This window comes from Isoptericola jiangsuensis, from assembly GCF_048320105.1.
Taxonomy (GTDB): Bacteria; Actinomycetota; Actinomycetes; order Actinomycetales; family Cellulomonadaceae; genus Isoptericola; species Isoptericola jiangsuensis_A.
Genome location: NZ_CP182942.1, coordinates 851652 through 908527, shown reverse-complemented (window position 1 = coordinate 908527; position 56876 = coordinate 851652). Strand labels below are relative to the sequence as shown.

Below are 56876 nucleotides of genomic sequence, written 5' to 3'. Positions count from 1 at the left end.
CAGCAGCACGGTCACGACCAGCGCGAGGGTCGAGAAGAACAGGAAGAGCGCCAGCGGGACCAGCAGCTCACCGGCGGTCAGCCCCTGCGGCGTCTGGGAGCTGGCGTGCGCAGCGTGATCGCCGTCGCCCATCCGCATCGCGGCCATGCCCGTGTAGTGCATGCCGGACACGGCGATACCCATGACGACGGCGGCGACCACGCCGAGAGCGAGCGTGCGGACGCGGTAGGACAACCAGAGGGCGGCCGAGGCGGCGACGACGCCGATCACGACGGACAGCAGCACCAGCCCGGGGGCGTAGGACAGCGGCACGTTCGTGTGCATGGCACGCATGCCCAGGTAGTGCATGCTGGTCACCCCCAGGCCGGCGGTCGTACCACCGACGAGCAGAGGTCGCAGGCGACCCTGGGACCTGTCCACCAGGAACAGCCCCGCGGCGACGACCACGACCGCGATGACGGCGCTGAGGAGCGTCAGCGGGATGTCGTACCGGATCTCCGCTCCCTCGACGGAGAACCCGAGCATGGCCACGAAGTGCATCACCCAGACGCCCGTGCCGCCGATCGCGAGGGCTCCGAGCCACAGCCACAGGCTCCGTCGACGCCCTTCGTAGAGCCGGGCGCGCGCGGTGCAGGACAGCCCTGCGGCGCAACCCACGAACGACAGGACGAAGGAGAGAATCGGGGTCAGGGCCCCGTACGCGAAGTGCTCGATCAAGAGGTGCCCCCTGGCTTGAGTGCTGAGTCAGCACGAAGAACGCACGAAGGACGGACGTCCCGTGGCGATGGTGGTGCGGGTGGTACGACCGTCCCGGCCGCACGGTCGGGCACACTAGGGGTGGACCCCGACCGGGGGCCGACCGACCACCGAAGGAGTACATGGTGACCGACGTTCTCGACGAGCTGCAATGGCGGGGCCTGGTGGCGCAGTCCACCGACGAGGCCGCGTTGCGTACTGCGCTGGCCGAGGGACCGATCGCCTACTACTGCGGCTTCGACCCTACGGCACCGAGCCTGCACCACGGCCATCTCGTCCAGCTGGTGCTGCTGCGGCACCTGCAGCTGGCCGGGCACCGGGCGGTGGCGCTCGTCGGCGGAGCCACGGGGATGATCGGTGACCCGCGCCAGTCGGGCGAGCGGGTGCTGAACACCAAGGAGACGGTGGCCGAGTGGACCCAGCGCCTCAAGGCGCAGGTCTCGCGATTTCTCGACTTCGAGGGCGACAACCCGGCGATCCTGGTGGACAACCTGGACTGGATCGCCGACATGACGGCGATCGACTTCCTGCGCGACGTGGGCAAGCACTACCGTCTCGGCACGATGCTGGCCAAGGACACCGTGGCGCGCCGGCTGCGTTCGGACGAGGGGATCAGCTTCACCGAGTTCAGCTACCAGATCCTGCAGGGCATCGACTTCCTGGAGCTCTTCCGCCGGCACGGGGTGACCCTGCAGACGGGCGGCAACGACCAGTGGGGCAACTTGCTGTCCGGCGTCGAGCTCATTCGCAAGTCCGAGGGCGCTGCCGTCCACGTCCTGACGACGCCGCTCATCACGAAGGCTGACGGCACCAAGTTCGGAAAGACCGAGGGCGGGGCCGTCTGGCTCGCTCCCGACATGATGAGCCCGTACGCGTTCTACCAGTTCTGGCTCAACGCGTCCGACGCCGACGTCGTGGGCTGGTTGAAGATCTTCACCTTCCGTTCGCGCGAGGAGATCGAGTCCCTCGCCCAGGCGGTCCAGAACCGCCCGGGTGCCAGGGAGGCCCAGCGGGCGCTGGCGAACGACGTCACGACGCTGGTGCACGGTGCTGAGGCGACCGCCGCCGTGGTCGCCGCGAGCCAGGCGCTGTTCGGCCGTGGTGACCTGTCCACGCTCGACGGCGGAACCCTGGAGGCGGCCACCGCCGAGCTGCCGCGCACCGAGGTGACGGCCGGTTCGGCCGTCCTCGATGCTCTGGTCGGCTCGGGGCTCGTGGCGTCCCGCGCCGCCGGACGGCGTGCCATCGCGGACGGCGGCGCCTACGTCAACAACGTCAAGGTCGTCGACGAGGATGCCGTCCTGGCGCCGGAGGATCTTCTGGACGGCCGGTACGCCGTCCTGCGCCGGGGCAAGAAGACCCTCGCGGTCGCAGTCGTGGCTTGACGCCCCCGTTCGACCGGGGGCGTTGACCTCTGGTTCGACGCCGGACGTCGGATCTGGGCGAAGGACCGGGGGCCGGCGGCCCGCTCCCAGTTCGAGCGCGGCGCCGAAACACGCCCTGACCTGGGGATTTGTCCTCCAGGCCAGGGCGTGTGTAATGTTCTGGTCGTTCGCCCGGCAGGGAGGAACGGACACCGCAGGTGATCGCCGCAAGGAGATCACGAAGATGTGGTGGACGGTCCCGCGGGTGGGCCACCCCGAAGACTTCGATCCGGTACAGTTGTGTGCCCGGACCGAGCCGGACGGAACTCCAGACATCTTCCGCCGAATAGCGGGAGTTGACCGGAGGAGATCGACCGGGTAAGGTTGAAGGGTTGCCCCGGAGGGGGTCGGGACGGTTGTTCTGGCTTCTGATGGTGTGTGTCGGTTGTTTGAGAACTCAACAGTGTGCTTGATAGTCAATGCCAAATTTTGAACCTTATTGGTTCCTTTGGACTAGATTGGACAGCTAGTTTTGCTAGTTTGTTTGGTCTGGCCAGTATCGATTGGCATCGCGCATCTTTCGGGGTGTTGTGGTGTTTTCTCTCTTTTACGGAGAGTTTGATCCTGGCTCAGGACGAACGCTGGCGGCGTGCTTAACACATGCAAGTCGAACGGTGAAGCCCAGCTTGCTGGGTGGATCAGTGGCGAACGGGTGAGTAACACGTGAGCAACCTGCCCTCCACTTCGGGATAAGCCTTGGAAACGGGGTCTAATACCGGATATGAGCCTGCATCGCATGGTGTGGGTTGGAAAGTTTTTCGGTGGGGGATGGGCTCGCGGCCTATCAGCTTGTTGGTGGGGTGATGGCCTACCAAGGCGTCGACGGGTAGCCGGCCTGAGAGGGCGACCGGCCACACTGGGACTGAGACACGGCCCAGACTCCTACGGGAGGCAGCAGTGGGGAATATTGCACAATGGGCGAAAGCCTGATGCAGCGACGCCGCGTGAGGGATGACGGCCTTCGGGTTGTAAACCTCTTTCAGCAGGGAAGAAGGCTTCGGTTGACGGTACCTGCAGAAGAAGCGCCGGCTAACTACGTGCCAGCAGCCGCGGTAATACGTAGGGCGCAAGCGTTGTCCGGAATTATTGGGCGTAAAGAGCTCGTAGGCGGTTTGTCGCGTCTGGTGTGAAAACCTCAGGCTCAACCTGGGGCGTGCATCGGGTACGGGCAGACTAGAGTGCGGTAGGGGAGACTGGAATTCCTGGTGTAGCGGTGGAATGCGCAGATATCAGGAGGAACACCGATGGCGAAGGCAGGTCTCTGGGCCGCAACTGACGCTGAGGAGCGAAAGCATGGGGAGCGAACAGGATTAGATACCCTGGTAGTCCATGCCGTAAACGTTGGGCACTAGGTGTGGGGCTCATTCCACGAGTTCCGTGCCGCAGCTAACGCATTAAGTGCCCCGCCTGGGGAGTACGGCCGCAAGGCTAAAACTCAAAGGAATTGACGGGGGCCCGCACAAGCGGCGGAGCATGCGGATTAATTCGATGCAACGCGAAGAACCTTACCAAGGCTTGACATGCACCGGACGCTTCCAGAGATGGTTGTTCCGCAAGGTCGGTGCACAGGTGGTGCATGGTTGTCGTCAGCTCGTGTCGTGAGATGTTGGGTTAAGTCCCGCAACGAGCGCAACCCTCGTCCCATGTTGCCAGCGGGTTATGCCGGGGACTCATGGGAGACTGCCGGGGTCAACTCGGAGGAAGGCGGGGATGACGTCAAATCATCATGCCCCTTATGTCTTGGGCTTCACGCATGCTACAATGGCCGGTACAGAGGGCTGCGATACCGTAAGGTGGAGCGAATCCCAAAAAGCCGGTCTCAGTTCGGATTGGGGTCTGCAACTCGACCCCATGAAGTCGGAGTCGCTAGTAATCGCAGATCAGCAACGCTGCGGTGAATACGTTCCCGGGCCTTGTACACACCGCCCGTCAAGTCACGAAAGTTGGTAACACCCGAAGCCCATGGCCCAACCGGTTTTCCGGGGGGAGTGGTCGAAGGTGGGACCGGCGATTGGGACTAAGTCGTAACAAGGTAGCCGTACCGGAAGGTGCGGCTGGATCACCTCCTTTCTAAGGAGCACGTGGCCCTGGTGGTCTCGTCGGCGTGTGCTCGCCCGTTCGGGTGGGTTGCTGGTGGGGCTGGTAGCTGGGGTCCATGCAGGCCGCTCGAGGCACCGTTCGTGTGTCTGGTGGCTGCTCTGGGTGGAACATTGACCGTACGGTCGGCCCTGGTGGTCGAGGCGTCCAGTACAGCTGGTGGGTTCCTTCGGGGGTCTGCTGGTGGGAACGGGTCTCGGTGTCGGGGTTGGCTGGGAGAGCACACTGTTGGGTCCTGAGGCAACCGGCCATGGTCGGGGGTTTCACGACGCGGGTCGTCGGCTGGTGTCATACCGCCTGGTGCTGGGTTCTCTTCCCTGGAGGGGAGGGGGTCTGGTCGCGGGGTTGGTGGCACGGGGGCCGGCGGGTTCGTCCGTTGCTTGAGAACTGCACAGTGGACGCGAGCATCTCAGATGTTCAAGCGGCACCTCTTCTTTGAGGGGGTGCTTGTTTCTTGGATTTCTGTAGCAATTTTGTAGAGTGTGTCGAAGTTTCTTAGGGCACACGGTGGATGCCTTGGCACTAGGAGCCGAAGAAGGACGTGGTAGCCTGCGATAATCCTCGGGGAGCTGGCAAACGAGCTGTGATCCGAGGGTGTCCGAATGGGGGAACCCGGCCCAAGTCATGTTGGGTCACCTGCATCTGAATACATAGGGTGTAGGGGGAACGCCGGGAAGTGAAACATCTCAGTACCGGCAGGAAGAGATATTCCGTGAGTAGTGGCGAGCGAAAGCGGATGAGGCCAAACCGTGCACGTGTCAAGCTGTCAGGCGTTGCGTGTGCGGGGTTGTGGGACCTTCTTTCAGGATCTGACAGTCCTGGGACCAGTAAGAAAGCCGTGTCATAGTCGAACCGCATTGAAAGGCGGACCGTAGAGGGTGTGAGTCCCGTAGACGAAATGGTGCGGCCTGGTGGAGGGGATCCCAAGTAGCACGGGGCCCGAGAAATCTCGTGTGAATCTGGCAAGACCACTTGCTAAGCCTAAATACTACCTAGTGACCGATAGCGGACCAGTACCGTGAGGGAAAGGTGAAAAGTACCCCGGGAGGGGAGTGAAATAGTACCTGAAACCGTGTGCCTACAATCCGTCGGAGCCTCCCTAGCAGGGGTGACGGCGTGCCTTTTGAAGAATGAGCCTGCGAGTTAGTGCTCGGTGGCGAGGTTAACCCGTGTGGGGAAGCCGTAGCGAAAGCGAGTCCGAATAGGGCGATACAGTCGCCGGGTCTAGACCCGAAGCGAAGTGATCTAGCCATGGGCAGGTTGAAGCGCCGGTAAGACGGCGTGGAGGACCGAACCCACTTAGGTTGAAAACTGAGGGGATGACCTGTGGTTAGGGGTGAAAGGCCAATCAAACTTCGTGATAGCTGGTTCTCCCCGAAATGCATTTAGGTGCAGCGTCACGCGTTCCTTACCGGAGGTAGAGCTACTGGATGGCCGATGGGCCCCACCAGGTTACTGACGTCAACCAAACTCCGAATGCCGGTAAGCCAGAGCGTGGCAGTGAGACTGCGGGGGATAAGCTTCGTAGTCGAGAGGGAAACAGCCCAGACCACCGGCTAAGGCCCCTAAGCGTGTGCTCAGTGGGAAAGGATGTGGAGTTGCACAGACAACCAGGAGGTTGGCTTAGAAGCAGCCACCCTTGAAAGAGTGCGTAATAGCTCACTGGTCAAGTGATTCCGCGCCGACAATGTAGCGGGGCTCAAGTACACCGCCGAAGCCGTGGCACTCACACAATATCCCAGCACATCCTTGAGGTGTGTTCAGGAGTGTGGGTGGGTAGGGGAGCGTCGTGTGGGCAGTGAAGCCGCGGAGTGATCCAGCGGTGGAGACTACACGAGTGAGAATGCAGGCATGAGTAGCGAATGACGGGTGAGAAACCCGTCCGCCGAATGACCAAGGGTTCCAGGGCCAGGCTAATCCGCCCTGGGTAAGTCGGGACCTAAGGCGAGGCCGACAGGCGTAGTCGATGGACAAGGAGTTGATATTCTCCTACCGGCGAAGAACCGCCCATACCGAGCCCGGTGATGCTCAGCACCCCAAGACGTCAACCGTCACCTTCGGGTGACACCTGACGAGGCGGCGTGCGACCCAAACCGGTAGTAGGTAAGCGTATTAACAGGGGTGACGCAGGAAGGTAGCCCGGCGTGGCGATGGTAGTCCACGTCCAAGGCTGTAGCCCGCTCTGTAGGCAAATCCGCAGAGCATCAAGGGTGAGAGCTGACAGAGAACCCGTACGGGGGAACTGGGTGATCCTATGCTGCCAAGAAAAGCCTCGACGCGAGGTTCTAGCCGCCCGTACCCCAAACCGACTCAGGTGGTCAGGTAGAGAATACTAAGGCGATCGAGAGAATCGTGGTTAAGGAACTCGGCAAAATGCCCCCGTAACTTCGGGAGAAGGGGGGCCTGATCCGTGAACCCACTTGCTGGGGGAAGCGGTGAGGGCCGCAGAGACCAGGGAGAAGCGACTGTTTACTAAAAACACAGGTCCGTGCGAAGTCGCAAGACGATGTATACGGACTGACGCCTGCCCGGTGCTGGAAGGTTAAGAGGACGGGTCAGCTTCGGCGAAGCCCAGAATTTAAGCCCCAGTAAACGGCGGTGGTAACTATAACCATCCTAAGGTAGCGAAATTCCTTGTCGGGTAAGTTCCGACCTGCACGAATGGCGTAACGACTTCTCCGCTGTCTCAACCACGAACTCGGCGAAATTGCACTACGAGTAAAGATGCTCGTTACGCGCAGCAGGACGGAAAGACCCCGGGACCTTTACTATAGCTTGGTATTGGTGTTCGGTGCGGTTTGTGTAGGATAGGTGGGAGACTATGAAACCCGCGCGCCAGCGCGAGTGGAGTCGCCGTTGAAATACCACTCTGACCGCATCGACCATCTAACCTCGGTCCGTGATCCGGACCAGGGACAGTGCCTGGTGGGTAGTTTAACTGGGGCGGTTGCCTCCCAAAATGTAACGGAGGCGCTCAAAGGTTCCCTCAGCCTGGTTGGCAATCAGGTGTCGAGTGCAAGTGCACAAGGGAGCTTGACTGTGAGACCGACAGGTCGAGCAGGGACGAAAGTCGGAACTAGTGATCCGGCGGTGGCTTGTGGAAGCGCCGTCGCTCAACGGATAAAAGGTACCCCGGGGATAACAGGCTGATCTTCCCCAAGAGTCCATATCGACGGGATGGTTTGGCACCTCGATGTCGGCTCGTCGCATCCTGGGGCTGGAGTAGGTCCCAAGGGTTGGGCTGTTCGCCCATTAAAGCGGCACGCGAGCTGGGTTTAGAACGTCGTGAGACAGTTCGGTCCCTATCCGCTGCGCGCGCAGGAAACTTGAGAAGGGCTGTCCCTAGTACGAGAGGACCGGGACGGACGAACCTCTGGTATGCCAGTTGTTCCGCCAGGAGCACCGCTGGTTCGCTACGTTCGGAAGGGATAACCGCTGAAAGCATCTAAGCGGGAAGCCTGCTTCAAGATGAGGTTTCCATCCCCCTCGAGGGGTGAAGGCACCCAGCTAGACCACTGGGTAGATAGGCCGGAAGTGGAAGACAGGACCAAAGACTGTCGCAGCTGACCGGTACTAATCAGCCAACAACTTCACACACCACAAAACATGCTACGCGTCCACTGTGCGGTTCCCGAGAAACGGGCACCACCCCCCCCAGGCCGGCCAGGCCGTCAACACACCCGTTGACACCAGCCACCAGCCACCACAACAAGGGGGGAAACCCGAACAACTCGACAACGTTACGGCGGTCACAGCGAAGGGGAAACGCCCGGTCCCATACCGAACCCGGAAGCTTAGCCCTTCAGCGCCGATGGTACTGCCCTGGAGACGGGGTGGGAGAGTAGGACGCCGCCGGACACCATTCACAACAAGGCCCCCCAACCACCGGTTGGGGGGCCTTGCTGCATTCACCAACCTGCCCGTTCAGCAGACCCGTGTGCCGGCTTCGGCGACGCATCACACAGCCGGTCCGGACGCGATCCTTCGCGATGCCCGGGGCGTGCGTGGGAGAATCGGGCGTCGGACCCGAATCGAGAGGACCTCAGTGAACGACACACCTCGTGACGATCGCCCCGAGAAGGGCGACGACCGTCGCCGTCAGCAGCAGGGCGGACGTGACGGTTCGTACCGGCGCGACGCGCGACAGGGCGGATCTCGCGACGGTGAACCGCGTCGCGACGAGGCTCCCCGGGGAGACCGCAGAGACGGCCCGCGTCGGGGTCCCGGTGCAGGCCGGGGGACCGGCGCTCCTCGCCGGGAAGGTGGTCCGGAGCCGCGCCGCACCGACGACGGTGCACGGACCGGGCGCCCCTCATCCGGCGGCGGCGACCGGCGTGGGCCGCGCGAAGGGGAACGCCAGCCGTGGCGTGCGGACCGCGACGACCGACGTGGCGAGAGCCGTGGTTCCGCAGGCCGGCCGGGGCGTCCCACCGGGGGCGCCGGCCGCGGCGGGGAGGGACGTCAGCACGGTGGTGAACGTGGACGCACGCCGCGTCGCGACCAGCCCGACTCCCGTGGCCCCCGCGTCGACCGTCAGGGACCGCCGCGGGTGGAGGGCCCGGAGCTTCCCGAGGACGTGGACTTCCGACAGCTCGACGGCCCGGCGCGAGCCCGCCTGCGCGGTCTCAGCAAGGAGAACGCGCAGTGGGTGGGCGCGCACCTGGTCATGGCCGGACGACTGCTCGACGTCGACCCGGAGACCGCCTACCTGCACGCACAGGCTGCGGTGAGCCGCGGCGGGCGGATCGACGTCGTCCGTGAGGCCGCCGGGATCGCCGCCTACCGCACCGGGCGCTACGCCGAGGCGCTGCGAGAGCTGCGGACCGTGCGCCGGCTCAACGGATCCTCCGAGCACCTGCCCCTGATGGCCGACGCCGAGCGCGGGCTCGGCCGACCGGAGCGTGCGATCGCCCTCGCTGCGAGCGAGGAGGCCGCCACGCTCGACGCGGACGGCCGCACCGAGCTCGCGATCGTGGTCAGCGGTGCCCGCAGCGACCTCGGCGAGCACGACGCGGCCCTGGCGGTCCTGGACAGGATCCCCGTGGCCGAGCGCAGCGGGGATCTCGGAGTGCGGGTGCTTCAGGCCAAGTCCCTGGCCCTGGAGGCCGCCGGCCGGGAGCGCGAGGCCGCGGAGCTCCTGTCGAGGGTGGATCCCGCCGTGCTCGCACGGCTGGGGGGCGCCCCGGAGGACGACGAGGACGTCGTGGTGTTCGACGTCTATGACGACTCCGTCGGGGACGAGCTGGACGAGGGCAGCGCACCGACCCACGAGGCCGGCTCGTCGCCGTCGGACGCCGAGGGCCGGTCGTGAGCGCTGCCACGCTCGTCGGGAGCGAGGCGCCGTTGGCGCAGACGCACGACGTGGCACTCGTCGACCTCGACGGGGTGGCATACCAGGGTCATCTGCCCATCGACCACGCGGCGTCGAGTCTCGGCGCCGCACGGGACGGTGGCATGCGCCTGGTGTTCGTCACCAACAACGCCTCCCGTGAGCCCGAGGACGTCGCTGCCCAGCTCAGCGGGCTGGACATCCCGACGTCGCCGGACGAGGTGATGACGGCGGCACAGGCGTGCGCCGCCCTGCTGGCCACGCGGCTCGAGCCCGGTGCCAAGGTGCTGGTCGTCGGCGGCAAGGGCCTCGTCACCGCGGTCGAGCGTGCGGGGTTCGTCGTCGTCCGGAGCGCGGACGACGCCCCCGACGCCGTCGCACAGGGGTTCTCTCCCGACCTGGGCTGGGGCGACCTGGCGGAGGCGGCCTACGCCGTCGCGGGCGGTGCCTGGCACGTGGCGAGCAACCGCGACCTGTCCCTGCCGACCGCACGGGGCTTCGCGCCCGGCAACGGCTCGTTGGTCGCCGCGGTCGTGTCCGCGACGGGGGTCGAGCCGGACAGCGCCGGGAAACCGTCACCGACCATGTACCGGATGGCCGTCGATCGCCTCGACGCCCGCCGTCCGCTCGTGATCGGGGACCGGCTCGACACCGACCTCGCCGGGGCGCGCTCCGGCGGATATCCCGGGCTGCACGTGCTGACCGGGGTGTCGTCGGCGAGGGACGCGGTGCTCGCGCCGCCGGGGCTGCGTCCGAGCTACCTGGGTGCTGACCTGAGGGCGCTGCTCGAGCCGCACCCTGCCCCGCAGCGGGCCGACGGCGGTTGGTGGCGGTGCGGGGACCGGGCGGCGCGGGTCGTCGGGGACGGGCTGGAGGTCGACCGGCAGGGTCCGCAGGGCATCGACGTCGTCCGTGCCGCCTGCGCGGCCGCCTGGGCGGCGGCCGACGCCGGCAGCGGCCCGGCGCCGCAGGGCGTGGCGGACCTGAGCGCCTGAACCGGCTCCGTGCGTCACGCACGGTCGGTCCACGGGCAGGCGGTAGCGTTGTCCCGGAACTACCGAGGGAGCCGAGATGTCGCAGGACGCGCAGCAGGAGGGGACGCCGGAACCGACCGTCGAGACGGCCGGACCGGACGACGTCCTCGCGCCCGTCCGCGACCTGGGCGACGTTCCTGTCTCCGAGCACGTCGGACGGTTCGCCGACGTGGAGCGACGGCTGCGGGCCCGACTGGACGAGGAGCCGGACCACGGCCGGCAGGACGCCGGGACGCCTGACGTCGGCGCGCCGGGCGGCAGGACGGAGCGCTGATGCCGGATCGTGCCGACGCCGAGCTCGTCCGGCGCGGCCTGGCCAGGTCGCGCCGCCATGCGAGCGCGCTCGTGGTCGAGGGCAGGGTGCGGGCCGACGGCGTCCTGGTGGCCAAGGCTTCCGCGCAGGTGCCCGTCACCGCCGAGCTCGTCGTCGCGCCCGACCCTGACGACCCCGGCTACGCCTCGCGTGCCGGTGGCAAGCTCGCCGGAGCCCTCGACGCCCTGGACGCCGACGCGGCCGGTCGTGCGGTGACGCGCAGGATCGAGGGCGCACGCTGCCTCGACCTGGGCGCCTCCACCGGCGGCTTCACCGACGTGCTGCTGCGACGGGGCGCCGCACGGGTCACCGCCCTGGACGTCGGTCACGACCAGCTCGTCGACCGGCTGCGCCACGACGACCGGGTCGCCGTCGTGGAGGGTTTCAACGTCCGCGACCTCACGCCGTCGGACCTCGAGGGCCCCCCGGACGTCGTGGTGGGTGACCTGTCCTTCATCTCCTTGCGGCTGGTGGTGGGTGCCGTGGCGGGGGTGACCGCCCCCGGCGCGACGGTGCTGCTGCTGGTCAAGCCGCAGTTCGAGGTCGGTCGCGAACGGCTGGGTCGCGGCGGTGTGGTGCGTGACCCGGCGCTGCGCGCCGGTTCGGTCGTGGACGTCACCCTCCAGGCCGCGGCAGCGGGCTTCGGTGCCCGCGCCGTCGTCCCCAGTCCCGTGCCGGGACCGAGCGGCAACCACGAGTACTTCTGCTGGTTCGAGCGCGCCGCAGGTGCCGTCGAGGTCGACACCGAGGAGGTGGCCCGGGCTGCCGAGGCCGCCGTCGAGTGGCGGACCGACGGGACCCCGCCGGTCATCACGGTCGCCCCCCGGCGACAGGAAGGTACTTCATGACCCGACGAGTTCTCATCGTCACGCACGGTGGACGTGCGCAGGCGGTGGCCGCCATGACCGAGGCGGTCGCCGAGCTGGAGGCTGCCGGTTTCGAGGTGACGCTGCACGACGACGACCTGGCCGAGGAGTTCGGGGATCCCGCCTCCGTCGTGCGGGCGCGCGAGGGCGTGGCCGAGTGCGAGGTGGTCATGGTGCTCGGCGGGGACGGCACGATCCTGCGTGCCGCCGAGCTGACGCACGGCACCGACGTGCCGCTCCTGGGGGTCAACCTGGGGCACGTGGGCTTCCTGGCCGAGTCGGAGCGGGAGAACCTGCACGACGCCGTCCGTCGTGTCGCCGCGCGCGAGTACGCGGTCGAGGAGCGTCGGGTCGTCGACGTCGTCGTCGAACGGCCCGGCGAGAGCGAGCCCGTCACCGGGTGGGCGCTCAACGAGGCGACGGTCGAGAAGGCGTCGCGGGAGAGGATGCTGGAGGTCGGGATCGCCGTGGACGGCCGACCTCTCAGCTCGTTCGGCTGCGACGGGGTGGTGGTCTCCACGGCCACGGGTTCGACGGCGCACGCGTTCTCGGCGGGCGGGCCGGTCATGTGGCCCGACGTCGACGCCGTGCTGCTCGTGCCGTTGTCGGCGCACGCGCTGTTCGCCCGCCCCCTGGTGATCGGCCCGACCTCGGAGTACACGATCCAGGTGCTGGACCGCAGTGCGATGCCCGGCGTGCTCACCTGTGACGGACGGCGCAGCATCGAGCTGCCCCTCGGCTCGAAGGTGCGGGTGCGCCGGGGCGAGGTGCCGCTGCGGTTCGCCCGGCTCGCGACGGCGCCGTTCACGGATCGGCTGGTGTCCAAGTTCTCCCTGCCGGTGATCGGCTGGCGCGAGGCGGCGGACGAGGCGGCGGCCCGCCGGGTCGCCGGGACAGAACGAACCCGGACGGAGGGTTGAGCGTGCTCGAGGAGATCGCGATCTCCGACCTGGGGGTGATCCGTTCGGCACGGGTGCCTCTGTCGGCCGGACTGACGGTCATCACCGGGGAGACCGGGGCGGGCAAGACGATGCTGCTGACCGGGCTCGGCCTGCTCATGGGTGGCCGGGCGGACCCGGCCGGTGTGCGCCCGGGGGCCGACCGCGCCGTCGTCGAGGGCCGGCTCGACCTGCGCCGCCACCCGCACGCCACCGAGCGGGTGGACGAGGCCGGGGGCGAGGTGGACGACGACGGCACCGTCGTCGTGCTGCGCACGGTCGCGGCGGGCCGGTCGCGCGCGCACCTCGGCGGCCGGGGTGTGCCGCAGACGGTCCTGGCGGAGATCGCCGACGAGCTCGTCACCGTGCACGGCCAGTCCGACCAGCTCCGTCTGCGCACGCCGAGCAAGCAGCGCGAGGCCCTCGACCGGTTCGCCGGCGCGGCGCACGCAGCCACCCTGGCCGAGCACCGTGCGGCCTGGGCCGAGCGGGCCGGCCTGCAGTCCGAGATCGACGACCTGACGTCGCGGGCCGCGGAGCGCGCCCGCGAGGCCGAGCTGCTGCGGCTCGGGATCGCCGAGATCGAACGCCTGGACCCGCAGCCGGGGGAGGACGCGGACCTCACCACGCTGACGACACGGCTCGGGAACGTCGAGGAGCTGCGTCAGGGTGCCCAGCTCGCCCACGACGCCGTCGCCGGGGACGACACCGAGGTCGAGGGTTCGGCGGTGCACGCCGTCGAACGTGCCCGGCGTGCCCTGGAGGCCGTGGCCGGGGACGACCCCGCACTGGCCGACCAGGTGCGGCGCCTGACCGAGGCCGGGTACGTCCTCGGTGACGTCGCCACCGAGCTGTCGTCGTACGTCGCGGACCTGCAGGCCGACCCGGCCGCGCTGGAGACGGCGCACGCCCGTCTCGCCGACCTGGGTTCGCTGACCCGCAGCTACGGCAGCACGATCGACGACGTCCTCGCCTGGGCGTCCGACGCCGGGCTGCGACTTCTCGACCTGGACGACGGCGGTGAGCGCGTCGAGGGGCTGCGCGCCCGCGTCGCGGAGCTCGACGACCTCGTGGCGGACCTCGCAGGCAGGATCGGGGACGCCCGTCGCGACGCCGCCGTCCGCCTCGCCGAGGCGGTCACCGCCGAGCTGGACGGGCTGGCGATGCGGGGTGCGCGCCTCGAGGTCGAGGTGTCGCCGGGCGAGCCCGGCCCGCACGGCGCCGACCAGGTCGCCTTCCTCCTGCAGCCCCATCCGGGCTCGCCCGCACGCCCCCTCGGCAAGGGCGCCTCCGGGGGAGAGCTGTCCCGGGTGATGCTCGCCGTGGAGGTGGCGCTCGCCACGGCCGGCGAGGACGCCGACGCGGTGCTGCCCACCTTCGTCTTCGACGAGGTCGACGCCGGGGTCGGCGGCCGGGCAGCCGTCGAGGTGGGCAGGCGTCTGGCCGCGCTCGCCCGACGCACGCAGGTCGTGGTGGTCACCCACCTGGCGCAGGTGGCGGCCTTCGCCGACACCCACCTGGTCGTCGCCAAGTCGACCGCTGCGGACGCCGGCACGACCGTCACCGGTGTGGAGAAGGTCACCGACGAGGACCGTGTGCGAGAGCTGGCCAGGATGCTGTCCGGCCAGGACGACTCCGAGACGGCGCGTCAGCACGCCCTCGAACTTCTGGAGTCCTCCGCCGTGGGACCATGGGGCCGATGAGACTGAGCCTCCGCCGGGCCGATCGCGGCCCCGACACCAGCGACGTCGTGCCTGATCCCGACGGGCCGGCGCGCGTCGGCACGCGCACGAAGGACCTCACCAAGCGGTTGAAGCCTGGTGACGTCGCCGTCATCGACCATGCCGACATCGACCGCGTGGCGGCGGAGGCGCTGGTCGCCGCCGCACCGTCCGCGGTCCTCAACGCGGCGCCGTCGACGACGGGCCGCTACCCCAACGCCGGGCCGGACATCCTGCTGCAGGCCGGGATCGTGCTCGTCGACGGCATCGGGCCGGAGATCATGGCGGTCACCGACGGCGCCCCCGTGCACATCGACGGCAGCTCCGTGCGCGTCGACGGCACGACGTACGACGCGGGGACCCGCCAGACCCCCGAGACGGTCGCGGTCGCCATGGCCGAGGCGCGCGAGGGGCTCTCCGACGAGATCGAGCGTTTCGCGGAGAACACGCTGTCCTACCTGCGCAAGGAGCGCGAGCTGCTGCTCGACGGCGTCGGCGTCCCCGACGTGCGCACGGTCTTCGAAGGGCGTCACGTCCTCATCGTGGTCCGCGGCTACCACTACCGCGAGGACCTCGCGATGCTGCGCCCGTACATCGCCGAGAACCGGCCCGTGCTCGTCGGAGTCGACGGCGGGGCGGACGCGATCCTGGACGCCGGGCTGCGACCCGACATGATCGTCGGTGACATGGACTCCGTGACCGACAAGGCGCTGGCCTGCGGCGCGGAGATCGTGGTGCACGCCTACCGGGACGGCAACGCTCCCGGGCTCGAGCGGGTCCGCGCGCTCGGCGTCGAGCCGGTGCTGTTCCCGGCGACCGGGACCAGCGAGGACATCGCGATGCTGCTCGCCGACGACAAGGACGCCGAGCTGATCGTCGCCGTCGGCACGCACGCGACCCTGGTCGAGTTCCTCGACAAGGGCCGTGCCGGCATGGCCAGCACCTTCCTCACCAGGCTCCGGGTCGGCGGAAAGCTCGTGGACGCCAAGGGCGTGTCCCGGCTCTACCGCACCCGGATCTCGAACCTCCAGCTCACCCTGCTGTCCGCCGCGGGCGTGGCGGCGGTCGCCGCAGCCCTGTGGTCGACGTCCGCCGGGCAGACCGCGTTCGGCCTGGTCGGTGCGCAGATCGACGACATCGTCTCGTGGATCGGCGGCCTCTTCGGAGGCTGAGCCACCCACGTACCGGAACCAAGGAGCACCCCTCACCCGTGATCGACTTCCGCTACCACCTCGTCTCGCTGATCTCCGTCTTCCTGGCGCTCGCGGTCGGCATCATCCTCGGTGCCGGCCCGCTGCAGAACGCCATCGGCGACCAGCTCACCGACCAGGTCAACGCCCTGCGCGCGGAGCGCACCGAGCTGCGCGACACCCTCGGCGAGACCGAGTCGTCCCTGGACCAGCAGAGCGCGTTCGCGCTCGCGGCCGGGGCCGAGCTCGTCGACGGTTCGCTGCAGGACGTGCGCGTCGCGGTCGTCGACGTCGACGGGATCTCCGACACGCTCGAGGTCGAGGTCGTCAACCAGCTCGAGGCCGCGGGTGCGCGCATCGTCACGCAGGCGTCGATGACCGGTGCCTGGAGCTCGGCCGAGGACGCCGTCCTGCGCGGCACGGTCTCCGACGGGCAGCGGGGTCAGCTGGGGGACCTGGTCGACGACGAGGCCTCGACGGCCGAGGTGCTGGGCACCGTGCTGGGCCTGTCCCTGACGGAGCCTGCCGCCGGCGATCCCGAGGAGCGCAGCGAGCGGGCCGTCGGCCTGTACCAGCTCCTCAGCCAGGTCGGACTCGTGGAGTCGAGGTTCGCCCCGGCGGCCCCGGCCGACGCGGTCCTGCTGCTCTCGACCGGTTCGCAGGGCTCGGCCTCGGAGTCCGCCGACGCCTCGGAGATGCCGGAGGACGTCGACACGGTCGGTGCTGTGCTCGCCGTCCAGGAGGCCGCAGGGACCGTCGTGGTGGCGGGGCCGACGACGACGGACGCCGACCTGGTCGGCGAGCTGCGCGCGGACGACCAGGTGCTGGAACGGCTGAGCACGGTCAGCGGGCTCGAGCAGGAGGTCCTGCGGCTCGACGTGCCGTTGGCGCTCGCGGCGCAGCTCGCCGGCGAGGTCGGGCAGTACGGGTTCGAGGACGACGCGATCGTGGTGCCGCCCGCCGTCGAGCTGCCCGACGACCTCCCCGGCAGCGTCGACGCCGACGCACCCGAGGACGGTTCGTGATGGGCGTCGGGCGGCTCGTCGGCGCCGGCGCGGTCGCCGCTGCGGCGACGACCCTGGTCCGGCGCGCCCTCGGTGCGACGCAGCCCGGGGGAGCGGACCGGTGGACCCGGACGAACCATCGGGGGGAACCGGTGTCGATGCTCGAGGGCCCGGCCGTGGCGCTCGGCCTGGTGGCCGGCACGGCCGTCAGCGGCGGTTCCGCCCGGGTACGCTGCGCCACCGTGATCGCCACGGTGGGTGCGGGAGCCTTCGGCGTGGTCGACGACCTCGCCGAGGACACCTCTACCCGGACGAAGGGCCTGCGGGGGCACCTGGGCGCGCTGGCCCGTGGTGAGCTGACGACGGGCGGCCTGAAGGTGGTGGGCATCGGTGCGAGCTCGATGCTCGCCGCCGCGGTCGGGACGCCCCGACGTGGCGGAGCGGCGGCGCACGCCGTGGACGTCGTCGTCAACGGTGCGTTGCTGGCCGGGACGGCGAACCTGCTGAACCTGCTCGACCTGCGGCCGGGACGCGCGCTGAAGGCTGCGGCCCTGCTGACGCTGCCCGCCGCGACCACCCAGGGCGGGGGCGGCACCGGTGCGCTGCTGGGGACGGCTCTGGCCGCCGCGCCGGGCGACCTCGCCGAGCGCGACATGCTCGGCGACGGCGGCGCCAACGCCGTCGGGGCGTTCGTCGGGAGCCGCTGGGCCTTCGGTGCGCCGCGGCCGTTGCGTGCCGCCGCCCTCGCGGGCGTCGTCGGCCTCACCCTCGCCTCCGAGAGGGTCAGCTTCTCGGCCGTCGTGGAGCGCACCTCGTGGCTTCGACGGCTCGACCAGGTCGGTCGCCGTCCCGCCTCGCCCGCGCCGGAGCAGGCCGTGTCGTCGGCCGCGGCGTCGGCGGCCGAGGGGCCCGAGGCGGGGACGCAGGTGGGGTCCGAAGGCGCGACGGGGTGAGCGTCCCGGGCGGGCGGCAGGCCGCCACCACGATCGCCGGGGCGGCCCTGCTGATCACGGTGGTCACCCTGGCCAGCCGGGTCGTCGGGTTCGGACGGTGGCTCGCCCAGGCGAGCTTCCTGGGGACCGGGGGCGTCGACGCGCCCTTCAACGCGGCGAACCTCCTGCCGAACGTGCTCTTCGAGGTCGCGGCGGGCGGCGCTCTGGCCGGTGCGGTCGTGCCGCTCCTGTCGGGCTACCTCGTGCGCGGGGACCGGGAGAAGGCCTCCAGGACGGCGTCGGCGCTGCTCGGCTGGACCCTCGTGGTCCTGCTGCCGCTCGGCGGCGCGATGGCGCTCCTCGCGGACCCGATCTCGCGGATGCTCGGGCTCGACGACCCCGTCCACGTGGAGGTCGCCGCCGACTTCCTCAGGGTGTTCGCGGTCCAGGTGCCCCTCTACGGCATCGCCGTGGTCCTGGGCGGCATCCTGCAGGCCCACAAGAAGTTCTTCTGGCCGGCGTTCTCCCCGCTCGTGTCGAGCCTGGTCGTCATCGGGGTGTACGCACGGTTCGGCACGCTCGCCGACGGTCACCAGCAGGACGTCGCCGAGCTGACGTCGCAGGCGCTCGGCTGGCTGGCGTGGGGGACGACGGCGGGGGTCGCGTTCCTCGCGCTGCCGCTCGTGTGGCCCGTGGCACGCACCGGGCTGCGGCTGCGTCCGACGCTGCGCTTCCCGGACGGCGAGGGGCGACGGGCCGCCCGGCTCGCGTTCGCCGGTATCGGCGCGCTCGTGGCCCAGCAGCTGGCCCTGCTGGTGACGATGGTGAGCGCGAACGAGGCGGGCGGGGCGGGCGCCTGGACGATCTTCCTGTGGGCGCAGCAGGTGTACTTCCTGCCCTACGCCGTCCTCGCCTTCCCCATCGCGACGAGCGCGTTCCCCCGGTTCTCCGAGCTGGCGGCCGAGCGCCGCCACGACGACCTGGCTCGACTGGTGTCGGCCACCACCCGCGTGCTGGTCGTCGTCGCGGCGCTGGGTGCGGCGGCGCTGGTCGCCGCGGCGCCCTTCGTGGAGAACGTGTTCGACGCCGTCGTGGCGGCAGGAACGGCGGCGGGGGACGCCGACGGGCTCGCCGGTGCGCTCGCCTGGATGGCGCCGGGCCTGCTCGGCTACGCCCTCATCCTGCAGCTCTCGAGGGTGCTGTACGCCGTCGACGCGGGGCGTGCGGCGGTCCTGGCCACGGCGTCGGGGTGGCTCGTGGTCGCCCTGGGCGCCGGGGCGGCGGTGCTGGTGTTCGCCGGGCAGGAACCGGGCGGGAGCTCCCAGGAGCACGTGCTCGCCTGGCTGGGCGGTGCCACCACGGTCGGGATGACCGTGGCCGGCGTGGCGCTGCTCGTGGCGGTGCGGCTGCGGCTCGGCGCCGGCTCGCTGGCCGGTGTGTGGCGGACGCTGGCGGTGGCCGTGGTCGCGGGGGTCGCCGGTTCCTGGCTCGGGCGCCTGGTGTTCCCGGCCCCGGACCGCTCGACGGCCGAGACGACGTCGGCCGGCGTCGGAGCGGTCGTGCAGGACGTCGGCCTCGGCCTGCTCGCCGGCCTGGTGGCGGCGGTGGTCGTGCTCGTCGCGGCAGCGCTCGCCGACGCCGCGGTGCGGGGGAGGATCGTGGGGCTGGGGCGACGCCTCGCGCGTCGCTGACCGCACCGACCACGGGCGACGAGCGCCGTGATGACCGCGCCGGTGAGCGGGAGCAGCAGCCGTGGGCGCGGGGGCTGTGGGCGAGAGCACGGTGCGGCGCGTCGACTCCGTGACGCCTCCGGGCCATCTCTCGGATAGCATGGAGTTCCGTGGCTGACACCCAGATTCGAACCTCGTCCCGCTCCTCCAGCCGCGCCGGTGCGACGCACCAGACGCGCCACATCTTCGTGACGGGCGGTGTGGCCTCCTCGCTCGGCAAGGGACTCACAGCGTCCTCCCTCGGGCGCCTGCTGCGCTCGCGCGGCCTGCGGGTCACGATGCAGAAGCTCGACCCGTACCTCAACGTGGACCCGGGCACCATGAACCCGTTCCAGCACGGCGAGGTGTTCGTCACGTCCGACGGCGCCGAGACCGACCTGGACATCGGCCACTACGAACGCTTCCTCGACGTGGAGCTGCCCGCCTCGTCGAACGTCACCACCGGTCAGGTGTACTCCCGCGTGATCGCCAAGGAGCGGCGCGGCGAGTACCTCGGAGACACGGTGCAGGTCATCCCGCACATCACCGACGAGATCAAGTCGCGGATGCGCGACCAGGCCGGCCCCGAGGTCGACGTCATCATCACCGAGATCGGCGGCACGGTGGGTGACATCGAGTCCCAGCCGTTCCTCGAGGCGGCGCGCCAGGTGCGCCACGAGCTCGGCCGCGACGACTGCTTCTTCCTGCACGTCTCCCTCGTGCCGTACATCGGCCCGTCGGGGGAGCTCAAGACCAAGCCGACCCAGCACTCGGTCGCCGCCCTGCGCTCGATCGGCATCCAGCCGGACGCCATCGTGCTGCGTTCGGACCGCGTGGTCCCCGAGGGCATCAAGCGCAAGATCGCCCTGATGTGCGACGTCGACAACGAGGCCGTCGTCAACGCCGCTGACGCCCCGAGCATCTACGACATCCCCCGCGTCCTGCACTCCGAGGGCCTGGACGCCTACGTGGTGCGTCGCCTCGACCTGCCCTTCCACGACGTCGAGTGGGGTGGTTGGACGCGGCTGCTCGAGCGCGTGCACGAGCCGGAGCACAACGTCGAGATCGCGCTGGTGGGCAAGTACATCGACCTTCCGGACGCCTACCTGTCGGTGACCGAGGCGCTGCGCGCCGGCGGTTTCGACAACGACACGCGGGTCGCGATCCGCTGGGTCGCGGCCGACGACTGCAGCACGCCCGCCGGGGCGCAGGAGGCGCTGAACGGCGTGGACGCGATCCTCGTGCCGGGCGGCTTCGGCGTGCGGGGGATCGACGGCAAGGTCGGCGCGCTGCGCTGGGCACGCGAGAACCTGGTCCCCACGCTCGGTATCTGCCTGGGGCTGCAGTCGATGGTCATCGAGTACGCGCGCAACGTGCTCGGGCTCGCGGACGCGTCCTCGACCGAGTTCGACGCGGACTCGGCCAACCCCGTCATCGCCACGATGGCCGAGCAGCTCGCGATCGTGGGCGGCGACGGCGACCTCGGCGGCACGATGCGGCTGGGTGCCTACGTGGCGACCCTCACCGAGGGTTCCGTCGTGGCGAAGGCCTACGGCAGCACCGAGGCCACGGAGCGGCACCGGCACCGCTACGAGGTGAACAACCAGTACCGCGAGCGCCTCGAGGACGCCGGGCTGCGCATCTGCGGCACGTCCCCGGACGGTGACCTCGTCGAATTCGTCGAGCTCCCGGCCGACGTCCACCCGTACTACGTGAGCACGCAGGCGCACCCGGAGTTCATGTCCCGGCCGACGGGTTCGCACCCGCTCTTCAAGGGACTGGTCGCCGCGGCGCTGGTGCGTCAGGGCGTCGGGGCGTGACCCCCGAGCCCACGGTCGGGTCCACGGGCGCGGTCGGCGACGTCGTCGACCCGCGCCCGGTCGCCGCGCACGAGGTCCTGCACCGCGGCGCGATCTTCGACCTGGTGCGCGACCGGGTCGACCTCGGCGACGCGGGCACCGTGTCGCGCGAGTACCTCGACCACCCGGGGGCCGTGGCCGTCGTCGTGCTCGACGACGAGGACCGGGTGCTGATGCTGCGGCAGTACCGCCATGCCGTGCGCGCACGCATGTGGGAGATCCCCGCCGGGCTGCTCGACGTCGTCGGCGAGCCCGCCGTCGACGCGGCCGCGCGGGAGCTCGCCGAGGAGGCGGACCTGACGGCCGCACGCTGGGACGTCCTGGTCGACTTCGCGACGACGCCCGGAGCGAGCAACGAGGCGCTGCGCGTCTTCGTCGCCCGCGACGTCGCTGCGGTGCCCGAGGGCGAGCGGCACGAGCGGTCTGGCGAGGAGGCCGAGATCGTCACCCGCTGGGTGGCGCTGGACGAGGCGGTCGCCCTGGCGCTGGCGGGCGAGCTGCACAACCCGTCCGCCGTCGTCGGCATCCTTGCCGCTGCCGCGAGCCGGGCCGGGGGATGGGCCTCGTTGCGCGCCGTGGACGCTCCGTGGCCCTACCGGCGAGGCACGCTGCCCACCTGACCGGCCCCCACCGGGCATGCAGCCCGGCAGGCCTGCGCATGCGGTCCGGCCTGCCGGGGCGGCGGAGCTCTCAGGCGCGGGTGCGCAGGCGGAGCACCGTGTTCGCCGTCGCCCACACCAGCAGGCCGGCGCCGAGCATGTGCGCACCGACGAGGATCTCGGGCAGGCCGGTGAAGTACTGGACGTAGCCCACCAGGCCCTGGCCGAGCGAGACGGCGAGCAGCAGCCAGGCGGCCCGTCGGGCTCGGGCCAGGCCGTCGACGTCGGCACCCGCGCGGCCCGGGAGCCGGTGCAGCATCACCAGGACGGCGACGAGGGTGGCCACGAAGAGCCAGACGGTGGCCGAGTGCGTCCGGGTGACCGTCAGGGGATCGAGGGCGAGGCGGTAGCCGACCTCGTCGTCACCGGAGTGCGGGCCGGCGCCCGTGACCAGGACGCCCAGGACGACCACCGCGGCCATGAGGACCGTGAGCGCGCGCCCGGCCCAGGTGAGCAGGCGGGGCCCGACCGGTCGCGGGGGGCCGTCGCCCTCACCGTGGCGGTGGAGCAGGTACGCGCTGAACCACACCAGCGAGGCGGACACCCCGAAGTGCAGGGACACCCAGCCGGGGTGCAGCTCGAGCAGCACGACGACGCCGCCGATGAGGGCCTGGGCCGCCACTCCTGCCAGCGGGATGAACCCCAGCACGCGGTATTCCGGGGAGCGGCGGCGGTCGGTCCACACGAGCAGCAGGACGGCCAGGGCCACGATGCCGACCACGAAGGTCATGAGCCGGTTGCCGAACTCCACGTAGGGGTGGAAGGAGGTCGCCTCGTGCAGCACCGGGGTGAAGCTGCCCGGTTCGCAGTGCGGCCACGTGGAGCAGCCCAGCCCGGAGTCGGTCAGGCGGACGGCGCCACCGGTGACGATGATCGCGATCTGGGCGATCACGTTGGCGATCAGGATGCCGCGGGTCCAGCCGCGCACCGGGCCGAGGAGGTCTCGACGCTCACCGACGGTCGAGGACGTGGGGGTGCTCACGCCACCACGGTAGTCGGCGTCGGTACGACGACGTGACACGGGAGCGGCGTCACCGTGTGAGATTCGTCAGTGCCAGCGGAAGAGCCGCCCGGCCCCGGCCCCGAAGGCGGCGGTCCAGGCGAGCAGCACCATGATGCTCAGCGGGGGCACACCCGTCCCGAGCAGCGCCCCGCGCAGGCCCTCCCCGAGCGCCCCGGAGGGGAGGAACGCCGCGACGTGCGCCATCGCTCCCGGCAGCTCCGAGGGAGGCACGATGAGGCCGCCACCGACGACGAGCAGCACGAGCACGAGGTTGGCGACGGCGAGCACGCCCTCGGCGCGCAGCGTCCCGGCCAGGAGCAGGGCGAGGGCGGTGAACGCCGCGGTGCCGAGCAGCACCAGCCCGACGGCGGGCAGGATCCCGGGCAGGTGCGGGGACCAGCCGAGCGTGAGCGCGACGACGGCGATCACCACGACCTGCACGACCTCCACGGCGAGCACCCCGAGGATCTTGCCCGCGAGCAGCCCGCCGCGTCCCAGCGGCGTCGTCGCCAGCAGGCGCAGGACCCCGTTGCGCCGGTCGAACGCGGTGGCGATCGACTGCGACGTGAACGCCGTGGTGACGCAGGCCAGCGCGAGGATCCCGGGGGTCACGAAGTCCACCCGGGTCGTGCCGTGCGTGTCGAGCTCGACGAGGGAGGTGCGCACCAGGCCGACGAGCAGCAGGACGGGCACCACGACGGTCACCAGGAGCTGTTCGCCGTTGCGCAGGATCGCGCGCGTCTCGAACGACGCCTGCGCCGCGATGCGACGTCGGGCCGGTGCGGCACCGGCGGTGGGGGTGGTCGTCATCGGAGCTGCCGTCCTGTGAGGTCGAGGAAGACGTCCTCGAGGGTGCGTCGGCCCACGGACAGTCGGCGCGCGAGCACGTCCTTCTCGGCCAGCCAGCCGGCGACCGCGGCGACGGCGGCGGGCGACGCGTCCCCCGCGACCTGGTAGGCCCCGGGGTCCCGCTCGGTCACGGCCCAGTCACCGTCGGGCAGCGCGGCCGCGAGGTGTCCCGCCAGCGCGGCGGTGTCCAGCCCCGCTCGGGCCTCCAGGTGCAGGGTCGGTCCGGGGCCGTCGACGGCGGTGGCCAGCAGCTCGGGCACCGACCCGCTGGCGATGACACGTCCGTGGTCCACGACGTGCACCAGGTCGGCGAGGTCCTCGGCCTCGTCCATCAGGTGCGTGGTCAGCACGACGGCGACGCCCTCGTCGCGCAGCTCGCGCACCAGGTCCCACACCGCGTGCCGGGACTGCGGGTCCATGCCCGCGCTCGGCTCGTCGAGGAAGACGACCTCCGGCCGGCCCACGACCGCGGCGGCCAGGGCGAGGCGCTGCCGCTGACCGCCGGAGAGGCGGCGCACCGTGGTGCGGGCGAACGAGTCGAGCCCGAGGCGTGCCGCCAGCTCGCCGACGTCCCGGGGTGCCGCGTACATCGCCGCGACGTGACGCAGCATCTCCAGCGCGCGCACGCCGGTCGGCAGACCGCCGTCCTGCAGCATCACCCCGACCCGGGGGCGCAGCTCGACGGCGTCGGCGACCGGGTCGAGCCCGAGGACGCGCACCGAGCCGCCGTCGGGCGCTCGCAGGCCCTCGCAGCACTCGACCGTGGTGGTCTTGCCGGCGCCGTTGGGCCCGAGCACCGCCGTGACCGCTCCGGCGGTAGCCTGCAGATCGAGGCCGTCCACCACGTGGCGCCCGTCGTAGGTCTTGCGCAGCGATCGCACGACGACGGCAACGCCGAGTGGCGGATCGGTGGTGGGCACCCGAGGATTCTACGGAGTCGAGGAGAGCGGAGAGACCATGACCTTCTACACGTTCGCCCAGCCTGCCGATCTCGCCCAGCTGGCGCGGCGCATCTGGTACTGGCCCGTCGTGCGGGGGCTGCTCGCCGTGGTCTTCGGACTGCTGGCGGTGTTCCTGCCGGACAAGACGCCGGGCGTGCTGGTCCAGGTCTTCGGGGCGTTCGTCATCGTCGACGGCCTCGTCAGCCTGATCGACGGACTGCGGCGCAAGGGGACCCAGGCGGGTTCGGTGAGCACCGGGATCGGCGTCGTCGCGATCATCTTCGGCGTCGTCATGCTGTTCCTGCCGCAGGTCACGCTGACCCTCTTCCTGGCCCTCATCGCGATCTGGGCGCTGCTGTTCGGGCTGCTGCAGATCTTCGGCGCGATCGCGCTGCGGTCGCGCGGGGGCGGGTCCTGGGTCTGGGGTCTCGTCTCCGGGCTGATCTTCGTGGCGCTCGCGATCGTCTGCTTCGTGCGGCCCAGCGACGCGATCGAGTTCATGTCCGTGGTGGTGGGGATCTTCGCGATCGCCATCGGGGTGATGCTCGTGACGCTCGGCCTGCGGATGCGCAAGCTCGCCCAGCAGGCCGGGCCCGGCGACGACCACGACGTGATCGAGGGCGAGGTCATCGAGGGATGACGTCGATTGATGACGTCGAGGGATGACGTCTCCGTGACCGGCTGGTGAAACCTGTGTGACGTGCGTCGCACCCGGGCCCGGGACCAGGAGTTCCGCGGGTTCGGTGAGGCATGCCTTGCTTGACATCCTCCATTACGCAACAAGGATGTTCTGTAATAGACGAGGCTGTCCGGGCGATGAGCGCCCGGCGACGGACCGGGAGGTGAGCACGTGACGACAGCACCAGCGCCCGTCGCGGTTCCCTCTCCCGCCGTGCCCGCACCCGGTGCGGTCGCCGCCGGGGCGGACCTCGACGGCACGCGCCGTCGGGTGCTCGGTCTCGTCGCCACCGAGGGCCCGGTGACGGCCGCGGACCTCGCCGCCACCCTCGGCCTGACCTCGGCGGCCGTGCGCCGGCACCTCGGCTGCCTCGAGAACGAGGGCACCGTGACGGTGCACGACGCCGGCCCCGCCGCCGGCGCGGCCCGCCGCGGCCGCCCGGCACGCCGGTACGTCGTCAGCACGGCCGGCCAGGCCGAGCTCGGCGCCGAGGACGTCGAGCTGGCCACCCAGGCCATGCGGTTCCTGCGGCGCACCGCCGGTGACGAGGCGGTCGCCGCGTTCGCGGCCGAGCGCAACGACGCCGTCGTGCGCCGGTACGCCCCGCGACTCACCGCCCACGACCCTCGCGAGCGGGCCGAGCAGCTCGCCGGTCTCCTCGCGTCGGACGGCTACGCCGCCTCCGTGCGACCCGTCGTCGGGCCGCAGGTCCCCGTCGTCCAGCTCTGCCAGGGCCACTGTCCCGTCCAGCACGCCGCCGAGGACTTCCCCGAGCTGTGCGAGGCCGAGGCGCGGGCCTTCTCGGAGCTGCTCGGCACCCACGTCCAACGACTGGCCACCCTCGCAGGCGGAGCGCACGCCTGCGTCACCAACGTCCCGCTTGCTCCCCCACCCCCGCCGGCCGCTCGCGCGGCACGCAGGAAGGATCACGATGAGCGCTCCGACCCAGGACGCCGCCGCCCAGGCGGCGCTGTCGCAGAGCACCGACAAGCCCTCCGACGAGGAGATCATCGCCTCGATCGGCGCCTACGAGTACGGCTGGCGTGACAGCGACGTCGCCGGCGAGTCCGCCCAGCGCGGCCTCAACGAGGACGTCGTCAAGAACATCTCCACGCTCAAGAACGAGCCCGAGTGGATGCTCAAGGCGCGCCTGAAGGCGCTGCGCCTGTTCGACAAGAAGCCGATGCCCGGCTGGGGCGCGGACCTCACCGGCATCAACTTCGACTCGATCAAGTACTTCGTGCGGTCCACCGAGAAGCAGGCCACCAGCTGGGAGGACCTGCCCGAGGATATCAAGGCGACCTACGACCGGCTCGGCATCCCCGAGGCGGAGAAGCAGCGCCTCGTCGCCGGCGTGGCGGCCCAGTACGAGTCCGAGGTCGTCTACCACCAGATCCGCGAGGACCTGGAGGAGCAGGGCGTCATCTTCGTCGACACCGACACCGGCCTGCGCGACTACCCCGAGCTGTTCGCCGAGTACTTCGGCACCGTCATCCCGGCGGGCGACAACAAGTTCTCCGCGCTCAACTCGGCCGTGTGGTCCGGCGGCTCGTTCGTGTACGTCCCCCCGGGCGTGCACGTCGAGATCCCGCTGCAGGCCTACTTCCGGATCAACACCGAGAACATGGGCCAGTTCGAGCGGACGCTGATCATCGCCGACGAGGGCTCCTACGTGCACTACGTCGAGGGCTGCACCGCGCCGATCTACACCTCGGACTCGCTGCACAGCGCCGTCGTGGAGATCGTCGTCAAGAAGAACGCCCGCGTGCGCTACACGACCATCCAGAACTGGTCGAACAACGTGTACAACCTGGTGACCAAGCGCGCCACGGCCGAGGCCGGCGCCACCATGGAGTGGGTCGACGGCAACATCGGCTCCAAGGTCACCATGAAGTACCCGGCGATCTACCTGCTGGGGGAGCACGCCCGCGGCGAGACGCTGTCCATCGCCTTCGCCGGCGAGGGCCAGCACCAGGACGCCGGCGCCAAGATGGTGCACGCCGCTCCGCGCACGTCGAGCTCGATCGTGTCCAAGTCCGTCGCCCGCGGTGGCGGTCGCACGTCGTACCGCGGCCTGGTCCAGGTGCTCGAGGGCGCCACGGCCTCGGCCTCCAACGTCCTGTGCGACGCACTCCTGGTCGACCAGATCTCCCGGTCCGACACCTACCCGTACGTCGACGTCCGCGAGGACGACGTGTCCATGGGGCACGAGGCGACGGTGTCCAAGGTGAGCGCGGACCAGCTGTTCTACCTCATGTCCCGAGGCATGGACGAGACCGAGGCCATGGCCATGATCGTGCGCGGGTTCGTCGAGCCCATCGCGCGCGAGCTGCCCATGGAGTACGCGCTCGAGCTCAACCGCCTCATCGAGCTGCAGATGGAAGGGTCCGTCGGCTGAAATGACCGCAACAACAGATCTCACCACGGACCACTCGCGCGCCGTCGCCGACGGCGCGCACTCCCACGGCGTGGTCCCGGCCGGCTCCCGCGCGGAGCGCGTCACCTCCTTCGACCTGGCGGACATCCCCGTCCCGTCGGGCCGTGAGGAGGAGTGGCGCTTCTCCCCGGTGGCGCGCCTGCAGCCGCTGTTCGCCGAGGAGCTCGCGGCGGACGGGGTGACCGTCACGGTCGACCCCGCCCCAGAGGTCGAGGTCGAGACCGTCGCCGCCGGCGACGCCCGCCTCGGCCGGGCCGGCAAGCCGGGCGACCGCACCGCGGTCGCCGCCTGGAACGCCGTGGCCGAGGCCACGGTCGTGAGGGTGCCTGCCGAGGCCGTCGCCTCCGACGTCACCTCGGTGCGCGTCGACGGCACCTCCCAGGACGCCACCGCCAGCCACCTGGTCATCGAGGCCGAGCGGCACTCCGAGGCCGTGGTCGTCGTGGACCACCGCGGCCTCGCGCTGCTCAACCAGACCGTCGAGATCGTCGTCGGCGACGGTGCGCAGCTGACCGTGGTGTCCGTGCAGGACTGGGCCGAGGGTGCCGTGCACGCCTCGTCGCACCGGGCCGTCATCGGGCGCGACGCCAAGCTCAAGCATGTCGTGGTGACGTTCGGCGGCGACGTCGTGCGCATCACGCCGGACTCGACGTTCTCCGCCGAGGGCGGCGAGGTCGAGATGGTCGGGCTGTACTTCGCGGACGCCGACCAGCACCAGGAGCACCGCCTCTTCGTCGACCACGCCGTGCCGCGCTGCAAGTCGCGCGTCACCTACAAGGGCGCCCTGCAGGGTGCCGGCGCGCACACGGTCTGGGTCGGTGACGTGCTCATCCAGGCCGAGGCCGAGGGCACCGACACCTACGAGCTCAACCGCAACCTCGTCCTCACCGAGGGTGCGCGCGCCGACTCCGTGCCGAACCTGGAGATCGAGACCGGCGAGATCGACGGCGCCGGTCACGCGTCCGCCACCGGTCGGTTCGACGACGAGCAGCTGTTCTACCTCATGGCCCGCGGCATCCCCGAGTCGGACGCCCGCCGCCTGGTGGTGCGCGGCTTCTTCGCCGAGCTGATCGACGAGATCGGTGTCGCCTCCGTCGAGGAGCGCCTGCTGGCCTCCATCGAGGCGGAGCTGGAGAAGTCGATGAGCGTCATCACCGGCGTCCCCGCCGCGGAGTGAACGCATGAGCAAGCAGATCGCCTGCACGACCGACGACCTGGGACCCGAGGAGGCCTTGCTCGTCGAGCTCGACGGCACCTCCGGCACGGTCCCGGTCGCGGTCGTACGCGACGCCGACGGCGACTTCCACGCGATCAGCGACATCTGCTCCCACGGAGCGGTGTCGCTGTCCGACGGCGAGGTCGAGGGCTGCCTGGTGGAGTGCTGGCTGCACGGGTCCCAGTTCGACCTGCGCACCGGTCGGCCGCTGCAGCTCCCGGCCGTCCAGCCGGTGCCCGTCTACCCGGTGAGCGTCGAGGACGGCAACGTCCTGGTCGACGTCGACGCACCGGTCGCCGTCGCGTCCTGAACCCCCACTTTCACGAACAGACCTGGAGAACCACCTGATGTCCACCCTGGAGATCCGCGACCTGCACGTCAGCGTCGAGACCAAGGAAGGCCCCAAGCCGATCCTGCGCGGTGTCGACCTGACCATCAAGTCCGGTGAGACGCACGCCATCATGGGCCCGAACGGCTCGGGCAAGTCCACGCTCGCCTCGGCGCTCGCCGGCCACCCCAAGTACGAGGTGACCTCCGGCACCGTCACGCTGGACGGCGAGGACGTGCTCGCGATGAGCGTCGACGAGCGCGCGCGGGCCGGCCTCTTCCTGGCCATGCAGTACCCGGTGGAGGTCCCCGGCGTGTCCGTGGCGAACTTCCTGCGGACCGCCAAGACCGCCATCGCGGGCGAGGCCCCCGCCCTGCGCACGTGGGGCAAGGAGGTCAAGGGCGCGATGGAGAACCTCCGCATGGACCCGGCCTTCGCCGAGCGCTCCGTCAACGAGGGCTTCTCCGGCGGTGAGAAGAAGCGCCACGAGATCCTCCAGATGGAGCTCTTCAAGCCGCACTTCGCGATCCTCGACGAGACCGACTCGGGTCTCGACGTCGACGCGCTGCGCATCGTCTCCGAGGGCGTGAACCGCGCCAAGGAGACCACCGACGTCGGCGTGCTGCTCATCACGCACTACACGCGCATCCTGCGCTACATCCAGCCCGACTTCGTGCACGTCTTCGTCGACGGCCGGATCGCCGAGGAGGGTGGCCCCGAGCTCGCCGAGCGTCTCGAGGCCGAGGGCTACGACCGCTTCCTCACCACCGGTACCCCCGCGTCCGCCTGAGGACCTGCGATGACCGCCACCGACACCGTGCGCCCGGCGCAGAGCTTCACCGCGCGTGAGCTCGCCGCGATCCGGGCGGACTTCCCGCTGCTGGAGCGCACGGTGCGGGGCGGCCGCCCGCTGGTGTACCTCGACTCCGCCGCCACGTCGCAGAAGCCGAACGTGGTCCTGGAGGCCGAGGTCGACTTCTACGAGCAGCGCAACGCCGCCGTGCACCGCGGCGCGCACCAGCTCGCCGAGGAGGCGACCGAGGCGTTCGAGCAGGCCCGCGCCGCGGTCGCCGCGTTCGTCGGCGCCGACGTCGGCGAGATCGTCTGGACGTCCGGGGCCACGGCGGCCATCAACCTCGTGGCCTACGCGCTGGCCAACGCGACGGCCGGTCGCGGGGGAGAGGCGGCCGCCAGGTTCCGCCTCGCCCCGGGCGACGAGATCGTCGTCACCGAGGCGGAGCACCACGCCAACCTCGTGCCGTGGCAGGAGCTGTGCGCCCGCACCGGCGCCGTGCTGCGCTGGATCGGCGTGGGCGACGACGGCCGGCTCGACGTCGACGCCCTCGACGACGTCCTCACCGACCGGACCCGGGTCGTGGCGTTCGGCCACGTGTCCAACGTGACCGGCGCGATCGCCCCGGTGGAGCGGATCGTCGCCGCCGCGCACCGTGTCGGGGCGCTCACCGTGCTCGACGCGTGCCAGTCCGTGCCGCACCTGCCGGTCGACCTGCACGAGTTCGGTGTCGACCTCGCGGCGTTCAGCGCGCACAAGATGGTCGGCCCCACCGGGGTCGGTGCGCTGTACGGGCGACGCGAGCTGCTCGAGGCCATGCCGCCGGTGACGACCGGCGGGTCGATGGTCGAGGTCGTCACGATGGAGGCGACGACGTACGCGCCGCCGCCGCAGCGCTTCGAGGCCGGCACCCAGATGGTGGCGCAGGCCGTCGGCATGGGGGTCGCCGCCCAGTGGCTCGACGAGCTCGGCATGGACAAGGTCGCCGCTCACGAGACCGAGATCGCCGCCGAGCTGCTGCGGATCGCCGAGATCCCCGGCGTCCGCGTGATCGGGCCGCTCGACACCGCCGACCGGGTCGCGGTCGTCTCCTTCGTGGTCGACGGGGTGCACGCCCACGACGTCTCCCAGGTGCTCGACGACCGCGGCATCGCGGTGCGGGTCGGGCACCATTGCGCCCAGCCGCTGCACCGCCGGTTCGGCGTCGCCGCCACCGCGCGGGCGTCGGCGTCGGTGTACACCAGCGTCCAGGACGTCGTCGCGTTCCGGGAAGCGTTGGCCGGTGTGCGGGCGTTCTTCGGTGCGGAGTAGGAACATGCGGACACACCCGGCACGACGCAGGAGGGCAGCGCAGTGAGCTCGCTCGAGCAGATGTACCAGCAGGTGATCCTCGACCATGCCAAGCGCCCGCACGGGCGCGGCCTGATCGAGGTCGCCGCCGGCCACCTGGCCGGGGAGTCGCACCAGGTGAACCCCACGTGCGGGGACGAGATCACCCTGCGCGTGGACGTGCGTCCCGATGCGGACGGCGCCCGGCTGGCCGGCGTGTCCTGGGAGGGGCAGGGCTGCTCCATCTCGCAGGCCTCCGCCTCGGTCATGGCGGGACTCGTCGAGGGACAGGACCTGGCGGAGGTGGCTCGCCTCGACGCGCTGTTCCACGACCTCATGGCCTCGCGCGGCAAGGGGCTCACGGACGAGGGGGCGCTGGAGGCGCTGGGCGACGCCGACGCCTTCACCGGGGTCTCGCAGTACCCCGCCCGCATCAAGTGCGCGCTGCTCGGCTGGGCAGCGCTGAAGGACTCGCTGGCGCGCAGCGGCGCGCCGGTCCACGGACCTGGAGGTACCGATGACTGAGAACACCACCGAGCCGATGGCGACGCCGACCACGGCCGCGGACGTCGAGGAGGCGCTGCGCGACGTCATCGACCCCGAGCTCGGGATCAACGTCGTCGACCTCGGCCTCGTCTACGGGGTCGAGCTCGACCAGAACAACCACGCCACCATCGACATGACCCTCACGTCGGCGGCCTGCCCGCTGACGGACGTCATCGAGGACCAGGCCTCCCAGGCGCTGGAGGGAATTGTCACCGGCCAGCGCATCAACTGGGTGTGGATGCCGCCGTGGGGCCCGGAGAAGATCACCGACGACGGCCGCGAGCAGCTGCGCATGCTGGGGTTCAACGTCTGAGTCTCGGCGCCGGCCTGCGCACCCTGGCGCGGACCCGGCCCGGTCGAGCTCGTCCGGGCGGCCTCAGGACCGCCGGGCCGCCAGCGCGGTGAGTGCCCGCCGGCCAGTCCGGTGCGGCGCCGCTCGGCGCGCCGGGCGCGGCGGCGTGCCCGGCGGGTGGTCAGCGCGGTCAGGTCGTCCGGCGGGATCAGGTCGGCGGGGACGTCGGTGGTGGCGACGGTGGCGAACTGGGCTCGTTCGCGACGCTGGGCGACGATGAAGACGACGACCAGGACGACCAGGATCGGCAGCCCCTTGAGGACGCTCCCGACGACGGGGTTGGTCTCCAGCAGCGGTGAGTCGAACACGATGTGCAGGACGATCGCGACCAGCAGGGCTCCGACGAAGGCCGCGATGCGTCGGGCCAGGGACGCCGAGGCCGCGAAGGGGTAACCCACGCCGGCGCCGGAGATGGCGGTGAAGCTCGCGTGGTTCCACAGGCCCCCACCACTCCTCGCACGAGGAAGGACGCGACGGCGACAGGAAGCTCTCGACGGTCTCGAAGCCGAGGCCGACGACCAGGCCGAAGAACAGGCCGTCCATCGCCGAGTTGATGCGTGCGCCGGGGATGAGTGCCAGGGCGACCACCCCGAGGACCTTGAGCGGTTCCTCGACGACGCCGGCCTCGATGGCGGAAAGCCAGCCCTCGTCCAGGGACGCGAGGAGGATCTTGGCGAGCAGCTCGGTCGGGGCGTGGGAGGCTGCGGCCGCGAGCCCCGTGACGCCGAGGGCTCCCCGCAGGAAGCGCCGAGCATCGTCAGCGGCGATCGACGTTCGAAGTGCTCGAGGTGGTAGACGAAGGCCGCGAGGACCAGGGCGTACACCGTCCACAGGAGCAGGCTGACGAGGCCGGGGACGGGAGCGGCGACCTGGGCGGAGAGGGTCCTGACCTCGCGCGGCGAGATGTTGCGGAGGCTCTGCGGGGCCTCTGCGGGGCCTCTGCAGGCCGCAGGAACGTCCCGTACCGCGCGCGCGACGTGGACCTTTGGCATCGTGACCTCCAGGACGTGACAGGGGGTGGCGCGGTGCTGGGCGAGGAACGGCAGATCAAGGTGCTCGTGGTCGAGGACGATCCCGACGCCGCCGTGTACGTCCGCACGGTGCTGCAGCGCACCGGCGGCATGGAGGTCACGGTGAGCGACGACGGCGCGGTGGCCCTGGAGCTCCTGCGGGCCGAACGCTTCGACCTGCTGGTCACCGACATCGAGCTGCCCGGCCTGTCCGGCCTGGAGATGGTGCGCGCGCTGCGGGCCGACGGGCTGCGCATCCCGGTGATCGTCATGACCGCCTACGCCAGCGTGGACTACGCGATCGAGGCGCTGCGCGACGACGTGGACGAGTTCCTCGTCAAGCCGCTCGACTCGGCCCGCCTCGTCGAGCGTGCCCGTGCGCTCGTCGAGGAGGCGCGTCGCGCCGGGACACCGACCCCGAAGGAGCGGGTCCTGGCGGTGGGTGCCCACCCCGACGACGTGGAGATCGGTGTGGGCGCCACCCTGGCGGCGCACCGCGCGGCGGGCGACGACGTCACGGTGCTGACGCTGTCCCGCGGGGCGGTGGGCGGGCAGGCGTCCTCCCGGGCGGACGAGGCCGCCGCCGCCGCGGCCGTGATCGGCGCCGACCTGCTGCTGCTCGACTTCGAGGACACCCGCCTGGAGCCGATCGCCGCGGTGATCCGGGCGATCGAGGACGTCGTCGAACGCATCTCGCCGAGCATCGTGTACACGCACTCCGCGAACGACCGTCACCAGGACCATCGGGCGGTGCACCAGGGCGTGGACGTGGCGGCCCGGCGGGTGCCGACGGTGCTGTGCTTCCAGAGCCCGTCGGCCACGATCGACTTCAAGCCCGCCCGGTTCTCACCGGTCGACGACCACATCGAGACCAAGCTGCGCATGCTCGCCGCGTTCAGCTCCCAGGCCGGCCGGGACTACATGCAGCCCGAGGTCGTACGGGCGACGGCGCGCTACTGGTCCCGGTTCGGCATCGGGTCCTACGCCGAACCCATGGAGGCGCTGCGCGCGGTCGGTCGGCTCGGGCTGATGGTCGGGGACCACTCGGGCGTGCGCGGCCACGACCAGGGAACGTCCCACTGATGAAAGGACGCACGATGACACGGGTGCTGGTGACCGGCGCCGGGGGACCGGCCGGCGTGGCCGTCGTCCGCTCGCTGCTGGCGCGCGGCGACGTCGTCGTCCACGCGGCCGACATGGACCGCTGGGCCAGCGGGATCTACCTGGTGGAGGCCGACCGGCGCCGCCTCGTCCCGCCGGGCCTCGCCGAGGAGTTCGTGGACGAGGTCGTGGCGATGTGCGAGCGCGACCGCATCGAGGTGCTGTTCGCCACGGTGGACGTCGAGCTGCCGCGCCTCGCCGCGGCACGCGACCGCCTCGAGGCCGTCGGCACGGTGCTCGCCTCCCCGTCGGCGGCCACCCTGGACACGGCGCTCGACAAGCTCGCCCTGGCGCGCGCCTGCGAGGGACACCTGCGGGTGCCGCGCACCGAGCTGCTCGGAGCCTGCGGGTACGACGACGACTGGACGTACCCGGTGATCGTCAAGCCGCGTCGTGGTGCGGGGTCGCGTGGGGTGCGACTCGTCACCGACCACGCCGAGCTCCTCGCGGTGAGCGCGACGGAGGACCTGCTCGTCCAGGAGCTCCTGCCCGGCGAGGAGTACTCCGTGGACGTCCTGGCCGACCTCGACGGGCACGTCGTGGCCGCCGTGCCGCGCGCACGGCTGCGCGTGGACTCGGGGGTGTCCGTCGCGGGGGTCACGCTTCACGACGACGAGCTCGTGGACACCGCGTCCGCCGTCGCCCGCGTCATCGGCCTGACCACGGTCGCGAACGTCCAGCTCAAACGGGACGCCGACGGCCGGCCCGCCCTGCTGGAGGTCAACCCGCGGTTCCCCGGCGCGATGCCCCTGACGGTCGCGGCGGGCGTCGACATGCCGTCGCTCACGCTCGACGCCGTCCTCGGCAGGCCCGTCCCCGAGCACGTCGACTTCCGCGAGGTCGCCAACGTGAGGTTCCTGGAGGACCGGTTCCTGGAGCCGCAGGACGTCCTGCCCGCCCGGGAGACCGGCGACCCGGCAGGTCGGGCGTGAGCGCGCCCGGCGCGGCACGCGGCCCCGTCCCGGGAGACGTCGACCTGCGCGGCGACCACCACGTGCACTCCACGTTCTCCGACGACGCGCACAGCACGCCGGCCGAGAACCTCGCCGCCGCGCACGAGCGAGGCCTCGCCGAGATCCGGATGGTGGAGCACGTGCGCTCCACCTCCACGCACGTCCCGGCCTTCCTCGCCGCCGTGGCCGCGCTCGCCGTCCCCGCCGGCCTGACGGTCCGCACCGGGGTGGAGGCGAAGATCCTCGACACCGCCGGGACCGTCGACGCCCCCAGGGCCGTGCTCGCCGCCCTCGGGTCGAGCGACGGGCCCGGCCGGGTGCTCCTCGCCGACCACCAGCTCCCCGGCCCCGACGGACCGTGGTCCCCGCGGACCGTCCGGGAGCGCCTCGACGCCGGCCTCGCGCCGTCCGACGTCGTGGACCACCTCGTCACCGCCTACGTCGCGGCCCTCGCCCGCACCGGGCCCGCCCAGCTCGCCCACCCCTTCTCGATCCTGCCGAAGGTCGGTCTGGGCGAGGACGACGTCGACGAGGACCACCTGGCAGCACTGACCGTCGCGCTGCGGGACGCCGACGGCGCCGTCGAGGTCAACGAGAAGTGGCGCTGCCCCGGGCCGAGGGTCGCGGCGGCGCTGCAGGCGGGCGGCGTGCCGCTCGTCGCGTCCACCGACGCCCACCACGCCCGCGACGTCGGCGCCTACCGATGGCTGGCGGGCACCGATGGCTGACGTCCTGCTGCGGGTCCTGGAGATCCTGTGCATCGTCGCGGTCGCGTTCGGTGCGATCCCCGTGCTCGTGGGCGTCTACCAGTACCTCTTCGTGCCCGTCCACGCCCTGCGCAACCACTGGCCCCGCTCCGCGCCGTACCTGCCGCGCGTCGTCGTCGTCCTGCCCGCCTGGAACGAGGGCGCCGTGCTGGAGGCGTCCCTCGAACGCCTCATGCACCTCGAGTACCCGCCGGAGCGCCTGCGCGTCCTGGTCGTCGACGACGCCAGCACCGACGACACACCCGTCGTGGCCCGCGCGATGGCCGCCCGCCACCCCGGACGCATCCTCCACCTGCGCCGCGAGCAAGGAGGCCAGGGCAAGGCCCACACCCTCAACCACGGCATCGCCACGGCGCTCGCGGACGACTGGATGGAGGCGCTGCTCGTCATGGACGCCGACGTCATCTTCGCGCCCGAGTCGTTGCGTCGCATGACCCGGCACCTGGCCGACCCCGAGGTGGGCGCGGTCACCGGCTACATCGCCGAGGGCAGCCGCCGCCCCGCCTCGGTGGCCCGGTTCATCGGCTACGAGTACGTCGCGGCACAGGCGGCGGCACGTCGGGCCCAGAACGTGCTCGGCGCGATGGCGTGCCTGGCCGGCGGGGCGCAGCTGCACTCACGGGCCAACCTCGTGGCCGTCGGCGGCGCGATCGACACCACGACGCTCGCCGAGGACACCTACACCACGTTCCTCACCCAGCTGGGCGGCAAGCGGGTGGTGTTCGACCCGACCGCGCACGTCCTGGCCGAGGAGCCCGCCTCCGTGCAGGCGCTGTGGAAGCAGCGGCTGCGCTGGGCCCGGGGCAACATCCAGATCACCTCCCGGTTCCGCAAGGTGTGGTTCCGTCCGTCGCGCGAGCACCGGCTCGGGTCCGTCTCGTTCGGGGTCATCTGGTTCTCGGTCCTCGGGCTGCCCGTCGCGGCGGTCCTCGCCTCGCTCGGCCTGGTGACGCTGCACCTGCTCGACGACGTCGCCGCGCTCGAGCTGTTCACGATCCTGTGGTGGGTGGCCGTGCTCGCCTACGTGTACGTCACGATGCTCACCCTGCTCATCGATCCCCGCACCGCCAGGCGCGCCTGGTTCGAGGGCCTGACCTTCCCGGGCCTCGGGGCGATCGTCGTCATGGTGGCGGCGTGGCGGCCCGACACCTGGCTCGGATTCGTCGGGATCGAGGTCACCGGGACCACGCACGTCGTCATCCTCTACGTGCTCTACGCGTGGCCGATGGTCGCGATGTGCCTGGCGTGGCTGCTCAAGCTCCTCGACGGGGTGCTGCCCTGGCGGTGGATCACCAGCCTCCTGCTCTACGTGATCGGGTTCGGACCGCTGCTGTGCGCGATCTCCCTGGACTCCTACGTCAAGGAGATCACCGGCGCCGCGACCACCTGGGACAAGACCGAGAAGACGGGCAGGGTCATGGGATGACCGGACGACACGGCCGCGCGCCGCAGGACAGGCCCGCCGAGGAGCGCTCCGCCTGGTGGGCCACGCTGACCGACGACGCCCTGGACGACGAGACCGAGAGCAACCGACGCCGCGAGCGCTGGCTCCTCCTGGCCGCGCCGATCGCCCTGGCCACGACCGCCGTCGTCCTGGTGCTGCACGGCGGGCCGAACGTGACATGAGCGCGCAGGACCACTTCCCCCGCTTCGATCCCGTCCGCACGGTCTGGGCGTCGCTGGACTCCGTCTTCAAGCGGCAGGTCCCGTTCGCCCTGATGTACCTGGTGGCGCTGGTCGTGGTCCCGTTCGCCCTCGACCAGGTGGACGTCCCCGGGCTCGTCGTCGCCGGGATCTTCGTCGAGGTCGCGGTCCTCGTCGCGGCGTATTGGCTGCCGTGGCACCGCTGGCCCCTGGCCGCGCAGCACAGCCTTCCCCTGGGCTCCGTCGTCGCGGTGGTGCTCCTCGAGCGCGGGTGCTCCTCGAGCGCCGTGTTCCTCACGGCGCTCGTGCTCGTGCCGGTCAGCACCCTGGCCTGGACCGATGGCCGACGCGGCGTGGCGCTCGCGACCGGTGCTGCCGTGGCCGCCGTGCTGACCCCGATGCTCTGGTTCGACGACCTGGAGTTCCCGGAGGGCACGCTCGTCCGGGCGGTGCTGATACCCCTGGTGGCCTTCGCGCTCGCGTCCTTCGTGGCCGCGGCGGCCGACAACCTGCGTGCGCACGCCGAGGGGCAGAAGGCGCTGGCCGACCAGCTGCGCACCTCCCGTGACCTGATGGCGGGACTCGTGGAGGCGGCCACCGAGCAGGCCATCATCGCGACCGACTCCGGTGGCGTCATCGAGGTGTTCAACCGGGGCGCCGAGAACCTGTCCGCGCGGACGGCCGAGGAGATGATCGGCCACTCCGTGGTGGAGATGCGCCTGGCGGAAGAGCTCGACGCCGCGGTCGAGGAGGCCGGCCGGCAAGCCTCCGCGGGCTCGGCCCGGGATGCCGCCGCCCGCTTCGCGGTCATCGTCGGTCAGGCGGCCACGGGCGGGGTGCACGTGCGCGACTGGACCTACCTGCGCCACGGTGAACCCGCCGGGACCGTGCGCCTCACGGTCACCCGTCGCGTGCCGCTGCCCGGCGAGGATCACGGCGGCTACCTCTTCGTCGCCACCGACATCACGGCACAGGTGGAGTCCGAGCGGGCGAAGGACGAGTTCCTCGGGTACGTGAGCCACGAGCTGCGCACGCCGATCTCCGCGGTGCTGGGCTACGTCGAGCTCCTCGGGCTCGACGACGCGAACCTGACCGACGAGCAGCGCTGCTACGTCGAGGTGATCGAGCGCAACGCGCAACGGCTGCTGCACCTGGTCGACGACCTCCTGCTCCGCGCGCAGGTCGACGCGGGACGGTTCGTCGTGCGGCCGGAGCCCGTCGACCTGGCGGAGGTGGTGGCCGCGTCCGTGCGGTCCGCGGCACCCTTCGCCGCCTCGCACCAGGTCACCCTGCTGGACGGCACGGCCGCGGCGGTCCCGCTGGCGGCCGACCCCGTGCGGCTCGCGCAGATGGTGGACAACCTGCTCTCCAACGCCCTGAAGTTCACCCTCGCCGGAGGACGCGTGGTCGTTCGTGCCGCGCTGCGTCGCGCCCCGGACCTGGCCCCCGAGGCCGTCCTGGAGGTGACGGACACCGGGGTGGGGATCCCTGCGCAGGAGGTCCGCCAGCTCACCGACCGGTTCTTCCGAGCCTCGACGGCCACGCAGCGACGGCTGCCCGGCGTCGGCCTGGGACTGTCGATCACGAAGGCGATCGTCGACGCCCACGGTGGTGAGCTGTCGATCAGCAGCGAGGAGGGCGTGGGCACCACGTTCACCGTGACGCTCCCGGCCGGGACCGCCCCGACCTCCGGGCCGGTGTGAGGCTCACTCGGCGAGCCAGGCCTGTACCTGTGCGTCGTCGGGCATCCGGGCGTCACCGATGACGTGCGGCACCACGCGGGAGTAGTAGTCCGTGACAGGACCGTCGGACTCGCGCACGAGGCACCCGGCGGCCACGCCCCCGATCACCCAGGAGCCGAGCACGACGTGGTTGCCGTCGAGCTCCGGGACGCGCACGTGCTGCTGGTAGACCAGCGGCTGGTCGCCGTAGGCGCCGTCGTGCACGACGTCGCCGGCGGGCGTGTGGATGGCGACGTTGTCGCCCTCGCGGCCCCACAGCGGCTTGGCGACCCACGAGGTCAGGTCCCGGGGCTCACCGAGGTAGGCGGGCAGCAGGTTCGGGTGGCCGGGGAAGAGCTCCCACAGGACGGGCAGGATCGCCTTGGTGGACAGCAGCAGCTTCCACGGCGGTTCCAGCCACTGCACCGGGGTGAGCTCGTCGCGGTCCAGCACGTGCGCGCCGAACGGCTCGTGGAGCATGTCCTCCCAGGGGTACAGCTTGAACGCGGCGCGCACGGGCAGGTCGAAGTCGTCGACGAACCGGCGGCCCTCGGGCGCCTCGTGCCAGCCGAGCTGCTCGACCGGGTGGCCGTACGTGCGCACGCCGGCCATCGCGGCGGTGTCACGCAGGTAGGTGACCGTCATCTCCTCCTCGCCGGAGTCGTCGGCGGTCGAGTGCAGGAAGTGGACGCCGTCGGCGTACCGGCCGGCTCCCAGCGCCTCGGCCCACCAGCGCACCAGGCGGTCGTGCACCGAGTTCCACTGGTCGCGGTACGGGAAGACGTCCTCGAGCCAGCGCCACTGCGCGACCGCGGTCTCCACCAGGCCCGTGGGCGTGTCCCCGTTGATCTCGAGCATCTTCGCCGGCCCGACGCCGTCGTGGACGAGGTCGAAGCGGGCGTACACCGACGGGTCACCGCGGTCCAGCGACTCCTTGGCCAGCGCGAGCGCGCCGCCGGGCAGGCACAGGTCGGCGTCGGAGTAGCGGCGCACCATCTCCCGCGCCGCCTCGAGGCACATCCCGTACAGCTCGTCGGTGGCGGCCTCGAGGCGTTCGACCTCGGCCAGGGAGAACTCGTACCAGGCGGCCTCGTTCCAGTAGGGCACCGTCGACCCTGTGCCGTCCGCGCCGGTCACCGGGGTGACGGGGAAGACGAGCCCCTGGGACTCGACGGTCTCGCGCCAGCGCAGGCGCGGGGCGATGGCGTGCCGACGCATCAGGCGATGGAGGCGACGACGACGAGCGAGACCGCGACGATGACACCGGCGCTCACCGCCGCCAGGGGCGCGACGGCGCCGGGGATCGTGACCTCCTCGCCGAGGGTCCCCGGGGTGACCGCGTCGACGAGCCGCCACGCCAGGGCCTGCAGCAGCACCCCGACGAGGCTGAACGCGACGGTCCAGGCCAGCGCGGTGCCGAACGCGGAGTCGGCGTTGGTCCAGATCGCGGTGAAGACGATCAGGCCCTGCGCCACCATCCAGGTGGCCGCGACGAGGGCGGCCGAGTGCGAGGTGCGCAGGTGCTCGCCGAGCCTGCCCGGGGTGAGCAGGTCGAGGACCTTCCACGAACCGATGAGCACGAGCGTGCCGACGACGCAGTAGGCGGCGCCGTAGGCGAGGGCGGTAAGGAGGTCGGTCACGTCGGGCCTTTCGGGTGGGGGACGCGGAGGAGCAGATCAGGAGCCGGACTTGCCGCTGCCGCCGAAGCCGCCGCGGGAGACGCTGCCACCGTCGGAGGACACCCCGCCCTTGGCGGTCGTACCGCGCAGCGTGGAGGAGTCGTAGGTGCCCGAGGTCGTCACGTAGGAGGATCCGACCGCCGGGGCGCGGGACCCGGCGCGCACGTAGTACCAGTAGTGGCCGCCGCCGCCGCTGCTGCCGCCGTGGTAGTCGTCGTCGTCCTCGTCGCACAGGTCGTCGTCGACCCGCAGCTCGGTCTCCGGGTCGACGCAGATCGCGCGGTTGTCCGCCTCGGGGGAGCAGCCGGTCAGCGACGCGGCGACCAGGGCGGTCACACCGAGCGTGACCGAGACGCTGCGCATGCGGCGGGGCGTGGACGTCACGGGTGGGCCTCCGGCGAGGTGGTGCGTCGGGCGGTCCGCAGCAGCGGCACGCCGACGGCGAGGGACAGGGCGACGACGAGCAGGGAGACGCCGCTGAGGTCGAACAGGGACACGACGAGCACGACGGCGAAGACCGCGGTGGCGAGGCCAGGCACGACGATCCGCGCCAGCGGGCGGGCGCGGGCGCCGTCGGGGTAGGGGTAGCGCAGCGTGGCCAGGGCGGTGACGAGGTAGTACCCGGACACCAGGACGGCGGTGGCCGCGACCGAGTCGTAGAGCACGGACTCCGAGACGAGCACCAGCAGCACGTACAGGCCGACGGACGCGAGGGCGAAGATCCACGTCGACGTCGAGGGCGTGCCGTACCGGGAGACGGCGGCGAGACGCGGCGACCCCACGCCGTCGCGCCCCATCGCCAGCATGGTGCGCGTGGTGGGCAGGACGGTCGTCTGGGCGGAGGCCAGGCCGGACAGGAGCACGGCGGCCACGAGCACCTTGCCCCCGGTGGTGCCCATGAGGTCGCCGGCGAGCAGGACGAAGAAGTCGTCGTCGGCGACGTCGGCCAGCCGCTCCGTGCCGGCCCAGCTGATCGCCGCCCAGGTCACCACGACGTACAGGACCACCAGGACGCCGTTGGCGGCGAGCGCGGCGAAGCCCGGCGTCCCGCGCGGGTCGTCGGACTCCTCGTTGGTGGAGAAGGACGAGTCCCAGCCCCAGTAGAGGAACACCGCGGCGAGGAACGCCGTGCTCCAACCGGCCGCGCCGCCCGTCCCGGTCGCCTGGAGCGTGGGCCACGTGAGCTGGTCGGCCTCGGCGAGCGCGCGCGCGGCGAACCACAGCAGGGCGGCGAGCTCGACGGCGACGAGGACCGCCTGGAGGCGAGCGGCCACCTGGATGCCGCGGTAGGCCAGCCAGGACATGACGACGATCCCGACGGTGCCGACGACGGCGCGGGCGACGGGCGAGGCGGCCAGCTCCTCGGCGCCGAGGAGCTCGAGGGCGTAGATCGCGGTGACCAGGGCGAGGTTGGCCATCACCAGCAGGCACGCGGCGATGGTCAGCCAGCCGGACGTCGCGCCGGTCAGCGGGCCGATCGCGCGGCGCGCCCAGGTGTAGGCGGTGCCGCAGTCCGGCTCCTGGCGGTTGAGCTCGCGGAAGCACAGGGCGACGAGCACCACGGGCACGGCCGAGAGCAGCAGCGCGGTCGGTGCGGCCGTGCCGACCGCGGCGGCCAGCACCCCGACGGTGACGGCCAGCGAGTAGGCGGGCGCGGTGGACGCGATCCCGAAGACCGACGAGTCGAACCGGGAGACGACGCCGCGGCGCAGTCCCGGCCGGTCGGGGGCGGTGTCGACGGCGTCGATGCCGGCGGGGTTCATCGGGCCGTCCCGGACGGACCCTGGTGGTACTCCTCGACCGACTCCGGTACGGGGATGTCGAGCTTCTCGCACACGAGCGTGAGCATGTCGCGCACGTCGTCGACGTCGTCCTTGAGCTCCTCCTGCTCCTCGTGGGAGAAGAGGTGCGGGTCCTGCACCAGCCGGGCGGCCAGGCGGGCGGTGGCCAGCGCGATGAGCGCGACGCTGGAGACCATGAGCCACATGCTGGTGATGCGCCCGCCCACGGTGGCGGGGGAGAGGTCCCCGTAGCCCGCCGTCGACGCCGTCGTCACGGCCCAGTAGAGCCCGTCGAAGTAGCCGGTGTGCTCCAGCAGGGAGAAGAGCCCGGCGCAGACGGCGACGTTGACCCCGATCGCCATCACCACACGGCGCCCCGAGGCGCACCACCACGACGCGGCTCCGGCCACCTGCTTGAGCACCTGCTACACCCTTTCGTGCACGACGACGTCCGACCGCCCGGCCGGCCACCACGCTCCGGTGGAGCGTCGAGGGCGGCGGGGCGGGACGCACCTTAGCGGGTGGAACGTCCGTTTCGTGCACGGCGCCCGGGTGGTGGACGACGTACCCGTAGACTGGGGAAGATCCCCGTCTCTTCGTTCGTGAGGACACCCCCGCTTTGATCACCGCCCACGGCGTCGAGCTCCGTATCGGCGCCCGCGTCCTGCTGCACGAGGCCACGTTCCGGGTGGCCTCCGGCGACCGCATCGGTCTGGTGGGGCGCAACGGTGCCGGCAAGACGACGCTCACCAAGACCCTCGCGGGCGAGACGCTGCCCACCGGTGGCACCATCTCGCGCGGCAACGAGATCGGCTACCTGCCGCAGGACTCCCGCGCCGGCGACCTCGAGATGCTGGCCCGGGACCGGGTGCTGTCCGCGCGCGGTCTCGACCACGTCGTGACGCAGATGCGCGAGACGGAGGCGGCCATGGCGAGCGAGGACCCGGTGGTCCAGGCGGCCGCGATGGAGCGGTACCCGAAGCTGGAGACGCGGTTCCTCTCCGCCGGCGGGTACGCGGCCGAGTCCGAGGCGGCGCGCATCACCGGCAACCTGGGCCTCGACGAGCGCGTCCTGGGCCAGCCGCTGGGGACGCTGTCCGGCGGGCAGCGGCGCCGCATCGAGCTGGCCCGCATCCTGTTCTCCGGGGTGCAGACGCTGCTGCTCGACGAGCCGACCAACCACCTGGACGCCGACTCGATCGCCTGGCTGCGCGACTACCTCAAGGCGTACTCCGGCGGCTTCATCGTCATCAGCCACGACGTCGACCTGCTCCGCGCGACGGTGAACAAGGTGTTCCACCTGGACGCCAACCGGGGCGAGCTCGACCAGTACAACCTGGGGTGGGACGCCTACCTGGAGCAGCGCGAGCAGGACGAGCGCCGCCGTCGCAGGGAGCGCGCCAACGCCGAGAAGAAGGCGGGCGCGCTGCTCGCCCAGGCCGACAAGATGCGCGCCAAGGCGACCAAGGCGACCGCCGCGCAGAACATGATGAAGCGCGCCGAGCGCATGCTGTCCGGGCTGGAGGGCGAGCGTCGTGCCGACAAGGTGGCGCACCTGCGGTTCCCGAAGCCGGCTCCCTGCGGCCGCACCCCGCTGACCGCGACCGAGCTCTCGAAGAGCTACGGCTCCCAGGAGGTCTTCGCCGGGGTCGACCTCGCGATCGACCGTGGCTCGCGCGTGGTCATCCTGGGTCTCAACGGCGCCGGCAAGACGACGCTGCTGCGCATCCTCGGCGGTGTGGAGGCCCCCGACACCGGGGAGGTGCTGCCCGGTCACGGACTCAAGATCGGCTACTACGCCCAGGAGCACGACACGCTCGACATGTCGGTGACCGTGGTGGAGAACCTGCGCCACGCGGCACCCGACCTGACGGACACCCAGGTGCGCTCGGTCCTCGGTTCGTTCCTGTTCAGCGGCGACGACGCCGACAAGCCCACGCACGTGCTCTCCGGCGGCGAGAAGACGCGGCTCGCGCTGGCCACGCTGGTGGTCTCCAGCGCCAACGTGCTGCTGCTCGACGAGCCCACGAACAACCTGGACCCGGCCTCGCGCGCCGAGATCCTCGGGGCGCTGGACACCTACGAGGGTGCCGTCGTCATGGTCACCCACGACGACGGCGCGGTCGACGCGTTGCACCCGGAGCGGGTGCTCCTGCTCCCGGACGGCGACGAGGACCTGTGGTCGGACGACTACGCCGAGCTGGTGTCGCTGGCCTGAGGCCTCGTCGCCGACGGTGCCTGCGAGGCCGCGTCGACGAGGGCGTCCTCGTGCTCCTCGTCGACCCGGCGTCGGCGGGTGCGCTCGGGCCGTGAGCCGCCGTGGGGGTCCTCGGCGGCGATGAGCTGACCGGCGGTCACCGAGGCCTCCCGGGTCTCACGACGCCACAGGGCGACGTACCCGCCGACCGCACCGAGCGCGAAGATCGCCCACTGGAACGTGTAGCTCAGGTGGGAGCCGGGGTCGGTGTCCGGGCGGGGCAGCGCGACGGGCGTCACCGCGGCGGCGGGGTCCTCGCTGCGGAGCTGACCGTAGGCGCCCACGGTGGCGCCCTGCGGCAGACCGGCCGGGTCGGGACCCGAGGCGAGCACCTGGTCGGTGTTGATCGCCGCCACCGTCGACTGGTTCGCGTCGTGCTCCGACGCGGGCTCGTCGGCCCGCAGCGTCACCGTCACGGTCACCTGGCCCGCGGGCGGGTCCGGCACGGAGGCCGGCTCGCTGGCGTCCTGACCCAGGGGCACGAACCCCCGGTCGACCACCAGCACGACCGGTTCGCCGTCCAGCTCGGTGCGCAGCGGGACCAGCAGGTGGAAGCCGGGCGTCGAGTTCACGGGCCGGTTGCGCAGCAGCACGGTGCGCTCCGGCAGGTACTCGCCGACGACGACGGCGGGACGCCACACGTCGTCGTCGGCGAGCACGTCACCGGGCCCGTCCAGGACGTCCGCGAGCGGCACCGGTGCGGCGGAGTAGTTGGTCTCGACGAGGGCGATCTGGGCCTGCCGGTCGGTGTACCGGTGCCACTGCCAGAAGGCGGCGAGCACGCAGAGCGCGGCGAGCAGCACCGCGGCCAGACCGAGCGTGACCCACTGCCGGCGGGTCCTCCTCACACGCGCTCCAGGTCCTCGACCGGCACGGTCTGCTTCCAGAACCCCCGGGCCCCCAGGAACGACTCCAGGTGCTGCCGGTGGTCGTCGCACGCCAGCCAGACCTTTCGCCGTTCGGGGGTGTGCAGCTTGGGGTTGTTCCACAGCAGGCCCCATCGGGCCTCGCCGCGGCAGCCCTTGGCGGAGCACACCAGGGTGCCGGCGTCGACGGGGTCGGCGCCCAGTCCGAGAAGGTCCATCAGGCGCTCGCCGCCGGGTCGTCGGTGCGTGCCGGGGGCATGGGCGTGCCGGGCTCCTCGTGGTCGACGACGCGGTGGGAGGGGGTGGGGACGTCCTGGCCCGCCTCGATCTCGCGGGGTGCGCGGGGGAGCACGGCCTCGGTGTCGCGCTCGCTGCGGTCCCGGCCGGCGTTGGCGAAGACGACGGCCGTGTAGGGCAGGACGACCGCCCCGGCGATGCACACCCACAGGAGCCAGCCCTTGGCGAACAGCGCCGCGACCAGGATCAGCACGACGCGCGTGCTCATCTGCCAGAAGTAGCTGCGCATGCGACGCCACTGGTCCTCGGCGAGGTTGGCCGGGACGCTCGAGATCGAGTGCACCTGCGGGTCGGACGTGCTCACCTCGTCAGTCTACGGCCGGGCGGAGGCGGTGACGTCTTTGGAGGAATCCGACAAGCGGGCCGGGTGACATGTGACGGCGCCGCACCGCGGGCGCGGCTGTTCTGCGGGGTACGGTCGCTGCGGCGCACGGACGTGCGCCCGGGCCATGTCCCGTCGTCGAGAGGAGCAGCCCGTGGCAGAGCAGGAAGCAACCGGTGGGCGCGTCGTGGTCGTGACCGGGGCCGCCCGCGGGATCGGCCGGGCGATCGCCGAGCGTTTCGTCGCGGCGGGGGACACCGTGGCCACGATCTACCGCGGCGGGGACCTGCCCGAGGGCGTGCACGGGTTCGTGGCGGACGTCACGCAGACCGCGGCGGTGGACGCCGCCTTCACCGAGATCGAGCAGACGCTCGGGGCGCCGGCCGTCCTGGTCGCCAACGCCGGCGTCACCCGCGACCAGCTCCTCATGCGCATGAGCGACGACGAGTTCGAGCAGGTCGTCGACGTCAACCTGACCGGGACGTTCCGCTGCGTGCGGCGCGCCTCCAAGGCCATGATCCGGGCGCGGTCGGGACGCATCGTCCTCATCGGCTCGGTCGTCGGCCTGTACGGCGGGCCCGGCCAGGTCAACTACTCCGCCACGAAGGCCGCCCTGGTGGGCATGGCCCGCTCCATCACGCGCGAGCTCGGCGGACGCGGCATCACGGCGAACGTCGTGGCCCCCGGGTTCGTCGAGACCGACATGACCGCCGCGCTGCCCGAGGAGACCCAGAAGCGCTACCAGGCGTCCATCCCCGCCGGTCGCTTCGCCACCACGGACGAGGTCGCGGGGGTCGTGGAGTTCCTCGCCTCGGACGCCGCGGCCTACGTCTCGGGCGCCGTGGTGCCCGTCGACGGCGGGCTCGGCATGGGGCACTGAACTGTCCAACGGGCCAGGTGCCCGATACGCTCCACCCAGAACTTCACGGAAAGGTCACCATGGCTCTGCTCGACGGCAAGAAGCTGCTCATCACGGGCGTCCTGACGGACAGCTCCATCGCGTTCCACGCGGCCCGTCTCGCTCAGGAGGAGGGCGCCGAGGTCGTCCTGACGTCCTTCGGACGTCAGATGAAGCTCACCCAGGCGTTCGCGAAGCGGCTCCCCGTCACGGCTCCGGTCGTCCAGCTCGACGTCACCAGCGACGACGACCTCGCCTCCCTGGCCGACCAGGTGCGCGAGCACACCGACCGGCTCGACGGCGTCGTGCACTCGATCGGGTTCGCGCCGCAGAGCGTCATGGGGGGCAACTTCCTGTCGGCCGGGTGGGACGACGTCGCCACGGCGATCCAGATCTCCACGTTCTCCTACAAGTCGCTCATCACCGCGGCCAAGCCGCTCATGGGCGACGGCGGGGCCTACGTCGGCCTGACGTTCGACGCCGGGTTCGCCTGGCCGGTCTACGACTGGATGGGCGTGGCCAAGGCCGGGCTGGAGTCGGCGAACCGCTACCTGGCCCGCGACCTGGGCCCGGACGGCATCCGCGCCAACCTGGTCTCGGCCGGCCCGATCCGCACCACGGCGGCCAAGTCCATCCCCGGCTTCGCGGCCATGGAGGACAACTGGCCCCAGCGTGCGCCGCTCGGCTGGGACCAGACGACGGCCGAGCCCGCAGCCCGCGCCGTGGTCGCCCTGCTGTCCGACTGGTTCCCCGCGACGACCGGCGAGATCGTGCACGTCGACGGCGGCGTGCACGCCATGGGGCAGTGAGCTCCCCCTCATGAAGCAGCCGAAGCATGCGGACGACGCCCCGGTCCCGGGGCGTCGTCTGGTGCTGCTCAGGCACGCCAAGGCCGAGCCCGCCTCCGGCACGATCCCGGACTTCGACCGGCCGCTGGCCCTGAACGGTCGGCGGCAGGCGAGCGGGGTCGGCATGGCGCTGACGGCCGCCGGTCTCGTGCCCGAGCTGGTCCTGGTGTCGTCCGCGCTGCGGACCCGGCAGACCTGGGACCTCGCCCGTGGGCACCTCGGTGGTCACCCGAAGGTGCCCGTCGAGCTCCACGACGACCTCTACGCCGCGAGCATCGGCGACGTGCTCGATCTCGTGCGCGGGGTGGACCCGGCGATCAAGACGCTGCTCGTCGTCGGCCACGAACCCACGATGGCCGCGACGGCCGCCTACGTCGCCGACAAGTCGTCCGACGACGCGGCGCTCGCCCAGGTGCGGGTGGGCGTGCCCACGGCGACCTTCTCGGTGCTGTCGGCGACCAAGCAGCCGTGGCAGGAGTGGGGCAAGCGGTCCGCCCGTCTGGTGCGGGTGGGCCGCCCGAGCTGACGTCCGGGCTGCGCCCGGGCCGGCACGGTGCGGGCGCCGGGGGCCGGCGAGGACCTGCTACGACCGGCGGGAGTCGACCTCGTCGACGATCCGCAGCACCTCGTCGAGCCGCGGCCCGTCGATGCTGTGGGGAGCCTGCTCGCGGACCAGCGGCTTGGCCGCGAACGCGATCCCGACGCCGGCCGCACCGATCATGTCGAGGTCGTTCGCGCCGTCCCCGACGGCGACCGTCGCGTCCATGGTCAGGTCGAGCTCGGCCGCCCACCGGCGCAGGGTGGCCTCCTTGCGGGCCCGGTCCACGACCGGGCCCACCGTGCGCCCGGTGAGCACGCCGTCGGCGACCTCGAGGTGGTTGGCCTCCCACCGCGTGATGCCGTGGTCCGCGGCGAGCGGGGCGAGGATCTCGGCGAAGCCGCCGGAGACGAGCCCGAACTCCCACCCTCGCCGGTGCACCTCCACGACGAGCTCCGCGGCGCCCGGGGTGAGGACGACGGCGTCGCGCACCGCGTCGAGCGCGGCCACGGGCACCCCGCGCAGGGTGGCGACCCGTGCACGCAGCGAGGCGGCGAAGTCGAGCTCGCCGCGCATGGCCCGCTCGGTGACCGCCGCGACCTCGTCGCGGGTCCCGGCGTGCTCGGCGATGAGCTCGATGACCTCCTGCGTGAGGAACGTCGAGTCGACGTCGGTCACGACGAGCCTGCGGGTGGCGGCCTGGTCGGACGGGCGGGACAGCGGCGCGGACGGGGCGCGGTCAGGCAACGTGGGTACCCTTCGGGACGACGGTGATCCCCGAGTCGGTGACGGTGAAGCCGCGTGCCCGGTCCTCCTCGTGGTCGACGCCGATCCGGGCACGCTCGTCCACCACCACGAACTTGTCGAGGATGGCGCGATGGACCTGGGCGTGCCGGTGCACCTGGACGTCGTCCATCACCACCGAGTCGGTGACGGTCGCCCAGGAGTGCAGGTGCACGCCCGGGGACAGGATGGACCCTGCGACGGTGGCGCCGGAGACGAGGACACCAGGTGAGACGATCGAGTCTGCCGCGTGACCGAGGCGCCCCGGCCCGGCGTGGACGAACTTCGCCGGCGGCAGGCCCGTGTACCCGGTGAGCAGCGGCCAGTCGGAGTTGTAGAGGTTGAAGACGGGCTGGACGGCGATGAGGTCCTTGTTCGCGTCGAAGTACGCGTCGATGGTCCCGACGTCGCGCCAGTAGTCACGGTCCCGATCGGTGGACCCGGGCACGTCGTTGCGGATGAAGTCGTACACGCCGGCCGTGCCCTCGTCCACGAAGGCGGGGATGATGTCGCCGCCCATGTCGTGGCGGGAGTCCGGGTTGCTCGCGTCCTTGGTGACCGCCTCGACCAGGGCGTCGGAGTCGAACACGTAGTTGCCCATCGAGGCGAGCACCTCGGTGGGGGAGTCGGGCAGCCCGACAGGGTTGACGGGCTTCTCCAGGAACTCGCGGATCCGGGTCGGGTCGTCGGGCTGGACGTCGATGACGCCGAACTGGTCGGCCAGGGCGATCGGCTGCCGGATGGCCGCGACCGTGGCGCGGGCGCCCGACTCGACGTGGGCGTCCACCATCTGGGAGAAGTCCATGCGGTACACGTGGTCCGCGCCGACGACCACGACGATGTCGGGCCGTTCGTCGTCGATGATGTTCAGGCACTGGTAGATGGCGTCCGCAGAGCCGAGGTACCAGTGCTTGCCGACCCGCTGCTGCGCGGGGACGCTGGAGACGAAGTTCCCCAGCAGCGAGGACATGCGCCACGTCTTGGAGATGTGCCGGTCCAGCGAGTGCGACTTGTACTGGGTCAGCACGATGACGTGCAGGTAGTGGGAGTTGATGACGTTCGACAGGGCGAAGTCGACCAGGCGGTAGATCCCCCCGAACGGCACCGCCGGTTTGGCCCGCTGCGCGGTGAGGGGCATCAGTCGTTTGCCCTCCCCGCCTGCGAGGACGATGGCCAGGACCCGAGGATGTGACGACGCCATGGCACCGACCCTAGGACCTCGGGGGACCTGATGCCGCACGACGCGACGAAACAGCGCTACCTTGACGTGCGTGAGCACCCTGCCGAGGATCGACCTGCTGACCCGCGAGTACCCGCCCCACGTCTACGGGGGCGCCGGCGTCCACGTCGCCGAGCTCGCCACCGTGCTGCGCCCGCACGCCCGGGTGCGCGTGCGCTGCTTCGACGGACCTCGGGGTGACGTCGACGGCGTGACCGGCTACGACGAGCCCGCGACCCTCTCGGGCGCGAACGCCGCGCTGCGCACGCTGGGCGTCGACCTGGCGATGGCCGCCGACACCGACGGCGCCGACGTCGTGCACTCGCACACCTGGTACGCGAACATGGCCGGGCACCTGGGCGGACTGCTGCACGGCGTCCCGCACGTGGTCACCGCGCACTCGCTCGAGCCGTTGCGCCCCTGGAAGGCCGAGCAGCTCGGCGGCGGGTACGCCGTGTCGAGCTGGGCGGAGCGGACGGCGTACCTGGGGGCGTCCGCGGTGATCGGCGTGTCCGCGGGGATGCGTGCCGACATCCTGCGCTGCTACCCGGAGCTCGACCCCGCCCGGGTGCACGTGGTGCACAACGGCATCGACCTGGACGGCTGGGTGCGCCCGGACGACGACGACGTCGCGCGCGTCGCAGCGGCACGAGGCATCGACGTCGACCGCCCGGCCGTGGTGTTCGTCGGTCGGATCACCCGGCAGAAGGGGCTGCCGCACTTCCTGCGGGCGGCGGCGCTGCTGCCGCCGGAGGTCCAGGTGGTGCTCTGCGCCGGTGCACCGGACACCCCCGAGATCATGGCCGAGGTGCGCGAGCTGGTCGACGCCCTGCGGGTGGCCCGCGGCGGCGGTCCGCAGGCGGGCGTCGTCTGGATCGAGGAGATGCTGCCCCGGCCCGAGCTGTGCGCGGTGCTCGCGGCCTCCACCGTGTTCGTCTGCCCGTCCGTCTACGAGCCCCTCGGCATCGTCAACCTCGAGGCCATGGCCGTCGGGCTGCCCGTCGTGGCGTCCGCCACGGGCGGCATCCCCGAGGTCGTCGACGACGGCGTCACCGGCCGTCTCGTGCCGATCGACCAGGCGGACGACGGCACGGGCACACCCCTGGACCCGGAGCGCTACGAGCGCGACCTCGCGGAGGCTCTCACCGCCGTCGTCGGCGACCCCGCCCGAGCCGCGGACATGGGTGCCGCGGGCCGGCGTCGCGCCGCCGAGCACTTCTCCTGGTCCGCGATCGCCGAGCGCACGATGGACGTCTACCGCGCGGTGCTGGACGGATGAGGGCGGGACGTGACCGTTCGTCCCGCTCGCTCTGGCAGGGTGTGCGAGCCTTCCCGCTGAGTCCGGAGGAGAAGGTGCGTCCCGCGGCGTTCCTGCGCGCCGGCACCGTGGACGCGACCACGCTGCTTGTGCTGCGGGTCCTGCGTCGTGCGGTGTGGCCGATGATCACCGCCGGTGCGGCGTTCGCGTGGGTGAACGGCGACTTCACGGCACAGTCGCTGGAGATGATGTCGAGCCCGCAGCAGTTCGTCGCCGCGGTGCTGTCGCCGCTGGTGCTGTTCGCCCTGGGCTGGGCCCTGCGGATCGTCGTGAACCTCACGGGCCTGGTGCTCGCGGCGCCGTTGGCGATGGGAGCGTGGGTGGCCGGCACCGAGGCGGTGTCCCGGGGCCGCCGGCTCATGGACCTCGCGTACCTGTCGGCCGGCTACCGGTCGGTGCGCTGGTCGTACGCGGTGCAGCAGGAGGCCGTGCGCCGCTGCGGCACGCTGGGACGCCAGCTCTGGTGGCTCGAGACCGTCGGCCGGATCGCGCTGCCGGTCTCGATCGCCGTCCTGGTGTGGGTGCTCGTCCGGGACGTCGCCGCACTGTCCGACCTCTCGGACCCCTGAGGCGCTCGTGCCAGGGCCTCAGCCCGAGCTTCGCGACGACCGCGCCGCACCGAGCAGGTCGCGGGCGCGCGCGTCGGGCAGGTAGCACCGCAGGAGCGCCAGCCCCACGAGGGGAAGCGTCGCCGGCTCGGGCACGACGAGGCTCAGCGGCACGTCGCGCGGCTGGAACTTCTTCTTGAACCGGTGCAGGGAGTCGAAGCCGTACAGCGGTTCCAGGGTCGCCGCGAGCTGGTCCAGCACGGATCCGATCCCGCCGGCGGTGGTGTCGTCGCCGTGGGCGAGGGGGCTGCCCGACAGGGACGCCGTCAGGGCCCCCTCGTCGCGGAAGGCGGTGAGCGCCGACGCGATGAGCAGCTCCATCGTGTAGCGGAACGACTCGGGCGCACGGCGCATCACGTCGAGCGTCCAGCCCACGACCTCGCCGCCCGGGGCGTGCACCGGCAGCCAGCTCGTCACGCCGTGCACCCGTCCGTCCTCGTCGACGGCCAGCCCCACGCGCACCGCGGGGTCCATCGCCTCGCGCACGCCCCCGAGGGTGAACGCCATCTCGGGCAGGTCGCTGTCGCCGAGCCACGCCTCGGAGATCGCACGCACCTGGTCCTGGACGTCCGCGGGCTCCTCGGCCAGGGTGACGAGCCGGTGGGACACGCCCTGCTTGGCCGCCTGGTTGACGGCGGTGCGGACGTCCTGCCACTTCTTGCCGCGGAACTCCAGACCCGGCAGGTCGATGACGGCCTCCTGGGCGACGGTCACCACCGTCCAGCCGCGGTCGGCGGCGAGGGCCGCCAGCTCGGGGCCGGCGGAGAAGAAGCAGCTGCCGAGCCCGGCCTCCCGCGCCGACTCGACGAAGGCGTCGACCAGCTCGGCCCGGCCCGCGGGGCCGTCCCCGACCGGGTCGGTGAGGGCGACCGCCACCCCCGCGTGGACCTGGTGGGCGACGTAGCCGTCGAGCCCGACCGGCGACCACCGGTCGTTGCCGTCCCACGTCGTCATCCACGACAGGCGTTGCGCCGCACCGAAACGCCGGAGCGCGTCCTGCGCGGCCTGCTGGTCGATCGTGTCCCCGGTGCCGGGCCGGGCATGACGCCGGTTGCCGAACGCGGAGCGCCGCACCACCAGCAGCGCCAGCGCGCCGCCGTCGAGCAGCAGCATCAGGACGACGAGCGGCAGGTCGTGGCGGTCGAAGGCCGCCGCCGCGACAGCCGCGAGCACCTCCAGCACGAAGGACAGCGCGGTCAGCAGGACCGCGAGCCGCCACCACGAGCGGCGGCCGCGCAGCAGGCCCAGCGCCAGGACCAGGTCGACGGTGACGGACACGAGCCCGGACGGCCAGTCCTCGCCGCCGAACGTCCCGAGCGGGCCGCCGGAGTCGGAGGCGAACGTGCCCAGGAGCACCAGCAGCGCCGAGATCGCGAAGTAGCCGGCGGCGTTCACCCGGGCGGTCTGCATCCGCCCCGTCGTCGTGCGACGGTCGAGCCGGGCGCCGAGCAGAGGGCGGGCGAGCAGCAGTCCCGCGAGCCAGCCGATCAGGTGCTCGACGTCGGCGATCCCGCCCCAGACGACCAGCGCCCCGAGGATGTACACCGTGAGGACGGCCGAGGCGCGGAACCGCCAGGGCTGGGCCAGGCTGAGCACCAGCACCGTGGTGGCACCCACGGTGCCCGCGCTGAAGCCCACGTCCAGCTCGGACGCGGTGCGCTGAGCCCAGCCCCAGTCGGTACGGGTGAGCAGAGCCAGGCCCCCCGCCGTCCCGACGACCCCGACGAGCTGGGTCACGACCGTGGCGATGGCCGTGCGCCGGGTGCCCAGCCGGATCTCGGTCCAGCCGACGAGCAGCAGGAACACCCCGGCGACGGCGACGTACTCGGCGGGCAGCAGCGCGAAGAAGGAGCCCGTCACGGGCGTCCACCAGTGCCCCTCGGCGAACGCGGGAGCGCCGAAGGCCACGACGTCGAACCACGGATGGTCCTCGAACGGGGTCCACAGGGCGCCGGTGACCACACCGAGCACCAGCATGACGCCCACCACGCTCAGGGTGAACGGCATCCTGGCCAGGAACGCGACCCATGCCGGTCGTCGCCGGACGTCCTGCTCGCTCTCGGTCGTCAGGGGGTCGGTCGCGTCCATGCGGCTCCTCGGGCGCTCGTCGTCGAGGCCGAACGTACGACGTCGAGCCTCCCGTCGCCCGTCGAGGCGGAGGTTCGGTCAGAGTTCCGCCCGGGTTCACGGCGACGTCGCCCCCGGTCGGCACCCTGAAAGGGAAGGCACCCGACCCCGGAGGTTCCCGTGACCCTGTCCCGCACCCGCCCGTCCCGGACCGTCCGGGCCATCGCCGTCGTGGCGCTCGCCGCGACGCTCGCCACCGGCGCCGCGTCCGTCGCCGACGCCGGGTCACCGCCCGTGCCGGAGCGCGTCACGCTCTCGCCCACGCAGGACCCGGCGACCTCCCAGACGATCACCTGGCGCACGGCGACGGCCACCGGCTCCACGGTCCAGCACGTGCCTGCCACGGGCGGTGACGTCGTCACGACGACCGGCGTCGGCACCGGTCGGGCCGGTGGCGGCCACTACCACCGAGCCACCCTGTCCGGCCTGCAGCCGGGCACGGCGTACCGCTACCGGGTGGGCGACGGCTCGACGTGGAGCGCCTGGACCGACCTGACCACGGCCGGCACGCCGGGTGAGCCGTTCCGGTTCCTCTACTTCGGTGACGTGCAGAACGACATCACGGCGGGCGCAGCGCCCGTGGTGCGCGCCGCGTACGCCGCCGTGCCCGACGCGAAGGTCGCCGTGCACGCGGGCGACCTCATCAACCACGCCGAGGACGACGCCGAGTGGGGCGAGTGGTACGCGGCCCAGGGCACGGCCGCCGCGACGGTCAACCACGTCACCGCGATCGGCAACCACGAGTACGAGACGTGGGACCAGTCGGAGTTCTGGAGCCAGCAGTTCCCCGGCGCGGGCAACGGCCCGGACGACGCGGACCTCGGTGGCACCGTCTGGTACACGGACTACCAGGGTGTGCGGTTCGTCGCCCTGAACTCCAACTACACCAACGCGCCGTGGCTGGACGTCAAGGACTGGATGGAGGACCAGGAGGCGTGGCTCGACGGCGTCCTGGAGGACAACCCGAACCGCTGGACGGTGGTGGCGTTCCACCAGCCCGTCTTCGCGAACTCCGAGGGTCGCAGCGGGGCCGTGGTGCGCCGGTTCTGGCTCGACGTCTTCGAGGAGCACGACGTCGACCTCGTGCTGCAGGGCCACGACCACTCCTACGGACGGGGCGGGCTGCGCACGAACGAGACGTCCCGGGCCGGGGTGACCGAGGGGCCGGTGTACGTGGTGGCGGTGACCGGACCGAAGATGTACGAGCCGTCGCCCCTCGACTGGACGCTGGGCCGGGCACGGGTGCGCACCCAGCTCGGCGACACGCAGACGTTCCAGGTCGTGTCCGTCACCGACGACCGCCTCGACTACGAGGCGCGGACCGCCGACGGTCGGGTGGTCGACGCCTTCGAGGTCGACCGGTCCTCGGGCGACAAGGTCGTGCGCGACCGGTGAGGCGGCGTCAGCGCACGTCGGCGTAGGTCGCCGCGGCGACGGCGCGCCGGGCCGTGCGCTCCACCTCGCGCAGCGCGGTGGACCTCTGGTCGATCTGCCAGAGGTTCACCGCTCCGCCGTCGTCCACCCGCGCGAGGTCGATGATGGACAGCAGCCGCCACGCCAGCTGGAGCACCCGCGCGCGCCGCCCCTCGAGGTCGGGGACGGGCCAGCCCGCCGTGGTGGAGTGGCGCACGCGCTCGATCGCGTCCGCGGCGTCGTCGCGCCAGCGGCCGACGTCCAGGGCGTCCAGGGCGTCGGTCGCCGTCATGAGACTGGTGCGCAGCTCCCGCTCGGCGTCCGTCAGGGAACCGGCCGTCGCGGCCAGCAGCGTCGACCAG

Annotated in this window: 52 protein-coding genes, 3 rRNA genes and 2 pseudogenes (2 of these 57 cut by a window edge); 39 read left to right on the top strand and 18 right to left on the bottom strand. The window is 71.5% G+C overall.

Going from position 1 to position 56876, the window contains the following annotated elements; all coding sequences use genetic code 11:
- Positions 1–717, bottom strand: the 5' portion of a protein-coding gene (locus tag ACNHYB_RS04290) for an MHYT domain-containing protein (protein WP_418277145.1). The gene continues 180 nt to the left of window position 1, outside the view; 717 of the gene's 897 nt are visible here — the first part of the coding sequence; it begins with the start codon at positions 715–717; its stop codon lies beyond the left edge, outside the window.
- A 164-nt stretch (positions 718–881) separates the two neighbouring features.
- Here ACNHYB_RS04290 and tyrS point away from each other — a divergent pair, with 164 nt between their 5' ends.
- From tyrS to ACNHYB_RS04210, 16 genes are all read left to right on the top strand, one after another.
- Entirely contained in the window at positions 882–2141 is a 1260-nt protein-coding gene (gene tyrS, locus ACNHYB_RS04285; RefSeq protein ID WP_418277144.1) for a tyrosine--tRNA ligase, read from the top strand.
- Positions 2142–2726: 585 nt separating this feature from the next.
- Positions 2727–4250 (top strand): 16S ribosomal RNA (locus ACNHYB_RS04280).
- 510 nt (positions 4251–4760) lie between these two features.
- A 23S ribosomal RNA gene (locus ACNHYB_RS04275) occupies positions 4761–7874 on the top strand.
- Between the two features lie 144 nt (positions 7875–8018).
- Positions 8019–8135 (top strand): 5S ribosomal RNA (gene rrf / locus ACNHYB_RS04270).
- The 16S, 23S and 5S rRNA genes sit together here, the layout of an rRNA operon.
- A gap of 691 nt (positions 8136–8826) precedes the next feature.
- Positions 8827–9588, top strand: a complete 762-nt coding sequence (locus ACNHYB_RS04265) for a hypothetical protein (RefSeq protein ID WP_418277143.1) — start codon at positions 8827–8829, stop codon at positions 9586–9588.
- Positions 9585–10601 carry an HAD-IIA family hydrolase gene (locus ACNHYB_RS04260; protein WP_418277142.1) on the top strand — a complete coding sequence of 339 codons (1017 nt, stop codon included), beginning with the start codon at positions 9585–9587 and terminating at the stop codon, positions 10599–10601. The genes ACNHYB_RS04265 and ACNHYB_RS04260 overlap by 4 nt, the downstream gene beginning before the upstream one ends.
- A gap of 76 nt (positions 10602–10677) precedes the next feature.
- A complete protein-coding gene (locus ACNHYB_RS04255) occupies positions 10678–10914 on the top strand; it encodes a hypothetical protein (protein WP_418277141.1) in 237 nt (78 codons plus the stop codon).
- Positions 10914–11801, top strand: a complete 888-nt coding sequence (locus ACNHYB_RS04250; protein WP_418277139.1) for a TlyA family RNA methyltransferase — start codon at positions 10914–10916, stop codon at positions 11799–11801. Before ACNHYB_RS04255 ends, ACNHYB_RS04250 begins: the two co-directional genes overlap by 1 nt.
- Positions 11798–12739, top strand: coding sequence for an NAD kinase (locus tag ACNHYB_RS04245; protein WP_418277137.1), 942 nt, complete (start codon positions 11798–11800; stop codon positions 12737–12739). The genes ACNHYB_RS04250 and ACNHYB_RS04245 overlap by 4 nt, the downstream gene beginning before the upstream one ends.
- A gap of 2 nt (positions 12740–12741) precedes the next feature.
- Positions 12742–14460 carry a DNA repair protein RecN gene (gene recN / locus ACNHYB_RS04240; RefSeq protein WP_418277136.1) on the top strand — a complete coding sequence of 573 codons (1719 nt, stop codon included), beginning with the start codon at positions 12742–12744 and terminating at the stop codon, positions 14458–14460.
- Positions 14457–15650: a putative cytokinetic ring protein SteA gene (gene steA / locus ACNHYB_RS04235; RefSeq protein ID WP_418277135.1), complete on the top strand. Its 1194-nt coding sequence runs from the start codon at positions 14457–14459 to the stop codon at positions 15648–15650. The genes recN and steA overlap by 4 nt, the downstream gene beginning before the upstream one ends.
- A 38-nt stretch (positions 15651–15688) precedes the next feature.
- Positions 15689–16693, top strand: a complete 1005-nt coding sequence (locus ACNHYB_RS04230) for a copper transporter (protein WP_418277134.1) — start codon at positions 15689–15691, stop codon at positions 16691–16693.
- Positions 16693–17625: a hypothetical protein gene (locus tag ACNHYB_RS04225; RefSeq protein WP_418277990.1), complete on the top strand. Its 933-nt coding sequence runs from the start codon at positions 16693–16695 to the stop codon at positions 17623–17625. The genes ACNHYB_RS04230 and ACNHYB_RS04225 overlap by 1 nt, the downstream gene beginning before the upstream one ends.
- Positions 17622–19295 (top strand): murein biosynthesis integral membrane protein MurJ, encoded by a 1674-nt coding sequence (gene murJ / locus ACNHYB_RS04220; RefSeq protein ID WP_418277132.1) that lies wholly within the window; start codon positions 17622–17624, stop codon positions 19293–19295. Before ACNHYB_RS04225 ends, murJ begins: the two co-directional genes overlap by 4 nt.
- A gap of 149 nt (positions 19296–19444) precedes the next feature.
- On the top strand, positions 19445–21133 hold the full coding sequence (locus ACNHYB_RS04215; RefSeq protein WP_418277131.1) for a CTP synthase: 1689 nt from the start codon (positions 19445–19447) through the stop codon (positions 21131–21133).
- The gene (locus ACNHYB_RS04210; RefSeq protein WP_418277129.1) at positions 21130–21792 is read left to right on the top strand and encodes an NUDIX domain-containing protein; all 663 of its coding nucleotides are present in this window, start codon (positions 21130–21132) and stop codon (positions 21790–21792) included. Before ACNHYB_RS04215 ends, ACNHYB_RS04210 begins: the two co-directional genes overlap by 4 nt.
- 70 nt (positions 21793–21862) lie before the next feature.
- Here the strand turns inward: ACNHYB_RS04210 and ACNHYB_RS04205 are convergent, their stop codons facing one another.
- The 3 genes from ACNHYB_RS04205 to ACNHYB_RS04195 form a co-directional block, all read right to left on the bottom strand.
- Complete coding sequence (locus tag ACNHYB_RS04205) at positions 21863–22813, bottom strand: COX15/CtaA family protein (RefSeq protein WP_418277128.1); 951 nt, start codon at positions 22811–22813, stop codon at positions 21863–21865.
- Between the two features lie 66 nt (positions 22814–22879).
- Positions 22880–23644 carry an ABC transporter permease gene (locus tag ACNHYB_RS04200; RefSeq protein ID WP_418277127.1) on the bottom strand — a complete coding sequence of 255 codons (765 nt, stop codon included), beginning with the start codon at positions 23642–23644 and terminating at the stop codon, positions 22880–22882.
- Entirely contained in the window at positions 23641–24603 is a 963-nt protein-coding gene (locus ACNHYB_RS04195; protein ID WP_418277126.1) for an ABC transporter ATP-binding protein, read from the bottom strand. The genes ACNHYB_RS04200 and ACNHYB_RS04195 overlap by 4 nt, the downstream gene beginning before the upstream one ends.
- A gap of 37 nt (positions 24604–24640) precedes the next feature.
- Between ACNHYB_RS04195 and ACNHYB_RS04190 the strand changes: the two genes are divergently transcribed.
- The 10 genes from ACNHYB_RS04190 to ACNHYB_RS04145 all read left to right on the top strand — a co-directional run bounded on the left by ACNHYB_RS04190 (position 24641) and on the right by ACNHYB_RS04145 (position 32603).
- Positions 24641–25264 carry an HdeD family acid-resistance protein gene (locus tag ACNHYB_RS04190; protein WP_418277125.1) on the top strand — a complete coding sequence of 208 codons (624 nt, stop codon included), beginning with the start codon at positions 24641–24643 and terminating at the stop codon, positions 25262–25264.
- A 210-nt stretch (positions 25265–25474) separates the two neighbouring features.
- Positions 25475–26350, top strand: coding sequence for a helix-turn-helix transcriptional regulator (locus tag ACNHYB_RS04185; protein ID WP_418277124.1), 876 nt, complete (start codon positions 25475–25477; stop codon positions 26348–26350).
- Positions 26235–27701, top strand: a complete 1467-nt coding sequence (gene sufB, locus ACNHYB_RS04180) for a Fe-S cluster assembly protein SufB (RefSeq protein ID WP_418277123.1) — start codon at positions 26235–26237, stop codon at positions 27699–27701. The genes ACNHYB_RS04185 and sufB overlap by 116 nt, the downstream gene beginning before the upstream one ends.
- A 1-nt stretch (position 27702) precedes the next feature.
- On the top strand, positions 27703–28917 hold the full coding sequence (sufD, locus tag ACNHYB_RS04175; RefSeq protein WP_418277122.1) for a Fe-S cluster assembly protein SufD: 1215 nt from the start codon (positions 27703–27705) through the stop codon (positions 28915–28917).
- 4 nt (positions 28918–28921) lie between these two features.
- The gene (locus ACNHYB_RS04170; protein WP_418277121.1) at positions 28922–29266 is read left to right on the top strand and encodes a non-heme iron oxygenase ferredoxin subunit; all 345 of its coding nucleotides are present in this window, start codon (positions 28922–28924) and stop codon (positions 29264–29266) included.
- 37 nt (positions 29267–29303) lie between these two features.
- The gene (sufC, locus tag ACNHYB_RS04165) at positions 29304–30074 is read left to right on the top strand and encodes a Fe-S cluster assembly ATPase SufC (protein ID WP_418277120.1); all 771 of its coding nucleotides are present in this window, start codon (positions 29304–29306) and stop codon (positions 30072–30074) included.
- A 9-nt stretch (positions 30075–30083) separates the two neighbouring features.
- The gene (locus ACNHYB_RS04160; RefSeq protein WP_418277118.1) at positions 30084–31388 is read left to right on the top strand and encodes a cysteine desulfurase; all 1305 of its coding nucleotides are present in this window, start codon (positions 30084–30086) and stop codon (positions 31386–31388) included.
- A gap of 42 nt (positions 31389–31430) precedes the next feature.
- Positions 31431–31931 (top strand): Fe-S cluster assembly sulfur transfer protein SufU, encoded by a 501-nt coding sequence (sufU, locus tag ACNHYB_RS04155; RefSeq protein ID WP_418277117.1) that lies wholly within the window; start codon positions 31431–31433, stop codon positions 31929–31931.
- Entirely contained in the window at positions 31924–32265 is a 342-nt protein-coding gene (locus ACNHYB_RS04150) for a metal-sulfur cluster assembly factor (RefSeq protein ID WP_418277116.1), read from the top strand. The genes sufU and ACNHYB_RS04150 overlap by 8 nt, the downstream gene beginning before the upstream one ends.
- A gap of 92 nt (positions 32266–32357) precedes the next feature.
- The gene (locus ACNHYB_RS04145) at positions 32358–32603 is read left to right on the top strand and encodes a hypothetical protein (RefSeq protein ID WP_418278088.1); all 246 of its coding nucleotides are present in this window, start codon (positions 32358–32360) and stop codon (positions 32601–32603) included.
- Here ACNHYB_RS04145 and ACNHYB_RS04140 read toward each other — a convergent pair.
- Both ACNHYB_RS04140 and ACNHYB_RS04135 read right to left on the bottom strand, forming a co-directional pair.
- A pseudogene (locus tag ACNHYB_RS04140) lies at positions 32583–32702 on the bottom strand (hypothetical protein); the annotation flags it as partial. The gene ACNHYB_RS04145 and the pseudogene ACNHYB_RS04140 overlap by 21 nt on opposite strands.
- Before the next feature lie 145 nt (positions 32703–32847).
- Positions 32848–33135 (bottom strand): annotated as a pseudogene (locus tag ACNHYB_RS04135) (PrsW family glutamic-type intramembrane protease); the annotation flags it as partial.
- Positions 33136–33329: 194 nt separating this feature from the next.
- Here ACNHYB_RS04135 and ACNHYB_RS04130 point away from each other — a divergent pair.
- From ACNHYB_RS04130 to ACNHYB_RS04105, 6 genes are read left to right on the top strand one after another with little or no spacing between them, the layout of a single operon-like run.
- The gene (locus ACNHYB_RS04130; RefSeq protein ID WP_418277115.1) at positions 33330–34397 is read left to right on the top strand and encodes a response regulator; all 1068 of its coding nucleotides are present in this window, start codon (positions 33330–33332) and stop codon (positions 34395–34397) included.
- 14 nt (positions 34398–34411) lie between these two features.
- A complete protein-coding gene (locus tag ACNHYB_RS04125) occupies positions 34412–35407 on the top strand; it encodes an ATP-grasp domain-containing protein (RefSeq protein WP_418277114.1) in 996 nt (331 codons plus the stop codon).
- On the top strand, positions 35404–36156 hold the full coding sequence (locus ACNHYB_RS04120; protein ID WP_418277113.1) for a PHP domain-containing protein: 753 nt from the start codon (positions 35404–35406) through the stop codon (positions 36154–36156). Before ACNHYB_RS04125 ends, ACNHYB_RS04120 begins: the two co-directional genes overlap by 4 nt.
- Positions 36149–37621 (top strand): glycosyltransferase, encoded by a 1473-nt coding sequence (locus ACNHYB_RS04115; protein ID WP_418277112.1) that lies wholly within the window; start codon positions 36149–36151, stop codon positions 37619–37621. Before ACNHYB_RS04120 ends, ACNHYB_RS04115 begins: the two co-directional genes overlap by 8 nt.
- Positions 37618–37821, top strand: coding sequence for a hypothetical protein (locus tag ACNHYB_RS04110; RefSeq protein ID WP_418277110.1), 204 nt, complete (start codon positions 37618–37620; stop codon positions 37819–37821). The genes ACNHYB_RS04115 and ACNHYB_RS04110 overlap by 4 nt, the downstream gene beginning before the upstream one ends.
- The gene (locus ACNHYB_RS04105; RefSeq protein ID WP_418277109.1) at positions 37818–39542 is read left to right on the top strand and encodes a sensor histidine kinase; all 1725 of its coding nucleotides are present in this window, start codon (positions 37818–37820) and stop codon (positions 39540–39542) included. Before ACNHYB_RS04110 ends, ACNHYB_RS04105 begins: the two co-directional genes overlap by 4 nt.
- A gap of 3 nt (positions 39543–39545) precedes the next feature.
- Here the strand turns inward: ACNHYB_RS04105 and ACNHYB_RS04100 are convergent, their stop codons facing one another.
- The 5 genes from ACNHYB_RS04100 to ACNHYB_RS04080 are packed head-to-tail and all read right to left on the bottom strand — an operon-like array spanning position 39546 to position 43442.
- Positions 39546–40778 (bottom strand): glutathionylspermidine synthase family protein, encoded by a 1233-nt coding sequence (locus tag ACNHYB_RS04100; RefSeq protein ID WP_418277108.1) that lies wholly within the window; start codon positions 40776–40778, stop codon positions 39546–39548.
- A complete protein-coding gene (locus ACNHYB_RS04095; protein ID WP_418277107.1) occupies positions 40778–41200 on the bottom strand; it encodes a DUF350 domain-containing protein in 423 nt (140 codons plus the stop codon). Before ACNHYB_RS04095 ends, ACNHYB_RS04100 begins: the two co-directional genes overlap by 1 nt.
- Before the next feature lie 36 nt (positions 41201–41236).
- Positions 41237–41623 (bottom strand): tRNA-dihydrouridine synthase, encoded by a 387-nt coding sequence (locus ACNHYB_RS04090; RefSeq protein WP_418277106.1) that lies wholly within the window; start codon positions 41621–41623, stop codon positions 41237–41239.
- Positions 41620–43002, bottom strand: a complete 1383-nt coding sequence (locus tag ACNHYB_RS04085) for an APC family permease (protein WP_418277105.1) — start codon at positions 43000–43002, stop codon at positions 41620–41622. Before ACNHYB_RS04085 ends, ACNHYB_RS04090 begins: the two co-directional genes overlap by 4 nt.
- Positions 42999–43442, bottom strand: a complete 444-nt coding sequence (locus ACNHYB_RS04080; RefSeq protein WP_418277104.1) for a potassium channel family protein — start codon at positions 43440–43442, stop codon at positions 42999–43001. Before ACNHYB_RS04080 ends, ACNHYB_RS04085 begins: the two co-directional genes overlap by 4 nt.
- 197 nt (positions 43443–43639) lie before the next feature.
- Here ACNHYB_RS04080 and ACNHYB_RS04075 point away from each other — a divergent pair, with 197 nt between their 5' ends.
- Positions 43640–45238 (top strand): ABC-F family ATP-binding cassette domain-containing protein, encoded by a 1599-nt coding sequence (locus ACNHYB_RS04075; protein ID WP_418277103.1) that lies wholly within the window; start codon positions 43640–43642, stop codon positions 45236–45238.
- On the opposite strand, the gene ACNHYB_RS04070 is transcribed toward ACNHYB_RS04075, so the two are convergent.
- The 3 genes from ACNHYB_RS04070 to ACNHYB_RS04060 are packed head-to-tail and all read right to left on the bottom strand — an operon-like array spanning position 45211 to position 46744.
- Positions 45211–46125, bottom strand: a complete 915-nt coding sequence (locus tag ACNHYB_RS04070; protein WP_418277102.1) for an SURF1 family protein — start codon at positions 46123–46125, stop codon at positions 45211–45213. The genes ACNHYB_RS04075 and ACNHYB_RS04070 overlap by 28 nt on opposite strands.
- Complete coding sequence (locus ACNHYB_RS04065) at positions 46122–46361, bottom strand: hypothetical protein (protein WP_418277101.1); 240 nt, start codon at positions 46359–46361, stop codon at positions 46122–46124. The genes ACNHYB_RS04070 and ACNHYB_RS04065 overlap by 4 nt, the downstream gene beginning before the upstream one ends.
- Entirely contained in the window at positions 46361–46744 is a 384-nt protein-coding gene (locus tag ACNHYB_RS04060) for a DUF3099 domain-containing protein (protein WP_418277100.1), read from the bottom strand. Before ACNHYB_RS04060 ends, ACNHYB_RS04065 begins: the two co-directional genes overlap by 1 nt.
- 145 nt (positions 46745–46889) lie before the next feature.
- On the opposite strand from ACNHYB_RS04060, the gene fabG reads away from it, so the two are divergent.
- The 3 genes from fabG to ACNHYB_RS04045 are packed head-to-tail and all read left to right on the top strand — an operon-like array spanning position 46890 to position 49034.
- On the top strand, positions 46890–47642 hold the full coding sequence (fabG, locus tag ACNHYB_RS04055) for a 3-oxoacyl-ACP reductase FabG (protein WP_418277099.1): 753 nt from the start codon (positions 46890–46892) through the stop codon (positions 47640–47642).
- 59 nt (positions 47643–47701) lie between these two features.
- Complete coding sequence (gene fabI, locus ACNHYB_RS04050; RefSeq protein WP_418277098.1) at positions 47702–48469, top strand: enoyl-ACP reductase FabI; 768 nt, start codon at positions 47702–47704, stop codon at positions 48467–48469.
- Between the two features lie 10 nt (positions 48470–48479).
- Entirely contained in the window at positions 48480–49034 is a 555-nt protein-coding gene (locus tag ACNHYB_RS04045; RefSeq protein WP_418277097.1) for a SixA phosphatase family protein, read from the top strand.
- A gap of 57 nt (positions 49035–49091) precedes the next feature.
- On the opposite strand, the gene serB is transcribed toward ACNHYB_RS04045, so the two are convergent.
- Together serB and glgC are read right to left on the bottom strand one after the other, a co-directional pair.
- Positions 49092–49793, bottom strand: coding sequence for a phosphoserine phosphatase SerB (serB, locus tag ACNHYB_RS04040; RefSeq protein WP_418277096.1), 702 nt, complete (start codon positions 49791–49793; stop codon positions 49092–49094).
- Positions 49786–51030 (bottom strand): glucose-1-phosphate adenylyltransferase, encoded by a 1245-nt coding sequence (gene glgC / locus ACNHYB_RS04035; RefSeq protein WP_418277095.1) that lies wholly within the window; start codon positions 51028–51030, stop codon positions 49786–49788. The genes serB and glgC overlap by 8 nt, the downstream gene beginning before the upstream one ends.
- A gap of 70 nt (positions 51031–51100) precedes the next feature.
- On the opposite strand from glgC, the gene glgA reads away from it, so the two are divergent.
- A complete protein-coding gene (gene glgA / locus ACNHYB_RS04030) occupies positions 51101–52327 on the top strand; it encodes a glycogen synthase (RefSeq protein WP_418277094.1) in 1227 nt (408 codons plus the stop codon).
- Complete coding sequence (locus tag ACNHYB_RS04025) at positions 52324–52935, top strand: hypothetical protein (RefSeq protein ID WP_418277092.1); 612 nt, start codon at positions 52324–52326, stop codon at positions 52933–52935. The genes glgA and ACNHYB_RS04025 overlap by 4 nt, the downstream gene beginning before the upstream one ends.
- Positions 52936–52953: 18 nt before the next feature.
- On the opposite strand, the gene ACNHYB_RS04020 is transcribed toward ACNHYB_RS04025, so the two are convergent.
- Complete coding sequence (locus tag ACNHYB_RS04020) at positions 52954–55062, bottom strand: bifunctional lysylphosphatidylglycerol flippase/synthetase MprF (RefSeq protein WP_418277091.1); 2109 nt, start codon at positions 55060–55062, stop codon at positions 52954–52956.
- Positions 55063–55221: 159 nt separating this feature from the next.
- On the opposite strand from ACNHYB_RS04020, the gene ACNHYB_RS04015 reads away from it, so the two are divergent.
- Positions 55222–56496, top strand: a complete 1275-nt coding sequence (locus tag ACNHYB_RS04015) for a fibronectin type III domain-containing protein (RefSeq protein WP_418277090.1) — start codon at positions 55222–55224, stop codon at positions 56494–56496.
- Between the two features lie 7 nt (positions 56497–56503).
- Here ACNHYB_RS04015 and ACNHYB_RS04010 read toward each other — a convergent pair whose 3' ends face one another.
- Positions 56504–56876: the end of a hypothetical protein gene (locus ACNHYB_RS04010; protein WP_418277088.1), read on the bottom strand. Its footprint extends 383 nt past the window's final position; 373 of the gene's 756 nt are visible here — the last part of the coding sequence; its start codon lies beyond the right edge, outside the window — the gene reads right to left on this strand; the stop codon is at positions 56504–56506.

Excerpts from the sequence above, each read along its gene's own strand:
- ACNHYB_RS04255 (WP_418277141.1), top strand. The coding sequence starts at position 10,678 with ATGTCGCAGGACGCGCAGCAGGAGGGGACGCCGGAACCGACCGTCGAG.
- ACNHYB_RS04250 (WP_418277139.1), top strand. The coding sequence starts at position 10,914 with ATGCCGGATCGTGCCGACGCCGAGCTCGTCCGGCGCGGCCTGGCCAGG.
- ACNHYB_RS04245 (WP_418277137.1), top strand. The coding sequence starts at position 11,798 with ATGACCCGACGAGTTCTCATCGTCACGCACGGTGGACGTGCGCAGGCG.
- steA (WP_418277135.1), top strand. The coding sequence starts at position 14,457 with ATGAGACTGAGCCTCCGCCGGGCCGATCGCGGCCCCGACACCAGCGAC.
- ACNHYB_RS04225 (WP_418277990.1), top strand. The coding sequence starts at position 16,693 with ATGGGCGTCGGGCGGCTCGTCGGCGCCGGCGCGGTCGCCGCTGCGGCG.
- ACNHYB_RS04200 (WP_418277127.1), bottom strand. The coding sequence starts at position 23,644 with ATGACGACCACCCCCACCGCCGGTGCCGCACCGGCCCGACGTCGCATC.
- ACNHYB_RS04190 (WP_418277125.1), top strand. The coding sequence starts at position 24,641 with ATGACCTTCTACACGTTCGCCCAGCCTGCCGATCTCGCCCAGCTGGCG.
- sufB (WP_418277123.1), top strand. The coding sequence starts at position 26,235 with ATGAGCGCTCCGACCCAGGACGCCGCCGCCCAGGCGGCGCTGTCGCAG.
- sufD (WP_418277122.1), top strand. The coding sequence starts at position 27,703 with ATGACCGCAACAACAGATCTCACCACGGACCACTCGCGCGCCGTCGCC.
- ACNHYB_RS04170 (WP_418277121.1), top strand. The coding sequence starts at position 28,922 with ATGAGCAAGCAGATCGCCTGCACGACCGACGACCTGGGACCCGAGGAG.
- sufC (WP_418277120.1), top strand. The coding sequence starts at position 29,304 with ATGTCCACCCTGGAGATCCGCGACCTGCACGTCAGCGTCGAGACCAAG.
- ACNHYB_RS04160 (WP_418277118.1), top strand. The coding sequence starts at position 30,084 with ATGACCGCCACCGACACCGTGCGCCCGGCGCAGAGCTTCACCGCGCGT.
- ACNHYB_RS04150 (WP_418277116.1), top strand. The coding sequence starts at position 31,924 with ATGACTGAGAACACCACCGAGCCGATGGCGACGCCGACCACGGCCGCG.
- ACNHYB_RS04125 (WP_418277114.1), top strand. The coding sequence starts at position 34,412 with ATGACACGGGTGCTGGTGACCGGCGCCGGGGGACCGGCCGGCGTGGCC.
- ACNHYB_RS04115 (WP_418277112.1), top strand. The coding sequence starts at position 36,149 with ATGGCTGACGTCCTGCTGCGGGTCCTGGAGATCCTGTGCATCGTCGCG.
- ACNHYB_RS04110 (WP_418277110.1), top strand. The coding sequence starts at position 37,618 with ATGACCGGACGACACGGCCGCGCGCCGCAGGACAGGCCCGCCGAGGAG.
- ACNHYB_RS04105 (WP_418277109.1), top strand. The coding sequence starts at position 37,818 with ATGAGCGCGCAGGACCACTTCCCCCGCTTCGATCCCGTCCGCACGGTC.
- ACNHYB_RS04100 (WP_418277108.1), bottom strand. The coding sequence starts at position 40,778 with ATGCGTCGGCACGCCATCGCCCCGCGCCTGCGCTGGCGCGAGACCGTC.
- ACNHYB_RS04085 (WP_418277105.1), bottom strand. The coding sequence starts at position 43,002 with ATGAACCCCGCCGGCATCGACGCCGTCGACACCGCCCCCGACCGGCCG.
- ACNHYB_RS04065 (WP_418277101.1), bottom strand. The coding sequence starts at position 46,361 with ATGGACCTTCTCGGACTGGGCGCCGACCCCGTCGACGCCGGCACCCTG.
- fabG (WP_418277099.1), top strand. The coding sequence starts at position 46,890 with ATGTCCCGTCGTCGAGAGGAGCAGCCCGTGGCAGAGCAGGAAGCAACC.
- fabI (WP_418277098.1), top strand. The coding sequence starts at position 47,702 with ATGGCTCTGCTCGACGGCAAGAAGCTGCTCATCACGGGCGTCCTGACG.
- ACNHYB_RS04045 (WP_418277097.1), top strand. The coding sequence starts at position 48,480 with ATGAAGCAGCCGAAGCATGCGGACGACGCCCCGGTCCCGGGGCGTCGT.
- glgC (WP_418277095.1), bottom strand. The coding sequence starts at position 51,030 with ATGGCGTCGTCACATCCTCGGGTCCTGGCCATCGTCCTCGCAGGCGGG.
- ACNHYB_RS04025 (WP_418277092.1), top strand. The coding sequence starts at position 52,324 with ATGAGGGCGGGACGTGACCGTTCGTCCCGCTCGCTCTGGCAGGGTGTG.
- ACNHYB_RS04020 (WP_418277091.1), bottom strand. The coding sequence starts at position 55,062 with ATGGACGCGACCGACCCCCTGACGACCGAGAGCGAGCAGGACGTCCGG.